The 56,400-nt window shown below is 60.6% G+C and carries 52 protein-coding genes, 5 tRNA genes, 1 pseudogene and 1 riboswitch (1 of these 59 only partly in view); of the genes and pseudogenes, 28 read left to right on the top strand and 30 right to left on the bottom strand.

The genetic code is table 11. The features are described 5' to 3' along the window. Positions 1-202, top strand: the end of a protein-coding gene (locus BS300_RS14145; RefSeq protein ID WP_071913513.1) for a LysR family transcriptional regulator. It extends 731 nt beyond the left edge of the window; the window shows 202 of its 933 coding nt (coding positions 732-933); the start codon falls outside the window, past its left edge; it ends in the stop codon at positions 200-202. Positions 203-219: 17 nt separating this feature from the next. On the opposite strand, the gene BS300_RS14140 is transcribed toward BS300_RS14145, so the two are convergent. The 4 genes from BS300_RS14140 to BS300_RS14125 form a co-directional block, all read right to left on the bottom strand. Then, entirely contained in the window at positions 220-543 is a 324-nt protein-coding gene (locus tag BS300_RS14140; RefSeq protein ID WP_033114015.1) for a DUF1820 family protein, read from the bottom strand. A gap of 129 nt (positions 544-672) precedes the next feature. Further along, positions 673-1,557, bottom strand: coding sequence for a YjjW family glycine radical enzyme activase (locus BS300_RS14135; protein ID WP_071913511.1), 885 nt, complete (start codon positions 1,555-1,557; stop codon positions 673-675). Positions 1,558-1,567: 10 nt separating this feature from the next. After that, a complete protein-coding gene (locus BS300_RS14130) occupies positions 1,568-3,094 on the bottom strand; it encodes a YjjI family glycine radical enzyme (protein ID WP_071913509.1) in 1,527 nt (508 codons plus the stop codon). A gap of 164 nt (positions 3,095-3,258) precedes the next feature. Continuing rightward, the gene (locus tag BS300_RS14125) at positions 3,259-3,735 is read right to left on the bottom strand and encodes a L,D-transpeptidase family protein (protein WP_033114013.1); all 477 of its coding nucleotides are present in this window, start codon (positions 3,733-3,735) and stop codon (positions 3,259-3,261) included. Positions 3,736-4,015: 280 nt separating this feature from the next. On the opposite strand from BS300_RS14125, the gene BS300_RS14120 reads away from it, so the two are divergent. Further along, positions 4,016-7,183, top strand: coding sequence for a S41 family peptidase (locus BS300_RS14120; protein ID WP_071913507.1), 3,168 nt, complete (start codon positions 4,016-4,018; stop codon positions 7,181-7,183). 15 nt (positions 7,184-7,198) lie between these two features. Here BS300_RS14120 and BS300_RS14115 read toward each other — a convergent pair whose 3' ends face one another. Then, positions 7,199-8,497, bottom strand: a complete 1,299-nt coding sequence (locus BS300_RS14115) for a ferric reductase-like transmembrane domain-containing protein (protein WP_071913505.1) — start codon at positions 8,495-8,497, stop codon at positions 7,199-7,201. Between the two features lie 305 nt (positions 8,498-8,802). On the opposite strand from BS300_RS14115, the gene BS300_RS14110 reads away from it, so the two are divergent. Next, a complete protein-coding gene (locus BS300_RS14110; protein WP_071913503.1) occupies positions 8,803-9,036 on the top strand; it encodes a hypothetical protein in 234 nt (77 codons plus the stop codon). 84 nt (positions 9,037-9,120) lie between these two features. Here BS300_RS14110 and BS300_RS14105 read toward each other — a convergent pair whose 3' ends face one another. Then, a complete protein-coding gene (locus BS300_RS14105; protein WP_071913501.1) occupies positions 9,121-10,986 on the bottom strand; it encodes a M3 family metallopeptidase in 1,866 nt (621 codons plus the stop codon). 288 nt (positions 10,987-11,274) lie between these two features. Here BS300_RS14105 and BS300_RS14100 point away from each other — a divergent pair, with 288 nt between their 5' ends. Further along, on the top strand, positions 11,275-12,957 hold the full coding sequence (locus tag BS300_RS14100; RefSeq protein ID WP_071913499.1) for a methyl-accepting chemotaxis protein: 1,683 nt from the start codon (positions 11,275-11,277) through the stop codon (positions 12,955-12,957). Positions 12,958-13,221: 264 nt separating this feature from the next. Beyond that, positions 13,222-13,307: riboswitch (cyclic di-GMP riboswitch) on the top strand. Between the two features lie 65 nt (positions 13,308-13,372). Next, positions 13,373-14,794 carry an N-acetylglucosamine-binding protein GbpA gene (gene gbpA / locus BS300_RS14095; protein ID WP_071913497.1) on the top strand — a complete coding sequence of 474 codons (1,422 nt, stop codon included), beginning with the start codon at positions 13,373-13,375 and terminating at the stop codon, positions 14,792-14,794. Between the two features lie 150 nt (positions 14,795-14,944). Here gbpA and BS300_RS14090 read toward each other — a convergent pair whose 3' ends face one another. From BS300_RS14090 to BS300_RS14040, 11 genes are all read right to left on the bottom strand, one after another. Continuing rightward, complete coding sequence (locus tag BS300_RS14090; RefSeq protein WP_040067363.1) at positions 14,945-15,781, bottom strand: transporter substrate-binding domain-containing protein; 837 nt, start codon at positions 15,779-15,781, stop codon at positions 14,945-14,947. After that, the gene (locus BS300_RS14085) at positions 15,778-16,539 is read right to left on the bottom strand and encodes an amino acid ABC transporter ATP-binding protein (RefSeq protein ID WP_040067361.1); all 762 of its coding nucleotides are present in this window, start codon (positions 16,537-16,539) and stop codon (positions 15,778-15,780) included. Before BS300_RS14085 ends, BS300_RS14090 begins: the two co-directional genes overlap by 4 nt. After that, positions 16,536-17,198, bottom strand: a complete 663-nt coding sequence (locus BS300_RS14080) for an amino acid ABC transporter permease (protein WP_071913495.1) — start codon at positions 17,196-17,198, stop codon at positions 16,536-16,538. The genes BS300_RS14085 and BS300_RS14080 overlap by 4 nt, the downstream gene beginning before the upstream one ends. Positions 17,199-17,290: 92 nt before the next feature. Beyond that, positions 17,291-17,956: an amino acid ABC transporter permease gene (locus tag BS300_RS14075; RefSeq protein WP_071913492.1), complete on the bottom strand. Its 666-nt coding sequence runs from the start codon at positions 17,954-17,956 to the stop codon at positions 17,291-17,293. Further along, positions 17,953-19,170 carry a threonine synthase gene (locus tag BS300_RS14070; protein ID WP_071913490.1) on the bottom strand — a complete coding sequence of 406 codons (1,218 nt, stop codon included), beginning with the start codon at positions 19,168-19,170 and terminating at the stop codon, positions 17,953-17,955. The genes BS300_RS14075 and BS300_RS14070 overlap by 4 nt, the downstream gene beginning before the upstream one ends. A 195-nt stretch (positions 19,171-19,365) precedes the next feature. Next, entirely contained in the window at positions 19,366-20,313 is a 948-nt protein-coding gene (gene cbl, locus BS300_RS14065; protein WP_043850028.1) for an HTH-type transcriptional regulator Cbl, read from the bottom strand. Positions 20,314-20,436: 123 nt separating this feature from the next. Next, positions 20,437-21,504, bottom strand: a complete 1,068-nt coding sequence (locus tag BS300_RS14060) for a sulfate ABC transporter ATP-binding protein (RefSeq protein ID WP_042030337.1) — start codon at positions 21,502-21,504, stop codon at positions 20,437-20,439. Positions 21,505-21,526: 22 nt separating this feature from the next. Continuing rightward, positions 21,527-22,417: a sulfate ABC transporter permease subunit CysW gene (gene cysW / locus BS300_RS14055; protein WP_071913488.1), complete on the bottom strand. Its 891-nt coding sequence runs from the start codon at positions 22,415-22,417 to the stop codon at positions 21,527-21,529. After that, positions 22,414-23,253 (bottom strand): sulfate ABC transporter permease subunit CysT, encoded by an 840-nt coding sequence (gene cysT / locus BS300_RS14050; protein ID WP_192849749.1) that lies wholly within the window; start codon positions 23,251-23,253, stop codon positions 22,414-22,416. The genes cysW and cysT overlap by 4 nt, the downstream gene beginning before the upstream one ends. A 252-nt stretch (positions 23,254-23,505) precedes the next feature. Further along, complete coding sequence (locus tag BS300_RS14045) at positions 23,506-24,087, bottom strand: alpha/beta hydrolase (protein WP_041209034.1); 582 nt, start codon at positions 24,085-24,087, stop codon at positions 23,506-23,508. Positions 24,088-24,149: 62 nt separating this feature from the next. Then, positions 24,150-25,151: a sulfate ABC transporter substrate-binding protein gene (locus tag BS300_RS14040; protein ID WP_042030331.1), complete on the bottom strand. Its 1,002-nt coding sequence runs from the start codon at positions 25,149-25,151 to the stop codon at positions 24,150-24,152. Positions 25,152-25,366: 215 nt separating this feature from the next. Here BS300_RS14040 and BS300_RS14035 point away from each other — a divergent pair, with 215 nt between their 5' ends. From BS300_RS14035 to BS300_RS14020, 4 genes are all read left to right on the top strand, one after another. Continuing rightward, positions 25,367-26,629: a DUF4010 domain-containing protein gene (locus BS300_RS14035; protein WP_071913484.1), complete on the top strand. Its 1,263-nt coding sequence runs from the start codon at positions 25,367-25,369 to the stop codon at positions 26,627-26,629. Between the two features lie 86 nt (positions 26,630-26,715). Further along, positions 26,716-27,306: a sugar O-acetyltransferase gene (locus BS300_RS14030; RefSeq protein WP_071913482.1), complete on the top strand. Its 591-nt coding sequence runs from the start codon at positions 26,716-26,718 to the stop codon at positions 27,304-27,306. Further along, the gene (locus BS300_RS14025) at positions 27,303-27,641 is read left to right on the top strand and encodes a DUF1294 domain-containing protein (protein WP_043850033.1); all 339 of its coding nucleotides are present in this window, start codon (positions 27,303-27,305) and stop codon (positions 27,639-27,641) included. The genes BS300_RS14030 and BS300_RS14025 overlap by 4 nt, the downstream gene beginning before the upstream one ends. Before the next feature lie 114 nt (positions 27,642-27,755). Then, complete coding sequence (locus BS300_RS14020; RefSeq protein ID WP_041209029.1) at positions 27,756-27,968, top strand: hypothetical protein; 213 nt, start codon at positions 27,756-27,758, stop codon at positions 27,966-27,968. Positions 27,969-28,035: 67 nt separating this feature from the next. Here the strand turns inward: BS300_RS14020 and yrfG are convergent, their stop codons facing one another. After that, a complete protein-coding gene (gene yrfG, locus BS300_RS14015; protein WP_071913480.1) occupies positions 28,036-28,716 on the bottom strand; it encodes a GMP/IMP nucleotidase in 681 nt (226 codons plus the stop codon). A gap of 143 nt (positions 28,717-28,859) precedes the next feature. Here yrfG and nudE point away from each other — a divergent pair, with 143 nt between their 5' ends. From nudE to BS300_RS14000, 3 genes are all read left to right on the top strand, one after another. After that, complete coding sequence (nudE, locus tag BS300_RS14010) at positions 28,860-29,468, top strand: ADP compounds hydrolase NudE (protein ID WP_071913478.1); 609 nt, start codon at positions 28,860-28,862, stop codon at positions 29,466-29,468. Positions 29,469-29,505: 37 nt separating this feature from the next. Next, on the top strand, positions 29,506-30,318 hold the full coding sequence (gene cysQ, locus BS300_RS14005) for a 3'(2'),5'-bisphosphate nucleotidase CysQ (protein ID WP_005343054.1): 813 nt from the start codon (positions 29,506-29,508) through the stop codon (positions 30,316-30,318). 436 nt (positions 30,319-30,754) lie between these two features. Next, positions 30,755-32,026 carry an aromatic amino acid transport family protein gene (locus tag BS300_RS14000; protein ID WP_071913476.1) on the top strand — a complete coding sequence of 424 codons (1,272 nt, stop codon included), beginning with the start codon at positions 30,755-30,757 and terminating at the stop codon, positions 32,024-32,026. A 70-nt stretch (positions 32,027-32,096) separates the two neighbouring features. Here the strand turns inward: BS300_RS14000 and BS300_RS13995 are convergent, their stop codons facing one another. The 3 genes from BS300_RS13995 to metJ all read right to left on the bottom strand — a co-directional run bounded on the left by BS300_RS13995 (position 32,097) and on the right by metJ (position 33,607). Beyond that, entirely contained in the window at positions 32,097-32,435 is a 339-nt protein-coding gene (locus BS300_RS13995) for a tRNA-binding protein (RefSeq protein WP_033113988.1), read from the bottom strand. Positions 32,436-32,519: 84 nt separating this feature from the next. Further along, a complete protein-coding gene (locus BS300_RS13990) occupies positions 32,520-33,242 on the bottom strand; it encodes an AraC family transcriptional regulator (protein WP_071913473.1) in 723 nt (240 codons plus the stop codon). 41 nt (positions 33,243-33,283) lie between these two features. After that, positions 33,284-33,607, bottom strand: a complete 324-nt coding sequence (gene metJ, locus BS300_RS13985) for a met regulon transcriptional regulator MetJ (RefSeq protein WP_005343046.1) — start codon at positions 33,605-33,607, stop codon at positions 33,284-33,286. A 220-nt stretch (positions 33,608-33,827) separates the two neighbouring features. Here metJ and metB point away from each other — a divergent pair, with 220 nt between their 5' ends. Together metB and BS300_RS13975 are read left to right on the top strand one after the other, a co-directional pair. Continuing rightward, positions 33,828-35,000, top strand: a complete 1,173-nt coding sequence (metB, locus tag BS300_RS13980; protein ID WP_071913471.1) for a cystathionine gamma-synthase — start codon at positions 33,828-33,830, stop codon at positions 34,998-35,000. Further along, complete coding sequence (locus BS300_RS13975) at positions 35,000-37,456, top strand: bifunctional aspartate kinase/homoserine dehydrogenase II (RefSeq protein WP_071913469.1); 2,457 nt, start codon at positions 35,000-35,002, stop codon at positions 37,454-37,456. Before metB ends, BS300_RS13975 begins: the two co-directional genes overlap by 1 nt. Positions 37,457-37,550: 94 nt before the next feature. Here the strand turns inward: BS300_RS13975 and BS300_RS13970 are convergent, their stop codons facing one another. Together BS300_RS13970 and BS300_RS13965 are read right to left on the bottom strand one after the other, a co-directional pair. After that, positions 37,551-38,816: an inorganic phosphate transporter gene (locus tag BS300_RS13970; protein ID WP_041209023.1), complete on the bottom strand. Its 1,266-nt coding sequence runs from the start codon at positions 38,814-38,816 to the stop codon at positions 37,551-37,553. 25 nt (positions 38,817-38,841) lie between these two features. Continuing rightward, the gene (locus tag BS300_RS13965; RefSeq protein WP_033113984.1) at positions 38,842-39,522 is read right to left on the bottom strand and encodes a TIGR00153 family protein; all 681 of its coding nucleotides are present in this window, start codon (positions 39,520-39,522) and stop codon (positions 38,842-38,844) included. Positions 39,523-39,691: 169 nt separating this feature from the next. On the opposite strand from BS300_RS13965, the gene BS300_RS13960 reads away from it, so the two are divergent. Continuing rightward, on the top strand, positions 39,692-40,660 hold the full coding sequence (locus BS300_RS13960) for a CYTH domain-containing protein (protein ID WP_071913467.1): 969 nt from the start codon (positions 39,692-39,694) through the stop codon (positions 40,658-40,660). A gap of 56 nt (positions 40,661-40,716) precedes the next feature. Here BS300_RS13960 and dapA read toward each other — a convergent pair whose 3' ends face one another. Then, entirely contained in the window at positions 40,717-41,589 is an 873-nt protein-coding gene (dapA, locus tag BS300_RS13955) for a 4-hydroxy-tetrahydrodipicolinate synthase (RefSeq protein ID WP_043850043.1), read from the bottom strand. Between the two features lie 280 nt (positions 41,590-41,869). Here dapA and rsmC point away from each other — a divergent pair, with 280 nt between their 5' ends. From rsmC to BS300_RS13915, 8 genes are all read left to right on the top strand, one after another. After that, entirely contained in the window at positions 41,870-42,898 is a 1,029-nt protein-coding gene (gene rsmC / locus BS300_RS13950; protein WP_071913465.1) for a 16S rRNA (guanine(1207)-N(2))-methyltransferase RsmC, read from the top strand. A 151-nt stretch (positions 42,899-43,049) separates the two neighbouring features. After that, positions 43,050-44,267 carry a glucose-1-phosphate adenylyltransferase gene (gene glgC, locus BS300_RS13945; RefSeq protein WP_033113980.1) on the top strand — a complete coding sequence of 406 codons (1,218 nt, stop codon included), beginning with the start codon at positions 43,050-43,052 and terminating at the stop codon, positions 44,265-44,267. Then, a complete protein-coding gene (gene glgA / locus BS300_RS13940; RefSeq protein WP_071913463.1) occupies positions 44,257-45,717 on the top strand; it encodes a glycogen synthase GlgA in 1,461 nt (486 codons plus the stop codon). Before glgC ends, glgA begins: the two co-directional genes overlap by 11 nt. A 128-nt stretch (positions 45,718-45,845) precedes the next feature. Continuing rightward, a tRNA-Leu gene (locus tag BS300_RS13935) sits at positions 45,846-45,931 on the top strand. 54 nt (positions 45,932-45,985) lie between these two features. Further along, positions 45,986-46,071 (top strand) — tRNA-Leu (locus BS300_RS13930). A 45-nt stretch (positions 46,072-46,116) separates the two neighbouring features. Next, a tRNA-Leu gene (locus BS300_RS13925) sits at positions 46,117-46,202 on the top strand. A 71-nt stretch (positions 46,203-46,273) separates the two neighbouring features. Further along, positions 46,274-46,359: transfer RNA gene (locus BS300_RS13920), tRNA-Leu, on the top strand. Between the two features lie 109 nt (positions 46,360-46,468). Beyond that, positions 46,469-46,741: a late competence development ComFB family protein gene (locus tag BS300_RS13915; protein WP_033113978.1), complete on the top strand. Its 273-nt coding sequence runs from the start codon at positions 46,469-46,471 to the stop codon at positions 46,739-46,741. 6 nt (positions 46,742-46,747) lie between these two features. On the opposite strand, the gene BS300_RS13910 is transcribed toward BS300_RS13915, so the two are convergent. After that, positions 46,748-46,954, bottom strand: a complete 207-nt coding sequence (locus BS300_RS13910) for a hypothetical protein (RefSeq protein WP_071913461.1) — start codon at positions 46,952-46,954, stop codon at positions 46,748-46,750. A 302-nt stretch (positions 46,955-47,256) separates the two neighbouring features. On the opposite strand from BS300_RS13910, the gene nhaC reads away from it, so the two are divergent. Next, positions 47,257-48,666 carry a Na+/H+ antiporter NhaC gene (gene nhaC / locus BS300_RS13905; RefSeq protein ID WP_071913459.1) on the top strand — a complete coding sequence of 470 codons (1,410 nt, stop codon included), beginning with the start codon at positions 47,257-47,259 and terminating at the stop codon, positions 48,664-48,666. A 114-nt stretch (positions 48,667-48,780) separates the two neighbouring features. On the opposite strand, the gene erpA is transcribed toward nhaC, so the two are convergent. The 3 genes from erpA to clcA form a co-directional block, all read right to left on the bottom strand. Beyond that, a complete protein-coding gene (erpA, locus tag BS300_RS13900) occupies positions 48,781-49,131 on the bottom strand; it encodes an iron-sulfur cluster insertion protein ErpA (protein WP_005340225.1) in 351 nt (116 codons plus the stop codon). 87 nt (positions 49,132-49,218) lie between these two features. Further along, the gene (locus BS300_RS13895; RefSeq protein WP_042030308.1) at positions 49,219-49,914 is read right to left on the bottom strand and encodes a DUF6776 family protein; all 696 of its coding nucleotides are present in this window, start codon (positions 49,912-49,914) and stop codon (positions 49,219-49,221) included. A 93-nt stretch (positions 49,915-50,007) separates the two neighbouring features. Continuing rightward, on the bottom strand, positions 50,008-51,399 hold the full coding sequence (gene clcA, locus BS300_RS13890; protein ID WP_071913457.1) for a H(+)/Cl(-) exchange transporter ClcA: 1,392 nt from the start codon (positions 51,397-51,399) through the stop codon (positions 50,008-50,010). 243 nt (positions 51,400-51,642) lie between these two features. Here clcA and hemL point away from each other — a divergent pair, with 243 nt between their 5' ends. Both hemL and BS300_RS13880 read left to right on the top strand, forming a co-directional pair. Continuing rightward, positions 51,643-52,929, top strand: a complete 1,287-nt coding sequence (gene hemL, locus BS300_RS13885) for a glutamate-1-semialdehyde 2,1-aminomutase (protein ID WP_071913455.1) — start codon at positions 51,643-51,645, stop codon at positions 52,927-52,929. A 196-nt stretch (positions 52,930-53,125) separates the two neighbouring features. Beyond that, positions 53,126-53,941, top strand: coding sequence for a hypothetical protein (locus BS300_RS13880; protein WP_071913453.1), 816 nt, complete (start codon positions 53,126-53,128; stop codon positions 53,939-53,941). Here BS300_RS13880 and BS300_RS13875 read toward each other — a convergent pair. Then, positions 53,856-54,758 carry a sulfite exporter TauE/SafE family protein gene (locus BS300_RS13875; RefSeq protein ID WP_071913451.1) on the bottom strand — a complete coding sequence of 301 codons (903 nt, stop codon included), beginning with the start codon at positions 54,756-54,758 and terminating at the stop codon, positions 53,856-53,858. The two genes, BS300_RS13880 and BS300_RS13875, sit on opposite strands and share 86 nt — an antisense overlap. 276 nt (positions 54,759-55,034) lie before the next feature. After that, complete coding sequence (locus BS300_RS13870) at positions 55,035-55,784, bottom strand: DsbA family protein (RefSeq protein WP_041210895.1); 750 nt, start codon at positions 55,782-55,784, stop codon at positions 55,035-55,037. A 197-nt stretch (positions 55,785-55,981) separates the two neighbouring features. On the opposite strand from BS300_RS13870, the gene BS300_RS13865 reads away from it, so the two are divergent. Continuing rightward, positions 55,982-56,069, top strand: a tRNA-Ser gene (locus BS300_RS13865). 142 nt (positions 56,070-56,211) lie between these two features. Then, positions 56,212-56,400, top strand: a pseudogene (locus BS300_RS21505) (hypothetical protein); the annotation flags it as partial.

Here is a 56,400-nt window from a genome sequence, read left to right as displayed (position 1 = left end):
CTGCGATCTCATCCTCACCGCCATCGGTGGCTGGGCGACACGCTTGGCCAGCCAGCAGGATCTGGCGATCAGGCCGGTCCCGTTCGATTACGGCAAGGTAAGCCACAGTCTGGTCTGGTATGGCCCGGCCGGCGATGGTTCGGCCCGCCACTGGTTCCGCCAGCGGATCCTGCAGCTGGGTCGGGAGTTGACGCCGCCCTGAACCGGGCGGCCCTGCCATCAGGGGCGTTTGGTGTAGATGGGGCTGGGGAAGTGGGAGACATTGTTGCCCAGCTCGGTAATGCGAGCCGCCCCCTGTTTTTGCACCTGATCGATGCGCAGCACCTGATGCATGGGGATCATGGTGTGGCGGACATCGGCAAATTCGTTTTTGAGCTTCTCGTGGCTGGGGTCGACGATAAGCGCCGTGTGGTTGTCCCACACGAAGTCGGCGATCTCGATAAAGCCGAACAGCTGACCCTGATTCACCTCGCGCACATACACTTCGTAGCGCTCGCTGTGGCAAATAAACTGAACCCGATATAACGCCTTGCTTTCACTCATGATTCTTTGTCATTGCGGGGAAGAGGATGGCCGATATTCTAGCCGCCCCAATCGCCCCCTCCAATAGACAGAAATCACAGTTGTCCGCTTTGGCGGCGCAGCCTGTCGTATTGTGGCATGACTCCGAAATCAGATTAGCGGCGGCAGCGTCACTGGCCCCAGCCCGGCCTCGCGCAGGCGGCTTGCCAGATGTTCCAGCTCATCACGGGTTGCCTCGGGCCAGCGGGTCGCGTCTCCCCTCACCCCGTGGTGGCGAAAACCGTTGAGCCGGATCGGCACAGCGCCGAGCTGGCGCAGAAACTCGGCGAGACCGCGATCGAGCTGCCCCTCTGCGTCCAGAAAATCGCTCCTGCCCGGCACATGGAGCAGCCGCAACTCGGCCAGCTTGCCGTGACTTGCCAGCAACCTGAGCGAAGCCAACACCCGCTCGCGGCCATAGCCGGTCAGGGAGAGGTGTACCGAGTCACGCCACCCCTTGAGGTCGATCATGGCACCGTCGAGCTGCGGCAGCAGCCGCTGCCAGCCTGTCTCCGCGAGCGAGCCATTGCTATCGAGCAGACAGCTGAGATGGGCCAGACCCGGCGCCTCCTTGATAGCGCGAAACAGAGCCGCCACAAAAGGAAGCCGGGTGGTCGCCTCACCGCCCGAGACGGTAATGCCGCTCAGCAGCGGGCCGTAGCGGCGCAGCAGGGCCAGCACGTCGGCCACCGTCATGGTAGTGGTTTTGGGATTGGCGCTGCGCGGGCAGGCCTCCAGACAGGCGTCGCAATCGGTACAGTGCGCCTCCTGCCAATGAACCTTGCCCTCGCTCATGGTGAGGGCGCCACTCGGGCAGACCGCAAGGCAGTCGCCGCAATCGTCGCACAGTCCGATAGTATGGGGATTGTGACAACCGGGGCAGCTGAAGTTGCACCCTTGCAGGAAGAGCACCAGCCGATTGCCCGGCCCATCAACACAGGAAAAAGGCAGCACCCTGCTCACCAGGGTGCTGCGCGTCAGCAGAGCTTCATCCATCGGACTCGGCTCAGTACTGGCAGATGGTCGACTCATTGGCCACCACTCGCGGTGCCCGCTGGCGAATGGCGGTCACTTCACTCGCCTCGGCACCAAGACAGGTGGTCTGCAACCGCGAGCCCTCCTCTGCAAAGCGGGCCACGTCGCTCTTGCGGATCATATAGCCGGTCACCCGAACCAGATCGCTGTCGGCCACGTTGGCGGTGAACTCGCGCATGCCGATGGCGAGCGCCCCCTTGCAGAGCTGCAGCAGCGCCTGCGGATTCTGGCGGATGGTGGGCTCTAGCGTCAGGATCTCGCTGATCCCCGAGTGGTAGTAGCCGTGGTGCGGCGCCAGCGCCAGCACATGACTGGCCGGATCCGGCTCCTGCCCGTAGGGAATCCGCACCCCCGGGGTCACCGCCACATCGATGCTGAGGCCACCCTGTGAGTGCAGCAGAGCGTGACCACCCCAGGCATGGGCCTGCGGCGTCGTAGTGACATATTCCGAAAGCTGGGCAGAGATGCGATAGCCAAGCTGATTTGCCTCTTCGTCGTGACCGTAGCGGCCCGGCAGATTCTCTTTATCCATCAAGATGTTGACCGCTTCCGCCATGCCATAGATGCCGAACATGGGGACGAAGCGATCCTCATCCAGAAGCCCCTCCTTGACCAGGAAGCTGTCGAAGAAACCGGACTCCTCGTGCAGGAAGGCGGCGCGCACCGCGATCAGCTGGGACGTGAGACGGCAGTAGTGGGGCAGCAGACAGCCGAGGAAGTCATCGATCCCCTGTGCCTGCTCGGCGACTCGCTTGAGGGAGATGCGCACCAGGGTGTTGGCGCCACCGGCCTGCGGCAGGGCGTTGTAGCAGCTGACGATGCCAAACCCACGCTGGTCGAAGGTATCGCGATGGATCGGGTAGTTGGCGATGTGCGGTTTGCTGCACTCGGCGATGTTCTTCACCGCCAGCAGCAGCAGATCGTCGGGAGTCTGCTCCGGATCGTGGAAGAAGGTGAGGTTGGGGGCCACCTGCTTGAGCTCGTTGTCGATGCGCAGGATCAGGCGGCAGATCCGGTTGTCATCGGGGCCGATGTTGACGTGCATGAAGGCGTCCGGCAGCACCCGGTCCAGATAGATCCAGAACCCTTTCAGCTTGCGGTAGAGAGTCTCGTCATCCAGCTCGCCGACAAAGGGAAGCAGCAGCTGATCGAGCCGTCCCAGCCAGACCGGCATGCCGGTGACGGAAGGAACATGGTGATAGAGGATGCGCAGGGCATCGAGCGCTTCATCGAAATCCCGCGGCGCTGCCAGCTCCAGCCAGGCTGAGCCCTGGGTCAGGAACTTCTCGTAGTCCGGCAGCACATAGCGCGGCTTGTAGAGGGCGTGGCCCTCGAACATGTCACAGACAAATCCCTGCGCCATCGCCTCGGCCACTGCGGCAGGCAGGTCGGGGTATGGCAGCGCATTCTCGGCGGCCAGCGCCAGCGCATGGCTCTTCTGGGCGGGAGAGAGATGGGGATCGCGCACGATGCGCTGGCAGGTTTCGGTCAAAGACATGGCAAGCTCCTTCACTGGCTGAGCCCATATCCTCACCTTTTGCAGGCTTTTTTGGAATTGACATTCATAACATGGTGGATGTCCATAAAAGACATCCGAAAGGCGGGATCACATCCGCTATAAACCAACGGGGCCCGCTCGATGGAGCGGGCCCCGTTCATCAATCAGGGTTCGATGATGATGGGCGTGCCGGGCTTGACGGCCTCCCACACCTCATCCAGATCGTGGTTGAGCATGGCGATACAGCCGTTGGTCCAGTTGGAGGGCTGCACCCTGCGGTTGCCAATGCTGTTGATCTGGCCGTGGATCATGATCATGCCACCCGGGTTCACCCCCTTCTCGTTGGCCGCCTTGATGTCGTCCAGATTGGGGTAGTTGATGTGGATCGCCTTGTAATAGCCGGAGTTGGTCTTCTTGTAGTCGAGGATGTAGCGACCTTCCGGTGTACGCTGATCCCCTTCCCGCTGCTTGTGACCCTTGGGCGCCGGGCCCAGCGCGATCCAGTAGCGTTTGACCTCTTTGCCATCCTTCATCAGGGTCAGGCTATAGGTGGACTTCTTGACCACCACCATGTCGGCAGACAGGGTGGCAAAACTCAATGCGGGCCACAGCCCCAGTAAACACAGTAATACGGCTCTCATTCCATCCCTCGACAAGCCTCTGATACGGGCTTTGGTGTTGCCAAATCATCTGAATAATCTTCGCCTGCTGGCGAGCGAGCGCCATGATATTGGATCGCCATCAATACTCAATATGCGCGATAAAACATATCTTGGCACCGGTTTCGCCTGCTCCCCTCACCAGTCGGTCAAACTTCAACAATTAATATTCAAAACAATAAGATAGCGTTAAACATCAGTTCTGGCGTATGACCTGATGATCGGCGATGATTACTTTTCAATCCATCGACAGGATCATGCCATGCGCTCTTCATGCCGCTTCGTCCACCTGCTGTTGTCACCCCTGCTGCTCTGGCTGCCCGCATCTCACGCAGCGGATGCGCTCTGGCTGCGTGACCCCGCCCTCTCCCCCGATGGCAAGCAGCTTGCCTTCACCTGGCAGGGACGGATCTTCATCACCAGCGCACAAGGGGGGCCGGCCAGTGCCCTTACCGGCAGTGACTACCTGAGCCAGCGCCCCATCTGGTCGCCAGATGGCAAGCAGATCGCCTTTGCCGCCAACCTCTATGGCAACGAGGATGTGTTCGTGGTGCCCGCCAGCGGCGGCAAGATGGTGCGGCTCACCCGCGACTCGCGCAACGACCTGCCGCAGGCGTTCAGCCCCGATGGCAAACAACTGCTGCTGAGCAGCCAGCGGCTGACCGACCCCAATGCCGATCACTTCGTGGCCGAAGGGGTGCAGGTCAGCGCCCTCTACTGGGCGCCGGTAACAAGAGGCAAGCTGCAGGCCGATCTGCCGCTGCCAGCGATCCTCGCTCGCCCGCACGGGCAGCAGCTCGCCTACCAGATGCCGTCGATGGAGCAACCCTTTCGCAAGCACCAGCACTCGTTCGCTGTGCCCCGTCTCTGGCTGTTTGATGGCAAGCAGCACAAGCAGCTGACCGAAGATCGAGTGGCGGCCACCGACCCGGTCTGGAGCGACAAGGGGGATACCCTCTTTTACCTGAGCGAGCGCAGCGGTGACTTCAACGTCTGGCGTCGTGATCTGGCCAGCGGCAATGAGCAGCAGCTCACCCACTACAAGGGCAATCCGGTGCGGGGGCTGAGCGCCTCGCGCAGCGGCGACCTGGTCTGGTCGTGGCTCGGGGAGCTCTACCGCCTCGATGCCGGCAGCACCGAGCCGCGCAAACTCGTCATCACGCCGCAGGTGGTGAGCGAGCCGGACGAGCAGAGCCAGTCCAACAATCAGGCTGACGAGATCCTGGTCAGCGAGGAGGGCAAGGAGCTGATCCTGGTGAGCGAGGGGAGCCTGTTCGCCGTCGATCCCGAGCGGGAGCGGGTACGCCAGCTCACCGACTCCCCCAGTGAGCAGTCCAGCCCGCTCTTTGCCGAGAAGGAGCGCTCGCTTATCTACCTCTCCGAGCAGGATGGGCCGGCCGCCCTCTATCGCCTGCGCAAAGCGGATCCGGATCGTCTCTTCAGCGATCCGGGCCCCTTGCAGGAGAGCCTGCTGCTGGCAATTCCCGGCAAGGGGATCAGCCGTCCGGTGCTATCTCCCGATGGCAAGCTACTCGCCTTCGTGGTCGATGGTCAGGCCATCCATCTGCTCGATCTGGCGAGCAACAAAGAGCGCGAGCTGGTTCCCGCCAGCTTCAACCCCTCGCGCCACGAGGTGATGCTCGCCTTTGCTCCCGACTCCCGCCATCTGGCGCTCACCTTCCGTCCCGACTCGGCCCAGCAGGAGATCGCCGTGCTCGATACGGCCGATGCCAAAGCCAAACCGGTTAACATCAGCCTCAACGGCTATCAGGATGGGGCACCGTCCTGGAGTCAGGATGGCGGCATCCTCTACTGGCAATCGACCCGCTATGGTGTGCTGGATGCCGATGGTGAACCCCTTGGCAGCAACCTGCTCGGCATCTACAGCAGCCGGGCGGCCAAGGCGGACTTTCTGGCCGAAGTGGCACCGCCCAAGGAGGGGTATGGCTTCGAGACCGCTCGCCTCTCCCATCGGGAGGCGCTGCAACTCTTCCCCAGCGGCACGCTGCTCGCCAGCCGGGTCATTCACGACCAGCTCGTCTATCTGGTGGAAGAGGGGGGCCCCAACAACGAGAGCGAGATCAAGGGTTACGCGCTCGACCTGCGCAAGGGGGAGACCCGCCAGCTGTTTGGCGATCAACCGGGGCCGGCCATGGCCACCCTCAATCGGGAGGCGACCCTGGCCACTCTGGTGCGGGACGGAGAGATCACCCGCATTAACCTCGACTCCGGCGAGGCGCTCAGCTCCACTTTCGAGCTGGTGCAGAGCAGGGGCCAGCACGCCCGGATGGTGGCCGCCTTTGACCAGATCGCCCGCCTCACCCGGGACGAGTTCTATCGCGACGACATGAACGGAGTGGACTGGAACAGCTATGTCGCCACCTATCGCCGGCTGCTTGCCGGCATCAACAACGGCCGCGACTTCGGTGACCTGCTGGCGGAGCTGGCGGGCGAGCTGAACGTCTCCCACACCTGGGGCTATGGCCCCACCCGCTATCCCGACATGGCGGATGAGACCGCCAGTCTCGGGGGCTACTGGCAGGATGGCAAAGAGGGGGTAGTGCTGACCCATCTGCTGCCCGGCGGGCCGCTGGATCAGGAGAGCGACATCGCTGCCGGTGCCCGCCTGCTCGCCATCAACGGCAATCCGGTCGCCACCCGGACAGAGCTCGATCGCGCCCTCAACCACAAGGCCGGAGCACGGCTTGCCCTCACCTTCCAGCAGGTGGGGAGCAAAGAGCCGGACGAGGTGGAGGTGACCGCCATCGATCAGCAGCAGGAGTACCGGCTGCAGCTCGACAGCTGGATCGCCAAGCGGCGGGATCTGGTGGCCAAGCTGAGCAAGGGCCGGGTCGGCTACGTCTATCTGCCGGAGATGAACAGCACCGTCTATGAGGAGCTGGTGTCGGAGGCACTCGGCCGCTTGCGCAGCAGCGAGGCGCTCATCGTCGACGTGCGCTTCAACAAGGGGGGCTATCTGGCCAATACCCTGATTGGCTTCCTCTCCGGCAGCAGCAGCGCGCACGGCATGGCCATCTCGGATCCCAAGGCGGGACAAGGGGCCAGCGATGCCGCGACCCGTCAATGGACCAAACCCTCGGTGGTACTGGTCAACGCCGGCAGCTACTCGGAGGGCTCCGCCTTCCCCGAGTACTACCGCGCGCTCAAGATTGGTCCCATCGTCGGCGAGCCGGTGCCCGGCACCGGCACCATGGTCTATGGCCATACTTCCCGTCTCGTGCCCGGCCTCTCCTACGGCATTCCGACTCTGGGGCTGCGCAAACCGGATGGCACCTTCTACGAGAATCAGGAGCTGATCCCGGATCTGCAGGTGCCCCTCACCCCGGCCGATATGCTGGCCGGGCGGGATCCGCAACTGGAGGCCGCGGTACAGGCCGCCCTCAAGCAGCTGCCCGCCAGCGCCAAATAACGGCGCCCATCAAGCTCAACGAAAGCGAAACAGCTCGCGATGCAGATGCCCGCCCGGCAACAGCCGGGTCAGGGCATCTGCCATCCCCTCCGGCCCGCAAAACCACACCTGCGCAGGCGCATCCTGCGCGATGCGAGTCAGATCCAGCCGCCCGGCCGCCTTGTCCAGATGCAGCTGATAGCGCACGCCGGTGCGATGACAGAGCTCGGCCAACCGCTGGTGGTAGACGGCGCCCGCCAGATCCGGCGCACACTGGATCAGGGTGATCCCCTCGCAGCGCTCGCCACGGGCAGCCAGCCCCTCCAGCCAGGCCACAAACGGCGTGATACCGATCCCGGCCCCCAGCCAGAGGGCTCGCCCTCCCCCTTGCGGGGCGACAAAAGCGCCATAGGGGCCGGTCACCACCACCGCATCCCCGGCGCGCGCCTCTGCCACCAACTGGCGGGTATGATCCCCGAGCGCCCGCACCGCGATCACCAGCTGGCGCCGATCCGCCGACACCCGCACCAGAGTAAAGGGGTGCGGCCCCTCCTTGGCGTCAAATTCGAAAAAGGCAAACTGACCCGGGCGGTAATGGGCGAGCGGCCGCTCCAGCTGCATGGTCAGCTCGCAGGTCTGATCCGCCAATGTGCGCACCGCAACGACCCGGCCGGGATGGCGCTTGCGCGCCCCCACTTGCCCCAGCAGGGAGTAGAGGGCCCCGATAGCGCCGATCCCGCCGATCAACCAGATCGCTACCCCAACCGGCGTCATGGCCCCCACCTGAGGCAGCAGGCAGAGCCCGTGGCCCCACCCCGCCAGATAGATGAGCGGTGCCAACCGGTGGATCAGCCGAAAGCGACCATAACTCACCAGCGCCAGCAAGCTCACCACCACCAGCGCAATCAGCAGATAGAAACTCCACTCCCCCAGGGTATTGCCAAGGGCATGGAGCGAGATGCCATTGCCTGCTCCTGCACCAGCGGCGGCAGCACTGGCCCCACGCCTTGCGGGGCGGCTCAGCCAACCCGCCGAGACCGCCCACTTGGGCGCCTCTACCAGCAGCCAGTGAGCGGTCAGTGCCAATGCGCCGCCGATGGCCGTCTGGCGGTGCAATCGCAACATCCGGTCCAGACCGCCACACCACACCTCCAGCCGCGGCAGGCGCAACGCCAGCAACAGCGAAATGGCCATATAGGCCATCCCCAGCAGGCCCGTCAGCAGCAACATCTCATGGCGCCAGGGCCACACCCCGTTCGCGTCCCCCGCATAACCCAGCCACCAGACTCCAACCGCCAGCAGCGGCAACAGCCACCACACCCGTTTACCCGTCATAACATGCTCCCTGGTTCCATCGCGGCAGGGCCTCGCCCCTGCTCATGGCACCATTGCACACCCGTCCGGTCACAAGACTTTGCCAGAGGGGGAAGCTTCTGTGGCAATGTGTGACAAACGGAAACAAAAGAGGGGCCGACTGGCCCCTCGTGATCAGCCTTGTTGGCTCGCCCCTCTTCACAGGAGATGGCGCAAAATCCACCTCTGCCGTGATTGACGACCCGCCTGAAAAAGGAATCAAATGGGGACGATATATATCTGCGGCGGAAAACCTGCCGCCCACTCCCCCGGACCAGGAGCCCCCCTTGCTTTCATCCACCGAACAACGCTACTGCCCGAGTTGTCAGCGCGAGACCAACCATGTCGTGGTGCTGGTCGACAAATCCTTTGGCAAGCAGCTGACACCGGAGCAAAAGCGCAAAGCCTTTATCAAGGACTTCATTACCGGCTGGGCCGCCGGCCCCTTTCTGGCCAACATGGATCGCTTTGAACGCCACGTCATCTGTGAAAATTGTGGAAAAAAGGTCATCGATGAGTAGTGAACAATGAGCAAAAAGAATGGCAGGAAGGTTGCCCCGCCTGCCAATTGCCGTATCAAAGCAAGTTAACGCCTATTAGATTGCTCACTGCACGCAGCTCCGCCCCTCCCCGACATCCCCCGCAAAGTAGTGCCGGGCAATCCACGCCTCGAAATCGGCCAGCATGCGGGTTTCCGACTCGCTGTTGTCGGCGATAAGCTCGGCGCCGTGTACCACCCTGATATGGGCGTCGAGCGGGCTTCCCTCACCCGCCGCGGGGCGCTGCTGCGCGGCGACCATGCAGGCTTGCGCCAGTTGCCACGCCTCGGCGGCGCTCAGGTTGCACGCCTCGGCCAGCGGCACGGCACTGAAGCCTTCACCGGTCAGGCTGCGCAAAGTCTCATCGTGAGTCATGCCGTTGCCCGGCCCCCAGTAGTGGGCAGCCAGATCCGGCCCGATGCGCGGGTTGTCGGTAAGGTAGCCATCGCGCTTGAGGAAGTAAGCGCGGGTCTGCTCCACCGCCATCAGCGCCAGCAGGTAGCCGTGATAGGCGCAGGCCGACTCCTGATTAAGGAGGTGCGGAATGGCCAGCAACGGGCGCGGGCTCTCGACCCCGAGGATCTTGCGCTCCCACTTGCGGGCCAGTGCCAGCACCGCCTCGGGAGTGCGTTCAGCCTCATCCATGGCGTAGAGATCCCGCTCGAAGTAGGCCACCAGCGCGATCTGGCGTTCGTTAAAAGCGCGAAACGGCTGACGCGCTTCGATCATCTCCTTGATAAGCGCATCGGGGATCGCCTCTCCTGCCGCATTTCTGGCGTAGCGTTTGAGCCAGTCGGCATCGTCCAGCAGGCTGTCGCAGAACATCGACTGGGTCTCGGCATAAGCCATGGAGGTGGGCGGAAACTCCTGTGAGAAGCAGGGGGCATTGCCGGTGACATTGGCAAAGTGCGCGGCGTGGCCCCCCTCGTGGAACAGGGTGTTGAGGCCACTCCAGCCGCTGCCCACCTGCGCCGGATCGGCCAGGCTGGTAAAATTGACCACAGCCGGCACCCACTCCCCCTGCAGGAAGAAGCTCGGCACCGGGCCGTGGCAGAAGCCGTTCTCGTATTTCCCCTCCCGGGTCAGCAAATCCAGGGTGAGGGTCGCACCACGATACTGGATGCCGAGCCGGCGGAAACTCTCGACCCAGTCCCGCAGCGCCCGCGAGAAGGGCACATAGGGGTCGAGCTGGCGGGTCACGTCGCCACTGACGAAGTAACGCAGGTTGTGGGACAACAGGGCCGCCTCCCCTTTGGCCGCTTTCAGTTCGACCAGACTCTGCTGCAGCCGGACGTCGGTACGGGCGATGAAGTCATCAAGGATGGCGAACAGCTGATCCGGGCTCATCTGTTCGTTCTTGCGCACCTTGTAGGCGAAATAGTCGCGATAGCCCATGGCGCGGGCAAAGCGGTTGCGCAGCGCCACCACCTCGAGAAAACCGTTGCCGACCACCCACTGCTCAAGGGTGTGGAACATGGCGATGGCGCTTTGGCGCACCGCCTCGTTCGGGCTGGCTGCCAGCGAGGTGCTGGCGGCGGGCAGGCTGCCTGCGACCTGCTGGCCCTGCTCATCCAGCAGGGTCAGTTTCAGACCTTTGCGGCGGGCAAACAGGTCCGCCTCGGCAGCTACCAGCTGATCCATCAGGGCGGCGGCAGCGGGATCCTCGATGACGTTGCACTCGAAGAAGGCGATCCAGCCCGCCAGACCCCGTTTTAACTCCTCATCTTCGGCAAGGGCGTGCATCTTGCGCAGTTCCGGCAACCGCTCCGGATTGGCGCAAAAAGCCTTGTAGGCCTGCTCGGCTGCGGTAAATCCTGCCTGATCGTCGCTGGTGCCCATGTAGGTGGCCCAGAACAGATCCTCCTTGCGTCTGTGAACCTGCAGATAGGCGCGATTGAGCTGGTCAAAATACTCTCTGGCAATCGAACTCATAAATTCCCTCTTGTCGCAGGAGCGCTCCGGATGGCCCCTGTTTTTGTTGGTGAAATGCCAAGCTATTCACATTTTTCGGCAAATCGTGCGAAGAAACCCTTTTCAATGTGCTACCCGAAAGCGGGCTGTAACCTCTGCTGACTATACTGATGTTAAAACGCTCATTTAAACAGGCTCGCCAAGCCACTGAAAGTAAATGAATTGTTAAATGAGACGTTCAGCAAGAGAGATAGAGGCTACCGCTGTATCGAGCCACCATAACATCAACGGGATAACGAGGGGTTAGTCATGTTCAAGCTCGGTGATATCACCGTGAGCCGCAAATTGATCTTGCTGCTCACGGTTGCGTTTGTCGGTTTCGTGTCACTGCTGCTCATCTCCGCCAACGCACTCCAGCGCAATCTGATGAGTGAACGGGAAGCGCGACTCAATGCCGTGCTGGGACAGGCCATGAGCCAGATCCAGTTTCTGGCCAGCACCCTGCCGGCAGAGCAGGCGCAGCAGGAGGCGCGCAAGCTGCTGACCAATATGCGCTTTGATGGCAACAACTATTTGTTCGTCATCGACGAGAGCCGCAAGATGCTGGTACATCCCATCCGGCCCGAACTGGTCGGCCAGACCATGGGAGAGGGTTCGGGTGCCACCGCAGGGCAGTTCTGGTTCCAGATGGTCGATATCGCCCGTGGCGGCAAGCAGGGAACCCTGCAATACATCTGGACCGGCCCGTCTGGGGAAACCGCTGACAAGCTCTCCATGGTCTCTGGCTATCAACCCTGGGGCTGGATCCTCGGCACCGGTATGCTGCTGCAGGACATCCACCAGACCATCTGGGCCCAATACATGAAGATGGGCAGCGCCACCGCCATCGTCATTGTGCTGATGGGGCTGCTGGGCTGGCGCATCACCCACTCCATCGTCTCCCCGCTCAACCAGATCAACCACGCCATGCAGCGGGTCGCCAGGGGCGATCTGGTGGTCACTATTCCGGTGCAGGGCAAGGATGAGCTGGGCATGGTGGCAAGCTGCACCAACCAGAGTCTCGATGCCATCCGCCACGCGCTGCTGGAGGCAAGTCAGGGGGCCCGCAACGTGGCCGATGCCGCCCTGCGCATTGCCGCCTCCGCCGAGCAGACCAATCAGGCGGTCACCAACCAGCGGGATCAGCTGGCCCAACTCGCTACCGCCATGAACGAGATGAGTACCACCATCTCTGACGTAGCGGGTCATGCCGAGAACACGGCGCGCGATACCCAGGAGGCGACCGGCGAGGCTGGCCTCGGCAACCGGGATGTGCACGCTAGCGTGAACGGCATCAAGGCGCTCGCCAGCGAAGTGGAGCAGGCGACCCAACAGGTCAATCAGCTGAAAGAGGGAGTCATGCAGATCGGCGAGGTGACGGCGGTCATCAGTGCCATCTCGGATCAGACCAACCTGCTGGCTCTCAACGCCGCCATCGAGGCAGCCCGCGCCGGCGAGCAGGGCCGCGGTTTTGCCGTGGTGGCCGACGAGGTGCGCCAACTGGCCAGCCGCACTCGCCAGTCCACCGAGGAGATCCAGAGCACCATTGCCCAGCTGCAACAACGGGCCGTCAGTGCAGCCAATGCTATGGATGCCAGCCGCAAGCTGGCGGAGAGCAGCGTCGATCAATCCCAGCAGGCGGGCCAGGATCTCACCCTGATCGTCAACCACATCCAGCATGTGAGCGACATGGCAACCCAGATCGCCACCGCCGCCGAGCAGCAGAGCATGGTGGCCGAGGATATGAACCGCAACGTCAGCGGCATCAACGACTCGGCGCTGGAGATGTCCCAGTCCGCCTCGCAACTGGCGCAGGAGAGCGAACTGCTGGCCGGCCTCTCCCGCAGCCTTGATGAGCGGCTTGCGGTGTTCAAACTGGGCAAGGAGTCAGCTGCAGCGCCAATGATGGCTCCTGTGTCTCCCCCCTCCGGAGAGCAGCGCGCCCCTCATTGATGGCGTCAACCCGTGTCGCCTTGTCACCCGACCTGCCAGCCAAGCTGGCAGGTTTTTTTATGCCGCCAACACGCAATCAGCATGCACTTTATCGGCATATTCAACGGTATTCGACGCCATTCACAAATGAGAGAACAATTTAAAAACAGTCAGTTAGAATGATTTGTGCGTCGCTGAACGATGTATTTAAACATTTAACTTCAAATAATTAATCAAGGCGGTGCACAATACTGATGGCCGAACATTTGGCCCATCACTAACCATCTAGTCATTTGGCAAACTGACCGAAAGGTCGGGACGCAAAGCCTCCGGTCTACAGACGTTTTGTCCAGGATAGCGGGGTTGCCACACGCAAGTGTGCATCGGGGAACTCCCCGGCCAACTGACTGCCCACATCTATCGAACAGAGGAATGTATGGCAGCAAAAATCCAACTCAATCACATCGCAGCGATGCTGGCCCTGCTGGCCAGCGGCAGCGCCCTGGCCCACGGCTACATCAGCCAGCCCGAGAGCCGCAACTACCTGTGCAAGACCGGTGGCAACAGCCAGTGTGGCGGCGTGCAGTGGGAGCCCCAGAGCGTGGAGGGGCCATCAGGCTTCCCGCAAACCGGCCCGCAGGATGGACAAATCGCCTCGGCGGGCAGCCCGCGCTGGAGCGAACTGAACATCCAGACCAGCGACCGCTGGACCAAGCGTGAAGTACAGCCCGGCCCCTTCGCCATCAGCTGGACCTTCACTGCCAACCACGTCACCCGCAACTGGCGCTACTACCTCACCAAGCAGGACTGGAACCCCAACCAGCCGCTCACCCGCGCCTCGTTCGACTTGACCCCCTTCTGCGTCATCGACGGCAACATGGTGCAGCCGCCCAAGCAGGTGACCCACAACTGTGTCCTGCCGGAGCGCACCGGTTATCAGGTGATCCTCGGCGTGTGGGAAGTGGGCGACACCAGCAACAGCTTCTACAACATCATCGATGCCAAGTTCAAAGATGGTAGCCAGCCGCCGCTGGAGTGGAGCCAGGCAGGCACCATCTACCCCTCCATCGATCTCGCAGTGGGTGACAAGGCGATGACCCGGGTATTCGATGCCAACGGCGAGCGCCCCGATCTGCAGACCATGCTGACCATCACCACCGCCGAGCAGGGCCAGAAGAACAGCTGGGCTCATGCCCTCGCCAGCAAGATCAACGCCGAGCAGAGCCTGATCCGCGCCGGTCAGCAAGGAGCCGATGGCCAGTTCAATCCGGTCTACGGTATGAACCCCGTCTATCTGAAGCGAAACAGCAAGCTGGAACGAGTCGAGATTGACCTGCAACAGCTGCAACCGCCAGTGGTGGACAGCATCAGCGTCAGCGGTCTGGCCAGCGACTATGTGCTGGACAACGGCAAGACAACCCTCGATTTCACCGTCACCGCACAAGGCGATCTGGCCGTCACCAACACCCTCTATGACCACGGCGGCGTCGCCAAGGGTGAAAGCAGTGCCGACATCAAGGACAGCAGCCACACCTTTACCATGGCGCTGGAAGGGCTCAAGGCAGGTCACCACCAGCTGGTGATCAAGGGCACCCCGAAAGCGGGTGGCGAGACCATCCAGCAGACCATGGATCTGATGTTCAAGGAGCAGAGCAGCGGCGAATACGACTTCGTCTTCCCGAACACGCTCAAATCCTATGCCGCCGGCACCAAGGTGCAGCAGCCGAAAAATGGCAAGGTCTATCAGTGCAAACCCTTCCCCTACAGCGGCTACTGCCAGCAGTGGACCACCACCGCCACCCAGTACGAGCCGGGCATCGGCTCCCACTGGCAGATGGCGTGGGATGAAGTGCACTAACCCACGCTTGGGCACATAAAAAAAGGCGTCCTCTCTAGCAGGGGACGCCCGGAAAAATCAAACCTTGCGGTTTGCATACCAACGGAACCAAGACCTCACTCTTCACTTACTTCACACACTCAACACACTCTTCAAAACAGGGCTTGTCCATTAACCCTGCCATTTTCCTCCTTCGACGATCACATCATTCGGATCGGTATCAGGGCTCAGCTTGTCACGCACATACTGGTCATAGAGTTTCAGCAGGTACTTCTCTTCCCCCAGCTTGGCGAGACGGTCGTTGACCCAGTCACGCAACTCGATATTGCCCTTCTTCACCGCCGGGGCGATGGGATCTTCCGAGCCCAGTTTTTCGGGCAGTACCCGATAGCCCGGGTTCTCCTTGGCCCAGCTGAACAGCACCAGATTGTCCTGGGCGTAGGCATCGCCACGACCTTGGGCCAGCGCCTGCAAAGATTCGGTGTTCTTCTCGAACTTGAGCACCTTCCACTCCGGGTGGTTGCGGGTCAGCCAGATATCGGCTGTGGTGCCGGTGGTCACGATCAGGGTCTTGCTGGCCAGATCATCGAGCTTCTTGGCCGGACTCCCTTCCGGCACCAGCACCTGTACCGCCACTCGCAGGTTCGGGTTGGTGAAATCCACCACCTCGCGCCGCTCCGGGGTCACCGTCATATTGGCGAGGATCAGATCCACCTTGTCGCTCTGCAGGAAGGGGATGCGGCTGGCTGGCTCCACCGCCACGAACTCGATCTTGTTCTCGTCCCCCAGCAGATCCTTGGCGAAGCGGCGGCCGAGATCGGTGTCAAAACCGACGTAGTTCCCCTTCTCGTCCACGTAGCCAAACGGCGGCTTATCGGTGAAGACGCCGACGATGAGCTTGTCCCGCGCCTTGATCTTGTCGAGGGAACCGTCCGCCGCATGGGCGGCGCCACTGGCAATACCCAGTCCCAATAAGGCACTAAGCAGAACCGAGGTGATTTTTTTCATGCTGACTCCTTTCGTTTGATGACATTTGTATAAGAAAACTTGGCGAGGAACTGGCGCGCACGCTGGCTCCTGGGATTGTCGAAAAATTGGTGAGGTGCTGCCTGCTCCAGAATGTGGCCGCCATCCATGAAGACGATGCGATCCGCCACCGCCCGGGCGAAGGCCAGCTCGTGGGTGACGATAAGCAGGGTCATGCCGCTGCCGGCGAGATCGCGGATCACCTCCAGCACCTCCTGCACCATCTCGGGATCCAGCGCAGCGGTCACCTCGTCAAACAGCATCACCTGCGGGTTCATGCACAGCGCCCGCACGATGGCGATGCGCTGCTGCTGGCCGCCGGAAAGCTGGCGCGGATAGTCATGGCGCCGCTCCCACAGGCCGATGCGGGTCAGCAGCTGCTCGGCTTGCAGCAGCGCCTCTGCCCGCTCCCGCTTTTGCACCTGCAGGGGGCCAAGCAGCACGTTTTCCAGCACCGTCAGGTTGGGGAAGAGGTGATAGCTCTGGAACACCATGCCGATCCGCTGGCGCACCCGCTGCCAGTCGGTGGCACCATCCAGCAGCACACCATCGAAGCGGATCTCGCCCCCCTGAATGGGCTCGAGCCCGTTGAGAGTGCGCAGCAAGGTGCTCTTGCCACAACCGCTCGGCCCCAAGATGACGATCACCTCCCCGGCGCGCACGCTGAGGCTGATCCGATCCAGCACCAGATTCGGGCCGAACTGTTTACTGACAGAACCGAGTTCAAGCAGAGGTGTCATACTGCATTACCCCATTGTTGCTCCAGCCGGCGCGAGGCGAGCGAGAGCGGATAGCAGACCAGAAAAAAGAACAGAAACAGCAGACCGTAAATAAGCAGCGAGCCATAGGTGCGCTCGATGATCTGCTGGCCCACCTTGATCACCTCCACCACCCCGATCAGCACCGCCAGCGAACTGGTCTTGATGATGCGGGTGTAGATGTTGATGGTCGGTGGCGTCAGCCGCTGCAACGCCTGCGGCAGCAACACATGGCGATAGAGCTGCCAGGTCGAGAGCCCGAGCGCCAAGCCGGCCTCCTGCTGACCACGGGCGAGGGAGTTCAGGCCACCGCGCACCACCTCTCCCACCTCGCTGGCGCCCCAGAGGGCGAGTACCAGCACAGCGCACCAGAAGGCCGGAATATCGAGGCCGAAAAAGATCGGCAACCCGAAGAAAAAGAGATAGAGCCACACCAGTACCGGCACCACCCGAAACAGCTCGAGATAAAGCCGCAGCAGCCCCCGAACCAACCGGCCGCCCTGTTGTGCCAACACGCCGTAAGCGACACCGCCGAGGGTGGCAAACAGGATGGCCAGCAGCGAGATGGCGAGGGTCTGACCCGCGCCCACCGCCAGCAGTGGCAGCGCCTGCGTCAGCTGTTCAGAAATTTCACTGGCCATATTGAGCCCTCCTTTCCTGCTTCTTGGTGACGAGAGAGGGTGGCAGCTGGAAGATAAGTGCCCACATCGGGATCCTCGCCTGCATCAGCGATTCAGTGACCGAACTGACCATGTTGCAGCCTCTTTTCAACGACTCGCAGAGCGAGAGAGAGCGGCAGAAAGATCAGCACGCACATCAAGGTCAGCACCGCCAGCATCTCGTAGGTCTTGTAGTAGAGGGCGATGTAATTCTTGGTGGTGTAGAGCAGCTCTGGCACCGCCACCGCCGAAGCCACGGTTGTCTCTTTGAGCAGAAAGATGAAGTTGGCAAACAGCGCGGGCAGGCTGGCGAGCCAGGCCTGGGGCAACTGCACGTGGCGCAGCAGTTGCCAGCGAGAAAGCCCGATGGCCCTGCCAGCCTCCAGCTGACTGGCGGGCACCGCCTGAATGCCTGCACGCAGCGCCTCGGTCAGATAACCACCACCGAGGAAGGTCATGGCAATCACCGCAGTGGTAAACCCGGAGAGCGACAAACCGAGCGCGGGCAGCCCGAAATAGAGGAAGAAGAGCTGGATCAGCAGCGGCGTGTTGCGGGCCAGCTCGACATATCCGCGGATCAGTGCGCTGAGCGGCCGCTTGTGCAGGCTCAGCAGGGCGACGTTGAGCAGGGCGACCGCCAGCGAAGTGAGGATCACTATGGCTCCCAGCTGCAAGGTAACCCAGACAGCCTTGCCGAAGGCGGGCAGCGTCGTAAGGATAAAGGGCAGATCCAGATTCATGCCGGGATCCTCCCGTCACGCTGCAGACGCTGGGGCAGCACAGTGATCGCATCCGGGTACTTGATGCCGGCACCGGTATTGAGCACGACAACCTGCTCCTGCTCCTGCTCCCGGATCCAGCCCGCCTCGCGCAGTTGACGAGCGGCAGCAAACGCGGCGGCCCCTTCCGGGCAGACAAAGCTCCCTTCGCGAGAAGCAAGCAAGCGGATCTCGCTCTGGATCGCCTTGTCATCCACTGCGATGGCGCAACCCTCGGTGCGATAGAGTGCGTCCAGCACCAGAAAATCCCCCAACGCTTTGGGTACATTGATGCCGAACGCCAGCGTCCGGGAGTCGGGCCAGAAGCTCGACTCGGCGGCTCTCTGTTGCCACGCCTGTACGATGGGAGCGCAACCGCTCGCCTGCACGGCCACCAGCCGGGGCAGCTCACCCTTGACCCAGCCCAGCTCCTGCAGCTCGCGCAGCCCCTTGTAGATACCGATAAGGCCGACCCCGCCACCGGTGGGATAGATGATCACATCCGGCAGGGTCCAGCCCAGCTGTTCGGCAATCTCCAGCCCCATGGTCTTCTTGCCCTCTATCCGGTAGGGCTCCTTCAGGGTTGAGGCATCAAACAGGGCGTGCTCCGCCACCGCCTGTGCCACCTGGCGACCGGCATCGCTGATCAGGCCATCCACCAGATAGAGACGGGAACCGGCGAGGGAGGTCTCCAGTCGGGTGATGGCGGGAGCTACCTGCGGCATGACGATGGTACTGCGCAGTCCGGCGCGGGCACCGTAGAGCGCCCATGCAGCCCCTGCGTTGCCGTTGGTCGGCATGGCGAAGTGGGTGACGCCGAGTTCACGCGCGCGGGAGATACCCACAGCTGCGCCACGAGCCTTGAAGGAGCCGGTGGGGATGACGCTCTCGTCTTTCATCCAGAGATCCGGAATACCGATCTGCTTGCCCAGCGTGGGCAGCCGTAGCAACGGGGTAAGCCCCTCACCCAACGTCACAACGTGGGCGGGATCCCGCACCGGCAGCAACTCGTGATAACGCCACAGGCTGGCCGGGCGACCCGACAATGCCGCCGGGTGCCAGGCTCGCTTCAGCGCATCGAGATCGTAGCTGGCCAGCAGTGGTGCACCTGCCCGGCTCAGTTGCCAGGGCTGGTCGGCATCATGGATCTCGCCACTCTTGCTGCAACGCAGATGTGATAGGTAGCTATACGGCATGCTTTATCCTGAATGGATCGACTTTGGTCAGTCACTTATTCCATCCTGCAATCCAAGTACCGGATAACAAACAAAATTAACTGGCAAACCTAAGTGAAAAAATTCATATGAAGCCGTCTGTTTTCGCTGACAATCTCATCTGCCAGCAATAAAGAAGGGGAGCCAATGGCTCCCCTTCTGGTCTTCTCTTCCGATTCAAATCTGGAAGTCGATGGCAGGCTCGCTGCCCATGGCGCGGGCCTGAATATCCGCCAGCGCCAGCTCAGGGTTGCAGAGCTGGATAAACTGCCAGGCAAAGTTGTGCTGGAACTGCCCCTGCTTGAGGCCAATCCAGGCGGTGTGGGGGGCAAACAGATGGCTGCCATCGAGCTGTATCAGCCCCTGATCGCGCTGCGCGTCGAACGCCATGTCGGCCAGTATGCCGACCCCCATCTCCAGCTCGACATAGGTCTTGATGACATCGGAGTCCTGCGCCGTCAGCAAGATCTGCGGTTCAATGCCAGCCGCAGCAAAGGCTTCATCCACCCGCACCCGCCCGGTCAACCCGGCTTGATAGGTGACGATGGGCCAGTTGGCCAGCGCCGCCAGCGTCAGATCCCGCTCGCCTGCCAGCGGATGTTGCTCGGGCACCACGATGTTGTGGTGCCAGCGGTAGTAGGGGAATGCCACCACCCCTTCGCTCTTGTCGAGCTGCTCGCTGCTGATGCCGATATCCACCTCGCCGGTCTGCACCAGCCGCACTATCTCCTCCGGGCTGCCCTGACGCAGCTCCAGCTGTACCAGCGGGAACTGCTCGCGAAACGCCTTTACCACCCGCGGCAAGGCATAGCGCGCCTGGGTATGGGTGGTAGCCACCAGCAAACGGCCCGAGTCGCGGTTGGCAAAGGTGCTGGCCAGTTTGCGGATGTTGTTGGCGTCATTGAGAATGCGCTCGGCAATCACCAGCAACTCCTTGCCCGGCTCGGTCATGCCGAGCAGCCGCTTGCCGTAGCGGATGAACAACTCGATCCCCAGCTCCTCTTCCAGCTCGCGGATATGGCGACTCACCCCGGATTGCGAGGTAAAAAGGGCGTTGGCCACCTCGGTCAGGTTGTAATCCCGCCGCGCTGCCTCCCGGATAATTCGTAACTGCTGAAAATTCACCTTGTCGCCTCCTGCGAAGAGTGGGCGACACAATCTGGTCACCCCCTCATTTTTGTTATTTGGCCGGATCATGCCCCGGCAGAGCGCCTGAACCCGGGCAGCCATGCCACCCGCAACAAAACATCAAATCTGGTAATCGGGATAGAACTGCGCCTGTCTGGCCACCAGCCGTACCCCCTGTCCCGGAGCAAACTGCTTGGCCGCCTCCTTGCTCAGCTCCGCCTCGTAGTGGGCCCCTTTGGTTTCGCCATCGCCACGCAGCTCCACCCGAATGCGTGGCCCCATGGGCAGCAGACGGGTGATGGTGGCACGGATCCCGCCCGGCGCATCGGCTGGCAGAATCTCCAGTTCATGGGGACGAACATAGGCGATGGCGGCACTGCCGTGGGCCAGATGAGAAGCCGACGGCCCGCCGAGCAGCTGCTCGCCGATGCCGAATCCCTGCTCCGCCACCCGACCGCGGAACTGGTTCACGCTGCCGAGGAAGCTGTGGACGAAGGAGCTGGCGGGCTGGTCGTAGACCTCGGCCGGGGTGCCGATCTGCTCGACCCGTCCGGCATTCATCAGCACCACCCGATCCGCGACCTCCAGCGCCTCCTCCTGATCGTGGGTGACGAACAGGCTGGTGACATGCAGCTCGTCGTGCAGCTCGCGCAGCCAGCGGCGCAGCTCCTTGCGCACCTGCGCATCGAGGGCGCCGAAGGGCTCGTCCAAGAGCAACACCTTGGGCTGCACCGCCAGCGCGCGGGCCAGCGCGACCCGCTGACGCTGGCCGCCGGAGAGCTGGGTCGGGTAACGCTCGGCCACGTGGCTGAGCTGCACCAGATCCAGCAGCTCTTTGACCCGGGCACGAATGGCCGCCTCGGCCGGACGCTCGCTGCGCGGTTTGACCCTAAGGCCAAACGCTACGTTCTCGAACACCGTCATGTGGCGAAACAGGGCATAGTGCTGGAACACGAAGCCGACGTTGCGCTCGCGCACATGGAGATCCGAGGCATCCTCGCCACGGATGATGACGCTGCCACTGTCGGCCTGCTCCAGCCCGGCGATGATCCGCAGCAACGTGGTCTTGCCGCAACCGGAGGGGCCAAGCAGGGCCACCAGCTCACCGTCGTGAAAGTCGAGGTTGATGTCTGCCAGCGCCGCGTACTGATTGAAATGCTTGTTGAGTTGTTGAACCTGAATGCTCATGGCTGCCTCTTTAAAACGGTGATCAGTGAGATTTGGTGGGCTGGGCACGCAGCCGGGCCAACAGGGTTTCCCCGAGCAGGGTGAAGATCCCGAACAGAGCCAAGAGGCTTGCCACTGCAAAGGCGGCGCCAGTCTGGTACTCGTTGTAGAGGATCTCGATATGCAGCGGCAGGGTATTGGTCTGGCCGCGAATATGACCGGAAACCACCGACACCGCGCCAAACTCCCCGACCGCGCGGGCGGTACAGAGCAGCAAGCCGTACATCAGGCTCCAGCGAATGCCGGGCAGGGTGACGCGCCAGAACATCTGCAGACCGCTCGCCCCCAGCATGATGGCCGCCTCCTCCTCTTCCGGGCCGCGCGCCTCCATCTGGGGCAGCAGCTCGCGCACCACGAAGGGTACGGTAATGAAGGTGGTGGCCAGGATGATCCCCGGGGTGGCGAAGATGATCTTGATGTCATGTTCGCTCAGCCAGTCACCGAACCAGCCGCGGCTGCCGAACATCAACACCAGCATCAGACCGGCAATCACCGGCGACACCGAGAAGGGCAGATCGATGATGGTGATGAGCAGCTGCCGACCGGGGAAGCGGAAACGGGCGATGGCCCAGGCCGCAGCGATCCCGAACAGCAGATTGAGTGGAACGGCGCAGAGCGTCACCAGTGCGGTGAGACCGAGGGCGCTCAGGGCATCCGGCTCGCTGATGGCGTGCCAGAAGAAGGCGAGCCCCGGCGTCAGCGCCTGAATAAAGACGGTGGCCAACGGCAGCAGCAACAGGGCGGCAAACCAGCCGAGACCCACCGTGATGAGCAGCCATTTGACCCACTGGGGCTCGCGGATCACGGTCGGAGCCTTGCGCACGGGAGCAACCTCCACAGGGGCGACTTCAAGGGCGAGTGTCGATGCGTTCATATCCGGCTCCCTCCTATACGAGACCAGCTCCAGGCCTGCAACTTGTTGATTAGCAGTAACAAAATGAATGAGATCAGCAGCATCACCACGGCAATGGCAGAGGCGCCGGCATAGTCGTACTCCTCCAGATGGCTCATGATCATCAGCGGTGCGATTTCCGAGACCATCGGCAGGTTGCCGGCGATGAAGATGACGGAGCCGTACTCCCCCACAGCACGGGCAAAGGCCAACGCAAAGCCGGTGAGCAGGGCCGGGATCAGGGTCGGCCAGAGCACGTGGATAAAGGTCTGCCAGCGATCGGCGCCGAGGCTGGCGGCGGCCTCCTCCTGCTCGCTCTCAGCCTCTCGCAGCACCGGCTGCAGGGTGCGCACCACAAAAGGCAGCCCGATAAAGGTGAGGGCGATCACGACGCCGATGGGGTTGTAGGCGAGCTGGATGCCGAGCGGCGCCAGCAGATGGCCGATCCAGCCGTTGGGGGCGAAAATGGCGCAGAGGGCGATGCCGGATACAGCGGTCGGCATGGCAAATGGCAGGTCGATCAACGCATCCACCAGTCGACGACCGGGGAAGGTGTAGCGCACCAGGATCCAGGCCAGGATCAGGCCAAACAGGCTGTTGAGCAGCGCCGCGACAAAGGCCGCCCCGAAGCTCAGGCGAAAGGAGGCGAGCACCCGGGGTGAACCTATCACCTGCCAGAACTCGGCAGCGGTGAGGTTGTTCGCGGCAAACAGCACCAGCGCCGAGAGCGGCAACAGCACCAGCAGGCCCAGATAGAGCAGAGTAAAGCCGAGGGTCGGGGCAAATCCCGGCAGGACTGAGTAAGAACCAAATCGCATAACGATTCCATTTGTTATGAAAAACATCAGATGTAGCGATTCTGCTTACTCTCCTTTTAAGCAACAAACACCATTTGCGACTTTGCTAATTACTTTTTTGTCTAACAACGGTGGGACAAGGCTTTTAGAGCGATCTAAATAAAAAAAGGTCTTTTATATAAATAAAAGACCTAAGAAATGGAGCAATACGGAGCGCAACATTCAAAGAGCAGGGTTCGCAACAGCTCACCCGATAACATATCCCGCCATTGGTTAAGGGCCGATGGCAGAGACAACAACAGTTCTGATAGCCGAAGCCGCTTGCGGAGCAACCACCAGCTCGGCCCGGCGATAGAGAGAGCCAAGCAGTTCCAAACCCTGATGCCAGTCGCCATGACCGGACTGGGCATTGATATGGCCCGCGTTGCCGGCGTCGAACAGTGGTACCTGCCACTGACGACTCCAGTATTCGGCCCTCTCGAAGCTCATCCAGGGATCGTTGCGACTGGCCACCAGCTGGGCGGAGACTTGCAACGGCCCTTCCAACCGTTCATCGACAATCCCGAAACGGGCCGGGTCAGCCGGTGCCACCAGAAAGAGCGAGGCGACCTTCTCCGGCTGCAATCTGGCTGCCGCGATGGCGGTCAGGGCACCGAAAGAGTGGGCCACCAGATGGACCCGACTGCGGCGACTTCTCAACTTGCTCGCCAGCTTGGCACTCCAGACCGTGAGATCCGGTTTCTCCCATGGCAGGCCCGTCATCCGCTGCCAGTAGGGAAAGTGCTCGTGCCAGCGACTTTGCCAGTGATCCGGCCCACTGTTGTGCAGACCGGGAACCAGGAGGATCTTGTTCATCTTGGTGCTCCTATCGGCTGGCACAGGGGCCAGTTCAAAGGGGTTAAACGGAGTTACCTGCCTCAGCCACCGGGTTGGTAGATCTGGTCAAACAGACCGCCCTGTGCGAAGTGTTTCTTCTGAGCTTTATCCCAGTTCCCCTCGATATCCTTGACCGTAAAGAGTGCCAGCTTGGGGAACTGATCTGCGGTCTCTTTCAGGATCGCCGGATTGCTGGGGCGGTAGTGATACTTGGCGACTATGTGCTGCCCCTCGTCGGAATAGAGGTAGTCGAGGTAGGCCTTGGCCACCGTTTCGGTGCCGTGCTTCTTGGCGACCTTGTCCACCACCGCGACCGGCGGCTCAGCCAGAATGGATACTGACGGCACCACCAGTTCGAACTTGTCGCTGGCACCGGGCTGACCAAGTACCAGCAGGGCTTCGTTCTCCCATGCCAGCAGCACATCGCCAAGGCCACGCTCGATAAAGCTGGTGGTGGCACCGCGGGCGCCGGAGTCCAGCACCTTCACGTTCTTGTAGAGATCGCCGACAAACTGTTTGGCCCCCTCTTCATTGCCACTCTTCTTCAGGGCATAACCCCAGGCGGCCAGATAGTTCCAGCGGGCACCGCCGGAGGTCTTGGGATTGGGGGTCACGATGGCCACATCCTTGCGCACCAGGTCGCCCCAATCCTTGATCTGCTTGGGATTGCCCTTGCGTACCAGGAAGACGATGGTCGAGGTGTAGGGCGCTGCATTATTGGCCAGACGGTTCTGCCAATCCGCTGCGATAAGACCTTGCTTGGCAACGGCGTTGACGTCGTAGGCCAGCGCCAGCGAGACCACGTCAGCTTCCAGCCCGTCCACTACGGCGCGAGCCTGCTTGCCGGAGCCACCGTGAGACTGGCTCACCACCACATCGTCACCGGTTTTGGCCTTCCACTCCTTGGCAAAGGCTGAGTTGTACTCCTGAAACAGCTCGCGGGTCGGATCGTAGGAGACGTTGAGCAGGTGCACTTCCGCGGCGTAGGCCTGGCCAAAGGCCAGCACGGAGAAGAGGGAGAGAGCGGTCATTCGCAGTTTCATGGTGATACTCCATATCGTTGGGTTGAGAGCAGCATGCCGCGGAGTTGTTATGCCGAGAAGAAAGAAATAACTCTTTGCTTATCTCTTTTGCTCATATCAGGCAGCCACACGCCACAAGGAGCCAGACGCAGACTCTGTGAGCCACGCCCCTCTGTGACCTCAAGCGCTGTGCCATCATGGGAACAAGGCAGGCAGATGACGAAAAGGAAGTCGTTATGTGGATCAATGCAGAACCCGTCAACGGTGCCCTGGTCTCATTGGCCATCGGCCTCATCATCGGACTGGAGCGCGGCTGGCAGGTGCGCCAGCTGGGGGATAACCAGCGCATCGCCGGGATGCGTACCTACGGCCTCATCGGCCTGCTCGGCGGGGTCTGCGGCTTGCTGCTGCCGACCCTGGGCCCCTGGCTGCCGCTGCTCGGCCTGCTGGCGGTGGTGATCGGTTGCGGCCTCTCGGTCTGGCTGGCCCAGCGCTGGCAAGGGGAGTTCGGTCTCACCAGCTCGGTAGCCATGCTGCTCACCTATTTGTTGGGGCTGATGTCGGTACTGCTGAGCCCGAGCGAGGCGGTGGCCTGCGCCGTGCTGGCCGCCCTGCTGATGGGGCTCAAGGGCAAGATCCAGCAGGGGATGCTGTTTCTCAGCGAAACCGAATTCCACGCCACCCTGCGCTTTTTGCTCATCTCGCTGGTACTGCTGCCGGTACTGCCCAACGAGGAGATGGGCCCCCTCGATGCCTTCAACCCCTTCAAGATCTGGCTGATGGTGGTGGTGATCGCCGGCATCTCGTTTTGTGGCCACTTCGCGGTTCGTCTGCTCGGCACCCGCGCCGGGCTGGTGCTCACCAGCATACTGGCGGGATTGGCCTCTTCCACCGCCCTCACCCTGCAGTTCGCCCGCCTCAACAAGGAGCAGGGGGGGCTGGAGCGACTGCTGGCCACCGGCATCCTGCTGGCGGGGGCCACCATGTGGCTGCGGCTGCTGGTACTGGTGCTGCTGATTCACAGCGAACTGGCGATACGCCTCGCCGCCCCGCTTGTGTTGCTGGCGACCACGGTGTACGGCTTTGCCTTCTGGTTCTGGCGCCAGCGCGAGGAGCTGACAGACGGCCCGGTACAACCGGAAACCAGCAACCCGCTCGATCTGGCCACCGCCATCAAGTTCGGCCTGCTGTTGGCGCTGATCGGCTTTATGGCAACGCTGCTGCAAGACAAGGTAGGCAACTCGGGGGTCTATCTGCTGTCGCTAGTGTCGGGGATCACCGACGTGGACGCCATCACCTTGTCGCTCTCCCAGCTCTCCCACAAGGAGCTGGCGCTTGAGGTGGCGGCCCGCGGCATCCTGCTCGCCGGTTTGATCAACTCGCTGGTGAAGGGGTTGCTGGCCCTCGGCATCGGCGGTCGCAGTCTGGGGCTGCGGGTGCTGCTCCCCTACTTCGTCTCGGCCCTGCTGATCCTGCCCCTCGTCTGGCCAGCAGGATGACGGGGATCACCTGCCAGAAGTGACAGACTGACGCCTCTCGCGCTTGTCACGTATACTGCCCCCTCTTGCAGCATGAGGAGGTAGCAATGGCGAGCGACTGGGACAAGGTTCTGGCAGGTGGGGCGCTGGATGGCCAGAGCGAGGAGATAGCGAACGACCGGATCCGCGGTCAGGCGCTGCTGGCCCGGCTCAATGGTTCATCGGCGGGCGATGGCCCTCTGCGCCAGCAGATCTGCCGCGAGCTGTTCGGCCACTGCCCCGACTCCAGCTGGATCAGCACGCCCTTCACCTGCGAGTTTGGCCGCAACATCCACATCGGCGAGAAGACCTTCTTCAACTTCAACGTCACCATTCTCGATCTGGGCGAAGTGCATATCGGCAGCCATGTGCTGCTGGCCCCCAACGTGCAGATCTACACCGCCACCCACACCATGAACTATCTGGAACGACGCAACTGGACTGCCTACAACAAGCCGGTGCGAATTGGCGATGACTGCTGGATCGGCGGCGGCGCCATCATCTGCCCCGGCGTCACCATAGGGCCGCGCTCCATCATTGGCGCCGGCGCAGTGGTCACCCGCGACATCCCGGCCGACTCTGTGGCGGTGGGCAATCCGGCCAGGGTGATCCGCACCCTCAAGCAGGATGAGGAGCGCTGCTGGGAGCTGGCCCAATGATGGCGCTGGCGTTGCTGCCGCTGGGCTGGACCCTCTGGCTCGGCCTCGACAGCCAGCAGTGGTGGCCACTGGCCGCACTGCTGACCATGAGTCTGCTGACGCTGGCGGCCTACGCCTGGGACAAGCGGCAGGCGGTGCGGGGCGAGTGGCGCATTCCCGAATCGAGGCTCCATCTGCTGGAGTTGTGCGGCGGCTGGCCGGGGGCACTGGTAGCTCGCCAGTGGCTGCGCCACAAAACCCAGAAGCGCAGCTACCGGCTGGTCTTCTGGTTTATCGTGCTGCTGCACCTCACCCTGTGGGCGCTCTGGGTCGGTCGGCCACTCTGGCAGCAATAGCAGTCTGCGTCACAAAGGGACAATGGGCCCCATTGCGGCCGCCCGGCGGCTGTGAGAAAACAGAGCAGATCTCATCAGCGTTTTCGCCGTCTATAGACGACAAGGAGTCGTGACATGACCATGTGGACAGGCATAGTCCTGATCGTATTTATCAGCGTATTGTTCGGATATCTCGGCAAGCGGGCCCGCTATCAGATGGGGGATGCCCGCATCACCGACCGCCTCGGCAGGCAGGATATGATCATCAGAGAGTTGCAGGAGCGGATCGCCAATCTGGAGGCGATCGTCATCGAGGAAGAGAAACGGCGCCCGTTCCGGGAGCTGTGATGTTTCACCGCCAGGTTTCAGATACAGAGAGGGCTGCATGATGCAGCCCTCTCTTGTTTGAACTGATTCAGATTGCCAACGGCAGCAACTCGACATAGTCGCGGATCGCCGGAAAAGCGGTAATGCTCTGCTCCGGCTTGCAGCTATCCGGATTCTGGATCGCTAGCTGATAGCCGATGCCATAGTCAGCGGCAGCCCGCAGGATCCGCTCGCTGTCATCCACAAACAGGGTACGGGCAGGATCGAACGCCAGCCGCTGTGCCAGCGCCTGCCAGCAGTGTTGGCTCTCCTTCGACCAGCCCAGCTCATGGGTACTCACCATCAGATCCAGATGGTCGCGGAGCCCCAGCTGCGCATCCTTCACCGACAGACTGGCGGGGTGGGCGTTGGTGAAAAGCACCAACTGCTTGCCCGCGGCGCGCAGCGCGGCCAGAAAGGGGATGGCATGGGGACGCCACTGGATCTTCGCCAGCAGCTCCTGCTTGAGGGCACGAATGTCGAGCCCCAGGGTCTCGCTCCAGTAATCCACGCAGTACCAGTTGAGGGTGCCGTTGACGGCGTGATAGTGGACATCGATCTGCGCTTTGGCTTCATCCAGCGGTAGCCCGAGCCGCTCGGCGTAACGCTCCGGCACCAGCTGCTGCCAGAGGTGGTTGTCAAAGTGGAGATCGATCAGGGTGCCATCCATGTCGAGCAAGACGGTATCAATCTGGTGCCATGGCAAGGTGGTGGAGCGGGAGTGTGGCATCGGGCCTCTTGATCGCGGATCTCGGAAAACGGGGCGGCAGTATAACGGATTTTTCCTCCCCCTTTCCCCTCCCTGCCCCGTGGTGTTCGGTGTGCGAGTCGTTTACTCTTGAAGCACGATTTTTTAACGAGCTGTCACCCCTGATGAGTGAGCACCACAAAAGCCCCCCCGAACAGATTTCGATCGACCAGCTGGAGCAGGAGAAGAACAAACCGGAGATCCTCAAGGCCGAGATCGTGGCCGAGAGCCAGCTGTTCAGAGTGGAATCCCTCCACCTCAAATTCTCCAACGGCGAGGAGCGGGTCTATGAGCGGATGCGCGGCGGTAATCGTGGCGCAGTCATGGTGGTGCCGCTGTTCGATGCCCACACCCTGCTGCTGGTGCGCGAATATGCCGCCGGCACCCACTCCTACGAGCTGGGCTTTCCCAAGGGGCTGATCGACCCGGGCGAAGATGCCTTCGAGGCGGGCAACCGGGAGCTGATGGAAGAGGCGGGCTTTGGCGCCAACAGCCTGACCCTGCTCAAACAGGTGTCGCTGGCGCCGGGGTACTTCTCCAGCCGGATGGACATTTTACTGGCGCGGGATCTCTTCCCCGAACAGCGGATCGGCGACGAACCCGAACCGCTGGAGGTGATCCCCTGGCCACTCAACCGGATCGATGAATTGCTGGCGCGGCCCGACTTCACCGAGTCGCGCAGCATCAGTGCCCTGCTCTTGGCCCAAAAGTGGCTGGCGGAGCAGGCAGAGTAGCCCGCAGACGGGCAGTTAACAGACAGAGGATAACGAGATGCAGGAGTTGTTGGCCTGGGTGCCGGGGGTCAAGGAGATTGCCCGCGAAGCCGGAAGGATCCTTCACGACATCTATCACGGCGGTCAGTTCGAGCGTCAGCTGAAGGAGGATGCGACCCCGGTCACCAGTGCCGATCTTGCTGCCGATGCCTACCTCAAACAGGCGCTCTCGGCGCTCACCCCCCATGTGCCGGTGCTGACCGAAGAGGCGGCCGACATCCCCTTCAGCCAGCGATCCAACTGGCGGCAATACTGGCTGGTGGATCCCCTCGACGGCACTGGCGAATTTATCGCGGGCAGCGGCGATTTCGCCACCCTGATCGCCCTGGTGCGGGACAATGTGCCGGTGCTCGGGGTCATCTATGCTCCCGAGTCCAACGTGCTCTACTGGGCTGTGCGCGGCTACGGCGCCTTCAAGGAGGTGAATGGCGAGGTGTTGCCCATCAGCGCCATGCACCATGAGCATGACCAGCCTGACTCGCTGGTGGTGGCCATCAGCCGCCGCCAGAAGCTGGAGAAGCTCACCCGCCGTCTCAACCCGGCCATCAACTACGAGCTGATCCCGCTCGGCTCCAGCTCCCTCAAATCCTGTCTGGTGGCGGAAGGGGCGGCCGATTGCTACGTGCGGCTCGGCCCCACCGGCGAGTGGGACACCGCCGCCGCCCAGTGCATCGTCGAGGCTGCTGGTGGCCGCATCCTCAGCCTGGCGTTGCAGCCACTCAGTTACAACGAAACCGAGTCGCTGGAGAACCCTGACTTTATCGTGATGGGAGATCCGGATCTCGCCTGGGGCAACATTCTGGCCCACTAGACGGATAGCGATATCATCACACCAGACAAGCAGGCGGCCCAATGGCCGCCTGCTTTGTCAGGGAAGTTGCCCCGAGTAATGGCCAGAGTGATCCGCTGGTCAAGGCGCTCTTGAACAGCGTGATACGCTGGCAAAGAAGCGAAATGATAGTGAAACATCACAGTCGGTCGGCGAGAAATGGTGCGATTTTCACGTAATTCTGAAAACACCTGATTAGCCAAAATAAAAAAACGAGTGTAGATCAAATTTTGGTTTTATATTTCACAAAAATCACAATTGTCAGTTTCGTTGCATTCTGTGATCCAGATTCCATTCCCAATCTCGCTGGCTAAACCCCGCAATGGCAGTGATATGTTTCAGTCTCGCCTTTTGAGAATTAAATCCCGATAAACCACAATGAACTCAGATTAAAACACTAACAAAAAGTGAATTAGTAATGAGTTTATCTGTAGAGGCTACCAAGGAGCTATCCGGCTCCTGCTCCACCACTGCCAGCACCACCCGCTGGCGCCGTCACGACACCCACTGGGTCATCAGCCTGTTTGGCACCGCCGTTGGCGCCGGTATCCTGTTCCTGCCCATCAATCTGGGTCTGGGCGGCATCTGGCCCCTCGTTATCGTCGCAGTACTGGCAGGCCCCATGACCTTCCTCGCCCACCGCGGGCTGGCGCGCTTCGTGCTCTCCTCGTCACGCCCCCACGCCGACTTCACCGAAGTGGCGGAGGAGCATTTCGGCAAGATGGCCGGTCGCCTTATCTCGGCGCTCTACTTCCTCTCCATCTTCCCGATCCTGCTCATCTACGGGGTCGGGCTGACCAACACGGTGGAGAGCTTTATGGTCAACCAGCTCGGCATGGCGACCCCGGATCGGGTGATGCTCTCCGGCGTGCTGGTATTCGCCATGATCGCCGTGATGCTGGCGGGTGAGAAAGCGATGCTGCGCGCCTTCGCCTTTATGGTCTATCCGCTGGCGGCCATTCTGGCGGCGCTCTCCTGCTACCTGATCCCTCAGTGGCAATGGCCGGAAGTGACGGCGTTTGAAGGGGTCAGCTTCCTCAACACCGTCTGGCTGGCGCTGCCGGTCACCGTGTTCGCCTTCAGCCACGCCGCAGCCATCTCCGGCTTTGCCAACGTGCAGCGTCGTGAATATGGCGAGCAGGCAGAAGCCAAGAGCGGCCTGATCCTGCGCAACACCACAGTAATGCTGGTAGGCTTCGTGCTGTTCTTCGTATTCTCCTGCGTGCTGAGCCTCTCGCCAGCCCAGCTGGCTGAAGCCAAGGCCCAGAACGTCTCTGTGCTCTCCTATCTCGCCAATATCACAGACAACCCGGTGATCGTGACTCTGGGGCCGCTCATCGCCTTTATCGCCATCAGCTCCTCCTTCCTTGGCCACTTCCTCGGTGCCCGTGAAAGCCTGAAAAGCCTGATCGCCAAGCCCACCGGCCTACCGCTGGCCAAGGCGGACAAAGTCGGTATCGCCCTGATGTTCTTCTCTATCTGGGGTGCCGCCGTCATCAACCCGGGCATTCTGGGGCTGATGGAAACCCTCTCCGGCCCGGTCATCGCCATGATCCTGTTCATCATGCCGGTGATTGCCATCTACAAGGTGGAGGCGCTGGCCCGCTTCCGTCACGGCTGGACCAACGGCTTTATCCTGCTGACCGGTTCGCTGGCGGTATCGGCGCTGATCTTCAGCCTGTTGAAGTAGCGACTCACAGCAGATAACAAAAAGAGAGGCGACCTTGGGTCGCCTCTCTTCTCTCTGTTCGGGTGTGAATTCAGCCCAGCTTGGCACCGTTCTCCACCGCCTGCTCGGGAATGGCCATCACCACGGCGCCATCCGGCCGGTAGAAACCGGTCAGCAGAAATTCAGACTGAAACGGCCCTATCTGTTTGGTCGGGAAGTTGACTACGGCGATGATCTGGCGGCCCACCAGCTGCTCTGGCTGGTAGAGCGCGGTGATCTGGGCGCTGCTCTTGCGGATCCCCAGTTCGGGACCAAAATCCGCCCACACCTTGTAGGCCGGTTTGCGCGCCTCGGGGAACGGCTCGACCCGCACCAGAGTGCCCACCCTCAGCTCCACCATCTCGAAATCCTGCCAGCTAATCGTCTCCATTTCGGTTCCTGTTTATCGTGCACCTTGCATGACCCGCAGCATGGCCCAAAGAGAGCATCCCGTCTTCGGCGATCAGCCGTTTCGTTACGGCAGGCGGCCGTTTTGCTGGCGCCAGAGGGACGGAGTGAGCCCGTTCTCGGTCAGGAAGCGCTCGCTGAAGGCCCCCTGATTCTGGTAACCACAACGGCTGGCAATCTCGCCAACGGGCAGTTGCGTGCCGGCAAGCAGGGTCCGCGCCAGCGCCATGCGCCGACTGCGAATGTAGTGGGAGACGCTCACCCCCAGCTGCTGGCGAAAGGCGAGCTTGAACTGGCTCTGGCCAAGACAGGCGATGGCTGCGAGTTGCTGATTGGTCAGCGGGGCAGCGAGGTTGGCCTCGATATGGCGCTGCACCTTGAGGATGCGGGCGGCAAGGCGTGGAATGGCTGCGCTCTGCATCCCTTGCCCTTCCGCCAGCAGGGAGAGCCACACCTGCTCCATGCCCGCCACCTGCCGCCCCTCGGCCACCATGCGGTGCAGAAAAGCGAGGTAGTGACGCTGGGGCTCATCCAGCTCGATAAAGGGGCGGGCCGCCAGATCGCCGGGCAGCCAGTCGCTCTCCTGCACCAGAAATGAAAGCGCGGGATCGGCGGCGTAGTCGTGTCGCTCGCCGGGGGCGATGATGCAGGCAGAACCGGGGGCAAGCCTGCGCCCCCGGCCCTGCACCTCGATCTCGAGGGGGCCGTCGAGGGGGATCACCAGCTGGGCAAAGTCGTGGCTATGGCTGCAGACGTGGTGGTGATAGTGGCGCAGGCTGAAGCGGGACATGGCAGATAGCAATGACGCGGCCAGGGCCGCGTCATTGGGGGTTATTCCTTGTCGAAATCTTCGATCTCTTTGCCCAGCGCTTCCATGATGGCGCGCGCTTCGGCAGGGACGCTGTCCGGATGATCCTTGCGCAAGTCTTCGTCGCAAGGGAGCGGCTGGCCGGTGAAAGCGTGCAGGAAGGCTTCACAGAGCAGCTCGCTGTTGGTCGCATGACGCAGGTTGTTCACCTGACGGCGGGTGCGCTCATCGGTCAACACTTTCAACACCTTGAGCGGGATCGAGACGGTAATCTTCTTGACCTGTTCGCTCTTCTTACCGTGTTCCGCGTAGGGGCTGACGTAGTCGCCGTTCCACTCTGTTCCCATGACTCACCTGTTCTCATTTAGCCGTGAGCGCGGATTTTAACCCTTAAGGAAATTAATGGCAATCCAACAGCAAAGCCATTTAGACGTCTGGAAGTGTTGACGGCCTTTTTAAGCTGGCGTAGTGTGGTTCATCATGATGCCAGCATTGGCACGATTGCGTGTGGCAAAAGCAGCGTGGCAGGAAGAGCGGCCACCGTCCAGAGAGATCAAGGAGAGAAACATGACCCACAAGGCCACCCTGGCGGTTCGCACCGGGATTGAGACAGACCAGCAACACGGTGCCGTGGTGCCGCCTATCTACCTCTCCAGCAACTACACCTTTGCCGACTTTGGCGAACCCCGTCAATACGATTATGCCCGTTCCGGCAACCCGACCCGTACCAATCTGGCGGACGCGCTGGCGGCACTGGAAGGGGGCGCAGGCGCCGTGGTCACCGGCACCGGCATGGGGGCTATCCATCTGGTCACCACCGCCCTGCTCAAGGCGGGGGATCTGCTGATCGCTCCCCACGACTGCTACGGTGGCACCTGGCGCCTGTTCGAGTATCTGGCGGCCAAGGGCCACTACCGGGTGCAGTTTGTCGATCAGGGGGATGAGGCCGCTCTGGCCGCCGCGCTGGCCCAGAAGCCTGCGCTGGTATGGGTCGAGACCCCCTCCAACCCGCTGCTGCGGGTGGTGGATATCAGCGCCATTGCCAGCGCAGCTCATGAGGTGGGTGCACAGGTAGTGGTGGACAACACCTTCCTCTCCCCCCTGCTGCAACAGCCACTCGCACTTGGAGCTGACGTGGTGGTGCACTCCACCACCAAGTACATCAACGGTCACTCAGACGTGGTGGGCGGAGTGGCGATTGCCAAAGAGACCGCACTGGCCGAGTCGCTGGTGTGGTGGGCCAACTGTCTGGGGCTCACCTCCGGGGCGTTCGACTCCTACCTCACCCTGCGCGGCCTGCGCACTCTGGCCCCCAGATTGCGCACCCATCAGGAGAACACCGACCGCATCCTCGCCTTCCTGCAACAGCAGCCGCTGGTGAAACGCATCTATCACCCCAGCCTGCCGAGCCATCCGGGCCACGATATTGCGCGCCGTCAACAGTCCGGCTTCGGCGCCATGCTAAGTTTTGAACTCGATTGCAGCGAGGCTGGCATTCGCGCCTTCCTCGCGGCCCTCACCCTCTTCTCGGTGGCCGAGTCCCTCGGCGGGGTGGAGAGTCTGGTGGCCCATCCGGCCAGCATGACTCACAGGGCCATGACCCCGGTCGCACAACAGGCAGCAGGCATCAGCGCCCAGCTGCTGCGTCTGTCGGTCGGTATTGAACACGGTGAAGATCTGGTGGCCGATCTGGCACAGGCTTTTGCACAGGCGCAGCAGGCAGAACAGGTAGCGAAGTAATGGAACAGCAGCAACAAGGAGAGATCGCGGTGGCAACAGAAGCAGGCTTGAAGCGACGTCACGTCCACAAATTCGGTGGCAGCAGTCTGGCGGATCCGGTCTGTTATCGCCGGGTCGCCAGCATCGTTGAACAACAGGTGGGTGGCGACGAGCTGATCGTAGTCTCCGCCGCCGGCAAGACCACCAACCGGCTGATCCAGCTGGTGGAGCTGGCCGAAGCGGGTGATGAAGCCGCTGGCGAAGCCATCTCCGCCCTTCACGCCTATCAGCAGGGGCTGATCGACGGCCTGCTGGAAGGTGAACTGCAGCTAGATCTGAGCAAGCAGCTGGCCGACGACATGCAGCTCATCGCCAAGACGCTTGAGGGGCAGTTTGACCGCTTCGCCCGCAACGGCCTGCTCGCCTTTGGCGAAGTGTGGTCGGCGCGCCTGCTGGCTGCCCTGCTCACCAGCCGCGGCGACAAGGCCATCTGGCTCGATGCCCGCAGCTTCCTGCGTGCCGAGGATGGCGCTCTGGTCAAGGTGGATACTGCGCTCTCCAGCGAACTGCTCAAGGCGCGACTGGCGGAGCATGCCGGTCGCATCGTGGTGACCGGCTTTATCGCTGCCGACATGGAGGGGCGCTCCCTGCTGCTCGGTCGCAATGGATCCGACTACAGCGCCAGCCTGTTGGCGCTGCTGGCGGACGGCGAATCCACCACCATCTGGAGCGACGTGGCCGGGGTCTACAGCGCCGACCCGCGTCGGGTGAAGGAGGCTCGCCTGCTGGAGCGCCTGAGCCTAGCCGAAGCCAACGAGCTGGCCCGCCTCGGCTCCTCGGTCTTGCACTCCCGTACCCTGCAACCGGTGGCCGACAGTCGTCAGCGCCTCACCCTGCGCTGCAGCTACAACCCGGACGAAGGCTGCACCCACATCCTGCGCCGCGCCCCCCGCTCCGGCGGTGCCCGCATCGTCTCCTCGGTGGATCAGATCGCCCTCATCGAGCTGAAGGTGCTGCCACAGACCAACTATGAGCAGACGGTGGCCACCATCGAGGCCCATCTGGCCCGTCACCGTCTCAATCCGCTCACTCTTCAGCGCCAGCCGGATCGCAGGGTGCTGCGCCTCGCCTATACCCTCGAAGTGGCACAAGGGGCCTTCGAGCTGCTGCGCGACTTCCAGCTGCAAGGGAGCTTCACCGGCCTCATCCAGAAGGAGGGGTACAGTCTGGTAGCGCTGGTGGGGGCCGGCGTCACCGACAATGCCGAGCAGTGCCACCGCTTCTACCAGCTGCTGGCGGATCAGCCGCTGGAGTTCGTGCAGGTGGCCAAAGATGGCCTGAGTCTGGTGGCCGTGCTACGTCAGGTGGTACTGGAACCCTTGCTCATCGCCATGCACAGCGCCCTGTTCAGCCGCCCGAATCGAGTCGGACTGGTGGTGTTCGGCAAGGGCAATATCGGCGGCCACTGGCTGAGCCTCTATGCCCGCGAAAAGGCGCGCCTCGAGCATGAACTCAATCTGGCGCTCACCCTCTACGGCGTGTTCAGCTCGGAAGGGGGTCTGCTCGATGAAGAGGGGCTGGATCCGCTCAAGGTGCAGGACAACTTTGCCCCCAAAGCGCTGATCTGGCCCGAACTGCTGGCCCAGCTGGAGCAACACAGCTTCGACACTCTGATCGCCATCGATTTGACCGCCAGCGAAACGGTGAGCCGCTACTACCCCGACTTCGCCCAGCTCGGCATTCACATCATCGCCGCCAACAAGTTTGCCGGCGCCGCCGACAGCGAGTTTTACCAGCGCATCAAGCAGACCTGCCGCGACCATCAGGTGCAGTGGCGCTACAACGCCACCGTGGGCGCCGGGCTGCCAATCCAGTCCAGCATCCAGATGCTGCGCCAGAGCGGCGACCGTATTCAGGGGGTCTCCGGCATCTTCTCCGGCACCCTCTCCTGGCTGTTCCAGCAGTATGACGGCACCCGCCCCTTCTCCGAGCTGGTGGATGAGGCGTGGCAGCACGGTCTGACCGAACCGGATCCCCGCGAAGATCTCTCCGGTCAGGATGTACGCCGCAAGCTGCTTATTCTGGCGCGAGAGGCCGGCTTCGAGCTCGACTCCGCCGATATCGAGCTGGAGAATCTGGTGCCCGTCCCGCTGCGCAAGGTAACCCCGGATCAATTCATGGACCGGCTGAAAGAGCTGGATGGCCCGATCCAGACCGCCTTCGAGGGGGCCAAGCGGCTTGGCAAGGTGCTGCGCTACGTGGCTCGTTTTGAACATGACGGCAAAGCACGGGTCGGGCTGGAGGCGCTGGAGCCGCACCACCCGTTTGCCAACCTGCTGCCGTGCGACAACATCTTCGCCATCGAGAGCGACAGCTACCGCACCAACCCGCTGGTGATTCAGGGGCCGGGAGCTGGTCGGGAAGTGACGGCCGCCGCCATCCAGTACGACCTCTGGCAGATCTGCGCCAGCCTCTAAGGCTGATATGCAAAGGGAGCTGCACTCTGCTCCCGCGCACAATAAAAAAGCCCGAGTCGATGACTCGGGCTTTTTGTTGCTGAGGGCCGCTCTCTTAGGAGAAACAGGCCTGAAGCACGTAGAAGATACCGATGGCCAGAATGGCACCTGCCGGCAGGGTAATGACCCAGGAGACCACGATGTTGCGCAGCACACCCAGGTTCAGCGCCGCGATACCGCGCGCCAGACCTACCCCCATGACCGCCCCCACCAGAGTCTGGGTGGTGGAGATGGGCAGACCGGTGCCGGAGGCGATTACCACGGTAGCAGCAGTGGCCAGCTGGGCGGCGAAACCACGGCTCGGGGTCAGGTGAGTGATGCCGGTGCCGACTGTCGCCATCACCTTCTCGCCCATGGTGGCCAGACCGATCACGATACCGATGCCGCCGAGGGGCAGGATCCACCAGGCAATGGCTGCCTGACCGGAAATCTCGCCACCGGAAGCCACGATAGAGGCCACCGCAGAGAGCGGGCCGATGGCATTGGCCACATCGTTGGAACCGTGGGCAAACGCCATGGCACAGGCGGTAATGACCATCAGGATGCCGAACACCTTCTCCACGTTGGCGAAGTGCATCTTGCTGTCATCCTGCGGGTTGTACTTCTGACCGCGAATATAGATCCAGCCGGCAAACGCTACGGCGATGGAGATGGCCACGGAGAGCATGACGCCTTCGCCATCGGTCAGGTGCAGACCAACGTGAGTCAGACCCTTCTTGATGGTTACCAGGCAGATGACCAGCGAGGTCAGGAACATGTAGAAGGGAACGTAGCGCTTGGCGTTGTTCAGGGGATCATCGGTGTTGAAGATGAGCTTCTGCACGCTGATGAACATGAAGTAGGCGATGACACCGGAGATGGCGGGGGTGATGACCCAGGAGCCGACGATGCCGCCAAACTTGTTCCACTGCACCGCTTCCGGGCCAATGCTCACCACGGCGAAACCGACGATGGCGCCGATGATGGAGTGAGTGGTGGAGACAGGCCAGCCGAAGTAGGAGGCGAGGATCAACCAGGCACCGGCAGCCAGCAGGGAGGCGATCATGCCGAGCACCAGCAGATCCGGGCTATCGACAAAGGCATTGCTGTCGATGATACCGCTACGGATGGTGGCGGTTACTTCACCACCGGCCAGATAGGCACCGGCAAATTCGAAGATCATGGCGATGATAATCGCCTGACGAATGGTCAGGGATTTGGTACCGACCGATGTGCCCATGGCGTTGGCTACGTCATTCGCACCAATGCCCCAGGCCATCAAAAAGCCGAACAAGGCCGCCACGAGCACCAGAGTGGTGCCGTAATTCGCAATAATGTCCATTGATAGTGTTTACCCAGTCAGTCGATTACGAACGAGCCAGCATCAGCTCAAGACGGGCGCCTACGCGCTCAGCCTGATCAGCCAGGTCACCTACCCATTCGAGGATCTTGTAGAGGAACATCACGTCGATCGGGTTGTAGTTCTGCTCAACCGCTTGCAGCTGTTGGCGCAGACCGATCTGCATGGTGTCTGTATCGTCCTCGATCAGATCCAGCTGGTGGATCATCTCGGCAACCATTTCCACTTCCCGTCCTTTGAAGCCGGTCTCGAGCAGCTCGTCGAGCTCCCCGATCGCTTTCTCGGCCTGAGCGGTCGCATCAATACAACGTTTGAGGTAAGCCATGAAGCCTTCCCGCATTTCGGAAGGGAACTCCATGCGACGACCAAGCATGCGGCCGGAGATATCCTTGGCACGGTTGGCAATTTTGTCTTGCTGGGTCAACAACTCCAGCAGGTCGGTGCGTGCAACCGGCAGGAACAGACCGCGGGGCAGTTTCAGACGAATTTCACGCTTGAGGATATCCGCCTCTTTTTCCAGCTGGGAGATCTGCTGCCGGATCTTCTCGGCATCTTCCCAACGGTCTTCAGCAACGGCATCAAAGAAGGGAACCAGCTGCTGGGAGCACTGGTGAACCTTGACGATATGCTTCTGCAGCGGCTTGATGGGGGACTTGGCAAAAAGCCCCAAAATAGTATTTACTGGCATGGCCAAACCTGTGTCGGTGAAAAAACACTCGATACGATTTTATGAGGCGCGCATGTTAACCGAACTGCGCCCTCAATTAAACCGCGAATTAATCTAGTCGTTTCGCGGGCATTATATCCCCGCGACCCGATTCCTGCCCCCCAAAGTTGCCTGCCAGCCCGGAATGAGTATGCAAACTGAGATCGAGATAAAGTTTTTTGTCGCCCGCGACATTGCGGCAGATTTATCCAACCTGTTGAATTCTTTTGAGATTAAAGAATCATCACAACAGCAGCTCGGCAACGTCTATTTTGACACGCCGACCCTCGACCTGCGTCGTCTGGACATGGGGCTGCGCATTCGCCGCTGCGATGCCTACGCAGAACAGACCATGAAATGCCGCGGCCAGGCGGTGGGTGGCCTGCATGCCAGACCCGAATACAATGCGCCTATTGGTGGTGATCTGCCGACATTGAGCGCCTTTCCCGCAGAAATCTGGCCCGATGTGACAGAACGTGACCGCATCCAGCAGCAGCTGGTCGCACAATTCAGTACCGACTTCCTGCGCCGCCACTGGCTCATCACCTTCGAGGGTGCCGAGATCGAGCTGGCCTGGGATCAGGGGGAGATAGTCGGCAGTCAGGGGAGCACGGCGATCAACGAGCTGGAACTGGAGCTCAAGTCGGGTGATACCAAGGCGCTGTTTGCACTGGCGCAGCGCCTCGCCCGGCTGGGTGGCGTGCGTCTGGGGGCGCAATCCAAGGCGCAGCGCGGTTATCGACTCGCCGGGCTCGGCAAGCCGCTGGCCCTGCAATCTCTGGCCACCAGCGAAGCCATGGATGTGGCAACTGCCATCGCCGCCGGCCTGAGTCACTGGCAGCACCACGAGCAGCTCTGGCTGGAAAATCTGCAGAATGAAACTATTCGGCAGCAAGCATTCGCCGCCCTGTGTGAAGGGATTGCGCTGATTGAACGTCGAGTGGCCGAGCTGACGCAGCCGACCCTTTGGGGTTCAGAGCTGGCAAGCCTGCTGGCGCATCTGCAAGCCGCGCCGGTCTCTGATCGCCTGTGGCCCGCCGAGCTGGGCAACCTCTTCCTCTCAGCGGATTATGTCGCACTGCAGCTGGCTATCGCCGACTGGCTGCACAGCACACGCTGAGCGGCCCATCTGATACAGCAAACAAAACGGGTGAGCCTTGACTCACCCGTTTTGCATTACAGCAGGTTGAGCTGCTGCATGGCGCTGCGAATGCGCTCGCGAGTCGCTTCCGACAGTGGCATCACCGGCAGGCGGCACTCTTCGCTACAGAAACCGAGCAGGGAAGCGGCATATTTGGCACCAGCCGGGCTCGGCTCGGCAAACATCGCCTGATGAAGCGGAATCAGCTTGTCTTGCAGTTCACGCGCTTCTTGCCACTTGCCAGCCAGCGCCAGATTTTGCACCTCGGCCACCAGCTTGGGGGCCACATTGGCGGTCACCGAGATACAGCCCTGACCACCGCCGATGTTGTAGGCAACAGCGGTGGCATCCTCACCGGAGAGCCAGGCAAAGGGCTTTTTGATCAGCTGGCGTTCGGTCCAGGGACGTGCCAGATCGCCAGTGGCGTCTTTCACCCCGGCAATCCGTGGCAGCTCGGCCAGACGAGCCAAGGTCGCGGGTTGCACATCAACGATGGCGCGCGGCGGAATGTTATAGACGATGATGGGTTTGCTGGTTGCGTCGTGCACTGCCTTGAAGTGGTGGTAGAGTCCCTCCTGATTGGGGCGGTTGTAGTAACCGGCCACATGCAGGGTGGCATCGGCACCGACCCGCTCGGCATACTGGGTATATTCGATCGCCTCGACCGGATTGTTGGAGCCAGCTCCGGCAATCACCGGAATACGGCCAGCGACCTGTTTGACCACCAGCTCCACCACCCGGCAGTGCTCGTCGTGGGTCAGGGTCGGGCTCTCACCCGTGGTACCGACCGGCACAATGCCGTGAGTACCCTGCTCGATATGCCACTCCACCAGACGCAGCAGCGCCTCTTCATCCAGTTTTCCCTGTCGAAACGGGGTAATCAACGCAACGATTGAACCTTGAAACATGGGATCTCCTTCTCCGGTTTGACGCTCATATGGCAATAAAAAACCCCGGTTCGATGTGCGCAACCGGGGTTTGAATCTTCTCAGGAATGAGAGGTTACGCGCGAACGTCAGCAGGCCCGAATTTCAGGCTTTTTTTATGCTTTCGTTTCAACCCGTTGAACCGCATTGACTCATCTCTGCTCAAAAAATGGTGTCTGGGCATATTTCGGGAACACGGCATAAATGTCAAGGCGAAAGGGGCTATGTATAATGGCCGCCCAAAATTGCGTGGAGAGACCCGATGAGCAGCCCAATCAGTGCCGTCAGCCAGATGCTGGAACGAAACCAAGCCCTCTTTGTCGGCAAGCGGCTACTTGTCTGTGGCGCACTGGAGGATGACTACCCCCGCCAGCTGGCCACTCTGGCCCAGACCCTGACCGTCTTTACCACCGATTACTGCTACTACCGCAGCCAGCAGGCGGCCCTCGGCAAGGCTATCCTGTTCGACCACCAGCTGGGCGGAGCTCCCCGCTTCGATGCTCTGTTACTGCTGATGCCCAAGGCGAAAGCCGAGGCGCAATATCTGCTGGCCATGATGACCCCCCTGCTGGAAGCGGGCGCCGATCTGTTCCTGGCCGGCGAAAACCGTGGCGGCATCAATGGCGCAGACAAGCTGCTGGCCCCTTATGGCGACAAGCCGATCAAGCGCGACTCGGCACGCCGCTGCTCTCTCTATCATGGCGAACTGAGCAAACCGGTCGCCCCGTTCTATCTGGATAGCTGGTTTGGCCGCTATCAGTGCAGGGCCGGCGAGACCGAGCTGACCGTGCTGGCGTTGCCCGGCGTTTTCAGCGCCGCCGAGCTGGACCTCGGCACCCAGATGTTGCTGGCCACCGTGCCGGCCATGAAGGGTTCACTGCTCGATTTCGGTTGCGGTGCCGGGGTAATTGGCTCCGTGCTGGCCAAACGCAATCCCGAGCTCAAGGTCACCATGGTGGACATCAATGCGCTGGCGCTGGAGTCAAGCCGCCGCACTCTGGCCATCAACGGTTTGCAAGGGGAAGTTCATGCCTCTGACGTCTACTCCGACATCACGGGAAGCTTTGACCAGATTCTCTCCAATCCCCCTTTCCATGCCGGACTCAAGACCTTCTATGCGGCGACCGAAACCTTCCTCGCCAAGGCGCCTGAATTTTTGCGCCCCCATGGCAGCCTGACCATTGTTGCCAACGCATTCCTGCGCTATCAGCCTATACTGGAAGCACACTTCAAACGGACGGAAGTGAGCAACAGCGACGCCAAATTCAAGGTCTATCTGAGCAAAGTGTAAATAAGTGTAAGCAGTACAATAAAACCGCTAGAGAGCGCCATCCGGAATCTGATAAGGTACTAGAAGCACAGCAAAAACACCCCTTTAGGGGTGTTTTTATGCCGAAGGTTGAAAACCTTTTCATACATGTTTATTCAGGGAGAGAAATACGATGGCTGGCATTTTGACCATGATCCTGGCCGGAGGTGAAGGTACTCGCCTGCAGCCTTTGACAACCACCCGCAGCAAGCCGTCGGTACCATTTGGTGGCAGCTACCGGCTAATCGACTTTGTCCTCAACAATTTCGTCAACGCAGACTTTCTGCGCATCTACGTCCTCACCCAGTTCAAATCCCAGTCCCTCTATCTGCACATGAAGAAGGGCTGGAATATCGTCGGCATCACTGACCGCTTTATCGATCCCATTCCGGCCCAGATGCGGATGGGCAAGCGCTGGTATGACGGCACCGCCGACGCCATCTACCAGAACCTCGGCTTTATCGAGCGGGCCGAACCGGATCATGTCTGCATCTTCGGCTCCGACCACATCTACAAGATGGATGTGAGCCAGATGGTGAGCTTCCACAAGCAGAAAAATGCCGCCATGACAGTGGCAGCCCTGCGCATGCCGATTGCAGAAGCCAGCTCGTTCGGGGTGATCGAGGTGGATGCCGAAGGGCGGATGATCGGCTTTCAGGAGAAACCGAAACAGCCGAAACACATTCCTGGCGATCCCACCCAGGCCCTGGTCTCCATGGGCAACTACATCTTCGAGACCGAGGCACTCTGCCGCGAGTTGAAACGGGATGCCGCGGAGGAGAACTCCAGTCATGACTTTGGCAAGGATGTGATCCCCAGCCTCTACCCAAGGGCGCCGGTCTATGTCTACGACTACAGTACCAACGTGATCCCGGGCGAAAAACCCAACGTCTACTGGCGCGATGTGGGCACCCTAGACTCCTACTGGCAGGCACACATGGATTTGGTGGCCGACAACCCTCTCTTCTCTCTCTACAACCGCAAGTGGCCGCTGCACACCCACTATCCGGCCCTGCCGCCAGCCACCTTCATCGACAGTGACGAGTGCAAGGTGAAGATCGCCAACTCGCTCATCTCCGCAGGTTGCTTCATTCAGGGCAGCCAGATCCAGCGCTCCATCCTCGGTTTTCGCTGCAACATCGGCGCCTGCAGCCACATCAGCGAGTCCGTCCTGCTGGGGGATGTAAAGATTGGCGAAGGGTGCTCCATCCGGCGCGCCATCATTGATAAAAACGTTGAAATTGCGCCAGGCACCGTTATCGGTGAAAATCTCGACCACGATAGAGAACGATTTACCGTATCCGAAGGCGGTATCGTGGTGGTACCTAAGGGAGCAAGAGTTGGCTATTAACCCACTGAAAATCCTGTTTGTTGCCTCGGAGGTCGAGGGGCTGGTCAAGACTGGTGGCCTGGCGGATGTTGCCAGAGCGCTGCCAATGTATCTGGCCCAGAAGGGGCATGATGTCAGAATCATGCTCCCCTTCTACAAGACGATAAAACATCGGGATGAGGCAAAACTGGTGGCATCGCGCTGGCTGCCCACCCACCCGGGTCTGCCGGATATCGGTTATCGCATCTACCAGATGGAGCTGGATGGTGTTTGCATCTATCTCATCGACTGCCCGCAATATTTCGACCGTCCCCAGCTTTATGCTGAAAATAATCAGGCTTATCCGGACAACGGCGAGCGCTTTGCCTTCTTCTCGGCAGCAGCCCTCCATGCCTGCGAGCAACTTGGTTTCGCCCCGGACATCGCCCACTGCAACGACTGGCACACCGGCCTGTTGCCGCTGCTATTGAAAACCCGTCATGCCCACAACCCCTTCTTCCAGCAGACTCGCAGCGTGATCAGTATTCACAACGCGGCGTTTCAGGGGGTATTCGGGCGGGAGCAGTTCTGGGCCATGCCCGAGATCGCCGACTACGAGCGCCGCATCAACTATGACTACGGCCACGTAAACCTGCTCAAGTGCGGGGTTCTGTATGCTGACAAGATCAACGCGGTCAGCCCCAACTATGCCCAGGAGCTGCTGACTCACCTTGGTGCCCACGGCATGGCACACATCTTCCAGCAACGGGCTGCCGACCTTTGCGGCATCCTCAATGGCTGCGACTACAAAGACTGGGATCCCGAATTCGACGAACTCCTGCCCGCAACCTATAGCGTCGACAATCTGACCGGCAAACAGGTGTGCAAAGAGAGCCTGCAACAAGAGGTGGGTCTACCAGTCGCAAACCTGCCTATCTATGGCATGGTATGCCGCCTGACCGAACAGAAGGGAGTCCCCCTGCTGATCCCGGCGCTGGAGAAATTTCTCCACCATCAGGTACAAGTGGTGATCGTCGGCTCTGGCGATCCTGCGCTCGCCACGCAACTGCAAACCATGGCCCGGGATTACCCGGACAAACTCGCCTTCATCAATGCCTATGATGACCGACTGGCCCATCTGGTTGAAGCCGGAGCGGACTTCTTCCTGATGCCCTCTCTGTTTGAACCTTGTGGGCTCAACCAGATGTACAGCCTGGCCTATGGCACCCTGCCACTGGTGCGGGCCGTTGGTGGGCTGAAAGATACCGTGGTCGACTGGGATGCCGATCCCGAACATGCCACCGGCTTCTGCTTCAATGACCCGACCGCCGCCATTTTGCTCGATACCATGCGCCGCAGCCTGCTCTACTTCCTGCAAGACAGGGAAAAATTTGCCGAGGTGCAGCGCAACGCCATGAACACCCGCTTCAACTGGCCCGACTCGGTCACCCAGTACGAGCAGATGTATCTGAGCGCATTGGGTCGTTACTGAGCTAGCCACTCGGGCAGATTGCTGAAGTTTTGTCCCTTTGGCATGTCTTTAAGCGTCAACAGCGAAAAAAGTCCCCTTTGGCTGTTGACGCCCCCCCAAAACTCTATAGAATCCCCCTCCGCAGTGATGCGAAGGTGGCGGAATTGGTAGACGCGCTAGCTTCAGGTGTTAGTGTCCCACGGATGTGAGGGTTCGAGTCCCTCTCTTCGCACCATACTGCAGATGCTTTTATCAGACAGCATATAAATCCAGACTGATAACCCGATGTGCGAAGGTGGCGGAATTGGTAGACGCGCTAGCTTCAGGTGTTAGTGCCCCCCGGGTGTGAGGGTTCGAGTCCCTCTCTTCGCACCATGCTTTTATCAGACAGCATGTAAATCCAGACTGATAACCCGATGTGCGAAGGTGGCGGAATTGGTAGACGCGCTAGCTTCAGGTGTTAGTGCCCCCCGGGTGTGAGGGTTCGAGTCCCTCTCTTCGCACCATGATTCTGACATGTAAAAACAGAGCGATGCGCTCCAACCGCATCTAAAAACCAGCTGGAAAAAATCAGTGTGCGAAGGTGGCGGAATTGGTAGACGCGCTAGCTTCAGGTGTTAGTGTCCCACGGATGTGAGGGTTCGAGTCCCTCTCTTCGCACCATTCATTACGCAAAAGGCCCATCACGAAAGTGACGGGCCTTTTGTTTTTACTCCTTGTTATGGCTATGCTTTTGACGACTCACCGCCCATCGTCATGCCAAGGAACGCATATGATACTGGATACCGACATTCACAACTTCTACGAGCATCTGGTGCTCAAGGAGATTGAAAAGCAGGGTCTGCAGCAAAAACTCAGCAGCGACCAGATGGCCGATCTCTGCTGCCTCACCCTCAACCAGCTCCCCTCCCACTATATTCGCCACGATGTCGACATGATCTACTTCCTGACCGATGCCAAACGGAGCGAGATGGAGAAAAATGTCGTTGAATCGCTCAAGCAGGCCCAACAGAAGATCAAGCAGGCCCCCGTCAAACACGCATAACGCCTACTAGCCGGTATGCTGCCAGAGCAGGGCCACCACGCCGGTCAGCCCTGCCACTGGCAACAGGATCAGTGCCGGTTTCAATCTGGGCTCAAGCATCATCCAGGCGGCCAGCAGAAAACCCAGACTCCAGATGCCATACTCTTGGTCATTGCCCCATACGAGCACAACCAACCCGGCTAGCAGCATTACCCCCCGCACCACCCAGTTCATCTTTTTCCTCCCCCACAGAGATAATGATAATAATTATCATATTCATAAGTGAGAGATGCAACCCTCCTCCAGCGCAAGACTCAAAATAGGCTTTTATGCCAATAAAGCGCTCAAAAATGGGTTACGAGATCAACAATTCTGTGATTTTTTCAATCAAAAGTGCAATTTTGCCAATTTGGTTAGGCTTTAACCCTCCCACTTTGTGGTAGATTGCGGCCTCTTTTTGGGTTGGCCCCTCGGGATATGCGTATCCACAGGATGAGAGGAGCCAACCTTGGCGAGCAAGAGTTTAGGAAGTATCTATGCAAAACCAACACAACCACATCCGATTGCCGAGCATGTCGCAGGTGTTTGCCTGTCTGGCCATTTTTCTGGCTCTGGCATTCTCGTTCACCAGCGTGCTCGATCTGCCTATCCAGCTGGCACTGTTCATCGCCTGGTTCGTCATCATGGGGCTTGGCATCAAGCTCGGTCATGACTACAAATCCCTGGAGCAAGCCGCCGTTGATGGGGTATCCAAGGGAATGGGGGCCATCCTGATCCTGGTTTCCGTCGGCGCACTGGTCGGCACCTGGATCGCAGGCGGTATCGTGCCCAGCATCATCTACTTCGGCCTCAAGGTGATTCACCCTTCTATCTTCCTGCTGGCGACCCTGATCATCTGCTCGCTGACCTCGCTGGCCACCGGCACCTCCTGGGGGTCGGCCGCCACCGCTGGTATCGCCATGATGGGGATTGGCCATAGCCTCGGCGTACCTGCGCCTCTGGTTGCCGGTGCCGTGCTCTCCGGCGTCTATTTCGGTGACAAGCTCTCCCCGCTCTCCGACTCCGTCGTGCTGGCATCCACCATGTCCAACGTCGACGTGGTGGAGCATATAAAGGGGATGCTGCCCATCAGCCTGCTCTCCTACATCATTACCGCTGTGCTGTTCACCGTGGTCGGCATGCAGTATTCGGGCAACGTCAGCCTGGAGCAGGTCAATCTGGTAATGGGGGCCCTCGACAAGCAGTTCAACATCACTCCGCTGGCCATAGTGCCGGTAGTGCTGGTGCTTGGCCTGCTGGCCAACCGCAAGCCCGCCTTCCCGGTGATCAGCTTCGGCGCCCTGCTGGGCCTGATCTGGGCCATCCTGTTCCAGGACATGGATCCGGTGAAAGCGATGCACTCTGCCTACAGCCCGTTTGCCATTACCTCCGGCATCGACTTCATCGACAACATCCTCGGTCGCGGCGGTATGGAGTCCATGCTGGGCTCGGTCGCTGTCATCATCTTCGGTCTGGGCTTTGGCGGCCTGCTGGAGAAAGTAGGTATCCTCTCCGTCATCGCCAGCGCCTTCGAGAAGCGCATCAACAGTGCCGGCAGCCTGACTACCCACACCATTGGCACCGCCTTCCTGGCCAACGTGTTTGGCTCCGCCATGTATGTGTCGCTGATCCTGACCCCCAAGATCATGGCCAAGAACTACGATCGGCTGGGACTGGCACGCAAGAACCTCTCTCGCAACGCCGAGTTTGGCGGCACCCTTACCTGCGGCATGGTGCCCTGGAGCGACAACGGCATCTTTATGGCCGGGGTACTGGGTGTGGCCACCCTCGACTACCTCCCCTACATGTGGCTGAGCTTCACCTGCATCATTGTGACCATCACCCTCGCCTACATGGGCAAGGCGGTGAACAGGGTTCCACTGGTAGCGGCAGCAAGCTCCCGCTAACTGTACCAATCAAAAAGGCGCCTCATCGGCGCCTTTTTATTTCCACTCAACCATCTGCACAAGGAAAAACGGCCCTCGTTGCCGAGAGCCGTTGCGTCTGATCGTCGGGAGCGATCAGATGGAGAAGCTGGACCCACAACCACAGGTAGTGGTTGCATTGGGGTTGGTCACGGTAAAACGTGACCCTTCCAGCCCCTCGGTGTAATCCACACTGCCGCCAACCAGATACTGGAGACTCATCGGATCGATCACCATGGTGACGCCATTCTTCTCGACCACGGTATCGCCGTCGTTGATCTTCTCATCAAAGGTAAAGCCATACTGGAAACCAGAGCAGCCCCCACCCGTGATATAGACCCGCAGCTTGAGCTCCGGATTCTCTTCTTCGGTGATCAGGTTCTTCACCTTGTTGGCCGCCGCATCCGTCATCTGGATGGGCAGCGGGGCTTCTGCTACTGCACTCATTACTGACCTCACAACCATTAGATCCACAAACATGGAAACCGCGAAATTATCCAATACCCGACCATTCAGTTCAAGTATTCACCACGTTTAACCTGCAGCGGGCACCGGAGCAGGCGGTGCGGCGACTAGCGGCTTAAGCGCATCGGCCCACTCAACCAGCAGCTCCTGCGCCGGTTGCCGGCCATCCTTGTTGATGGTGACCCGGATCCGATCCGGCACAAACCCTTCCGGCAGTTGCCAGTTCCCCTCCAGCAACTGGAAATAGCGCAGGGAGTAGCGCCACTCGCTCACCTTCATGCCCAGATCTCGCCCGGACAGCACTTTGGGCTTGTCGCCAAGGCTCCCCTCGACCCGGATCTGCACCTGACCGCGAAACAGCTCGCGCTTCTTGGCCGGCTGGGTCAAAGCCAGTCGATAGTGGTAGCGACCCGGAATGCTGCTCTCCTGCAGGGTCAGGTTGTCGATTACCACCCCAACCTGCTCGCCAGTCGGGCGCATGATCCGCTCGAAAAAGGCCAGCTGGCGCTTGAGCTCCTGCACCTGCGCCTCCTGACTCTTCAGGGTGGTCTGCAGCTGCTCGAAGGCGGCTCGCTGGGTGGCGAGCTGGGTATCCTTGAGACCGAGATCCGTCTTGAGCTGGCTGATGGCATTGCTCTGGCGATCCAGCGTCTCCTGCTGAACCCCCAGCAAGCTGCTTTGCGCCAGATCCTGATGGTTGCCGGCAAAATAACCGGCCAGACCACCTACTGCGAACACCACCAATAACTTCAATAGGTTGGACATAGCCCTCTTTCCCGTTATTTGCCTCACAGCGGCAACTGCGACCTCCTTTCACTATACCGCCCTAACCGAAGCCACAGGCGGTGATGGTGAAAATTAACTGGTGGCCACACTGCCATCACCCCGCTTTTGACGCGCGGCAAGCCGTAAAGTTCGCTCAAGGATCTGGGAATAGATAGGACGACCGCCCAGCGCTTGCGCCACAAGAGTGGCTCCCATGGTGGTGATCATCATCGGCAGGATCAGCTGGTAGTTGTCGGTCATCTCGGTGACCAGCACGATACCCGTGATGGGCGCTCGCACCGTCGCGGCAAACAACGCTCCCATGCCGGCAATGGCAAAGGCGCCGGGCTCGATGCCAAGCTCCGGAAAAGCCGCGTGGAACAGATGACCAAACACCACGCCAAACAGGGTGCCAAGGGCCAGGGTCGGCGCAAACACCCCGCCGGGCGCGCCGGAGCAGAAGCAGATCAGGGTTGCCACCAGACGGATGGAGAAGATAAGGAACAGGGTCGCCATCGCATACTCGCCCCCCATCAGATGAGGAATGAGCTCAGTGCCGCCACCCGTTACCGAGGGGGCAAACAGCGACAGCACGCCGAAAGTACCGGCAACCAGCATACCGATGGCGACGAAACGGTGGCGCTTGTTCTGGTGCAGCGCCAGATAGCCATCCTGACAGGCCAGCACCAGCTTGTTGAAAACAAAGCCCAATACGCCGAAGGTGGCCCCCATAAAGAGGAATAGCCAGAGCGCCTTGAGGGCTGGTGCATCGTAGTGCGGCAGAGTGATCACCGCCCCCTGCCCCTTCATGTTTTGCAGCATCAGGGTCGCCATGATGGCGGAGATCCCCACCGCCTTGATGGCCAGGAAGGAGTAGCGAAACTGCGGCCGCATCTCCTCCATCACAAACAGAATGCCCGCCAGCGGTGCATTGAAGGCCGCCGCCAGACCGCCCGCCGCACCGGCTGCCAGCAAGGCGTGGCCATGCTCCTTGGGCAGCCGGAAGATATCCGCCACCATCTTGCCGAGGTTGCCGCCGATCTGCACCGAAGGCCCTTCCCGTCCCAGCACCATGCCGGAGCTCAGGGTACACACGCCACCGAAGAACTTGACTGGCAACACCCGCCACCACCGCACCGGACGCAGGTCCTCCATCGCCCCCTCTATTTCGGGAATGCCGGAGCCTCCGGCCTCGGGGGCAAAAGTATGAGTCAGGAAGTAGCCGATACACCCCAGCATGGCGCTGAAGCCAAAGCCAAGCAGGCCGAGCTCCCACCATGGGCGATCAGCCAGCAGGGCGAGCCGCTGCTCTGCCAGCCAGTGCACGCCTGACTCGAACAGGCCACAGACCAGTCCGGCCAGGGTGCCGACCAGTGCCGCCAGCAGCAGAACCAGCAAGGGCATCCTGTCTTGCCGAATGATTCGGGAAACCGGCCCGCGCGGCGAGGCGGACGGTTCGGAAGAGGAGAGAGCTTGTTGCGCCATCTTGTTACACCAACTTGGAAACACCATATCTCAGCTAGCTGAGATCAGGATCACCCGGCGCGTTGCTCGGCTGCCCAGGGCTGGGGCTTTCTGCTATAGTCGGCCCGTTAAATTTTTGTCACGGGAGCAGACCGAGAGTCCGGGTGGCGAGAGCGCAAAGCATACTCCTGATGCCCCTACCTGCCGAGTCTCGATCGACTGCTTTCTCCTGCGTGACGACCAAAATCCCATTAAGGATGATCCATGTCAAAATCAGATCAGCTGTTTGAACAGGCCCGCCAGACCATTCCGGGTGGCGTCAACTCACCGGTCCGCGCCTTCAATGGGGTCGGCGGTACACCCCGCTTCATCGATCACGCCGATGGCGCCTACCTCTATGACGTGGATGGTCAGGCCTATGTGGATTACATCGGCTCCTGGGGCCCCATGCTGCTGGGCCACAACCACCCGGCCATCAAGGCCGCCGTCATCAAGGCGGTGGAAAAAGGGTTGAGCTACGGCGCGCCGACCGAGATCGAAGTACTGATGGCCGAGAAAGTACGTCAGATCGTCCCCTCCATGGAGCAGGTGCGGATGGTCAACTCCGGCACCGAGGCGACCATGAGCGCCATCCGGCTGGCCCGTGGCTACACCGGCCGCGACAAGATCGTCAAATTCGAAGGCTGCTACCACGGCCACGCCGACTCCTTGCTGGTCAAGGCCGGCTCCGGCGCCCTGACCCTGGGTCAGCCCAACAGCCCGGGCGTACCGGCTGATTTCGCCAAGCACACCCTGACCTGTGTCTTCAACGATCTGGCGTCGGTGCGCGAAGCCTTCAGCCAATACGGCAGCGAGATCGCCTGTATCATCGTCGAGCCGGTCGCAGGCAACATGAACTGCATCCCGCCGGTACCCGGCTTCCTGGAGGGGCTGCGCGCCATCTGCGACGAATTCGGTGCCCTGCTGATCCTGGACGAGGTGATGACCGGCTTCCGTGTCTCCCTGCGCGGTGCCCAGGGCCACTACAACATTGACCCGGATCTCACCACCCTCGGCAAGATCATCGGTGCCGGCATGCCGGTCGGCGCCTTCGGCGGCAAGAAGAAGGTGATGCAGCACATTGCCCCGACCGGCCCCGTCTATCAGGCTGGTACTCTCTCCGGCAACCCGGTGGCCATGGCGGCCGGCCTCACCATGCTGGATCTGCTGCTGGAGCCGGGTCTCTATGAGCAGCTGAGCGACAAGACCGCCCGTGTTGCAGAAGGACTGAAAGCCGCCGCCGCCAAACACGGTATCCCGCTCGCCATCAACTATGTGGGTGGTATGTTCGGCTTCTTCTTCACCGAGGAGCCCGAAATTACCCGCTACGAGCAGGTCACTCGCTGCGATATGGAACGCTTCAAGCGCTTCTATCACCTGATGCTCGAAGAGGGCGTCTATCTGGCGCCGAGCGCCTACGAGGCAGGCTTCCTGTCGCTGGCTCACGGCGACAAGGAGATTGAACACACTCTGGCCGCCGCCGAACGCAGCTTCGCCAAGCTGGCCGGCTAAATCGCCGCTGCTTGTCGCCAAAGGGCCCGTCACGGGCCCTTTTCCATATCTGCAATCTACGCCCGCTTCTGGTGCACCCCGACCTCCTATCCCGCTTATTTGCCACCCTCTGGTGCAAATGCTCCCGCTCAGCCTGTCATATATCGGGCCCACTATTTGCACATCCGCTACAGGAGCCCACGTCACCGAGGTCCATATGGCAGAGATGAGCCCCATCGATGTATTGCGACGTTATCAGGAGTATCAGGTCGAGCTGACACCACTGATCCATGGTTTGCTCGGCGCACCTCTTGCTGCGCTCAAGGAGTACCCCTTTATCATCAGCATCGACCGCTATCAGGGGCCAGCTTGCATCCTGTCGCCACGCCCGAGCACGCAGAACCGCTTGCAACTGATCGCTCGCGGAGAGGGACGAGAGCTGACCCTCTGCCTCAACCAACTGATCGCCTGGCTGATGGGAGACAGAGAACGGCGCCGCGCCATGCCCTGGTTCAAGGCCATCTATGTGGTACTCAGCATGGCGCTGTTCCTCATCGTTGCAACGCTCATCTGGCACGGACTGGAACAGCTCTATCTGCTGCTATGCGGGGCGCAGCAGAACCGACTGGGGGCCCTCAGCGCCATTATCTTTCTGACGCTGGCACTGGCGGTATTTGATCTGGGCAAAACCATTCTGGAGGAGGAGGTGCTGCTGCATAAGGATATCTTCCGCCACAGCGCCATAAGACGCACCATCACCCGCTTTATCGCCGCCATCCTGATCGCGGTCTCTATCGAAGGGTTGTTGCTGCTATTCAAAGGGTCACTCGGCCAGAGCGAGCTGCTCTGGCCTGCGATTGGGGTGATGGGGTGCGCGGTGGGATTGCTGCTGGCCCTCGGGCTCTATGTCTTTCTCGGGGCCAGAGCGGAAGCAGCACTGGTGCAGGCTAACCAGCGATATCCGCAGCCAGCTGCACGCTGGGGCGACGAGCAGCCCGCCAGGAGGCGTACATGGTCCAGGAGGTATAGATGACGATAAAGGCAACCAGCCACTTCAGCATCGCCATATCCATCGACTTGACCAGCATGGCCGCCAGCACCACACCAATGGGGCCAAAGATGGCAACCGCCAGCACCGCCTTGGCATCAAATGCCCCCTTGCGGATAAAGGTGCCTGCGGAGAAGACGCTAAGTACCGCGGTAGAGCCCATCATGATGGGGAACGCCGCCAGCGGATTCATCCCGAGCAGATAGACCAGTGTCATGCAGGGAGCGAACAGACCGATCCCCACATTCATCAGGACACCGAAGATAAAGTTGCCGATCAGGGCGATCACCAGCTTGTAGCCACTGAGCCCCATGGCATCGCCACCGACCGGGAAGAGGCCGAGCAGGCCGGCAAAAATCAGCCCGGCAACGACCAGCAGAGAGACCGCCATCACCAGCCGGATGGTCTGACGATCAAACGAGGCGACGTGACGCGCCCCCCAGGCAGCACCGGCTGCGGCAGCAATCATCATGCTGATCAGCGTCAGCGGCTCCACCGCTACTGCGCCGACAAAGATCAGCGACTGAGTCACGGTCGGCAACACACACTGGCCGTTGAGAGTCCCCGGCAACAGACGATCATCGATTAGCTTGAACTGCTTGTAGCAGGCTGTTTTGACCGCAAAGCTGCCAACTCCCAGGGTATCGAGAAAGTTGGCAACACCGCCGATCAGCGCCACCGGCCAGAAAGGTGTGGACTCAAAATTCCCGTTGCATCGTTTTTGCCAGCACGCTTGTACCAGCATAAAGATGAATACCAAACCGCCAGCTATAAAAACAAGCCGCAAAATATCAACTAACATAGGGGTTTTCTCCTGCAAGGGACGCGATTCTAAGGCAGGCAGCAGAAAAAATCCTGACCTGAATTAAGCAACTCTCACAAGCGACTGCGGGACGCTTAAATAAATGCGAATGGAAGTCGAACGACTCTGCTAATACTTGTTACTGAGACCGAGAGGTCGAGTCCTGCGCACGTTGTTATGGTCCTTTCGCGACGACCACCTGTGACTCGGGACATAAAGAAAAGAGGGCCGGTAGCAATACCGACCCTCTTTTTATTCCGTCAGGATACAAGCACGTTACTGGATGCTTTTGCCAGCACGCACATCCTTGATAAAGCTCTTCAGGCTTGCCAGATCCCGTGGTGCACCACGCAGGATTTGATCACCGATGATAAAGGCAGGAGTACCGGAAATACCGAGCGCTTCAGCCAGAGCCCGGTTGGTTCCCAGATTCTGATCGATGCTGCCATCCTTGATCTTGGCCTCTACCTTGCTCCAGTTAACACCGGCCTCTTCTGCCACCTTCTTGACCTGCGCTTCATCGGAGAGCGGGCCCTGATGGGCATAGAGCTTCTCATGGAAAGCCTGGTACTTGTCGGGCTGACCCAACTGAACGGCCAGTGCGGCACGCGCGGCGAAATAGGAGGTTTCGCTCAGGATCGGGAACTGCTTGTAGATATAGCGAATATCCTTGTCCTCAGCCATCAGCTGCTCGACCAGCGGATGTGCGCGCTTGCAGTAACCACAGTTGTAATCGAAGAACTCGACAATCGTCAGCGAGCCCTTCGGATTGCCCATTTCGGGATCCTTGTTGCCATAAAGCTGTTGGGCATGGGCCTTGATCAGCGCCTTGTCGCTCTCGGCCTGCTGACTCTCCTGCTTGGCACGCAGGGCATTGGACATCTCGACCAGGATCTCGGGGTTCTTGACCAGATAGTCACGAACGATCTGCTCGACATCACTCTTGGTCAGCTCGCTCGCCTGCACCGGCGATGCCAGCAAGGTTACGCCCGCCAGAGCGCAAAACAGGGCATTTTTAATAGTCATAATGTTATCTTGCAGAGGATATGATGGAGGCCACTATAGTGGTGGACTCTCTTTTCAAGTCAAGCAATCAGGCCAAAAAAGCACTCATTCCAACCAGTTTGCCCATTTAATCGGTCATTTCGTGCAATTAACCAGCAATCGAACCAGCCGGGGATTTACAACCCTGATCAGCGTGGTAATATTCGCCGCACTGCTGCGGAGGGGTGGCAGAGCGGCTGAATGCACCGGTCTTGAAAACCGGCGATGGGCGACCATCCGTGGGTTCAAATCCCACCTCCTCCGCCATTTATTCCGAGCCCATGCAACGCAAGTTGCGTGGGCTTTTTGTTGTTATCCCTTCTCTATATCCCATCACTTTATCTTTCATGGCGCTTCATATGCCGCCTCACTGTAATTCACCACTTAAACACTCTGCTTTCTACCCCCACTGCTCTCTGAACTGAAGGAGAGAGGTTAGCTGATGATGGAAAAGATCATCCGCTACGCCAGCGAACAGACCATTGGCCAGCTCTCCGGCACGACCATGCCGAGCAATCGCGGCATGGTAACCCTCGCCAAACGACTCGGCTTTACCATTGATGTCCAGGTGGAGGAGGGTGTGGTCAATATGGCCCTT

Origin of the sequence: Aeromonas sp. SCS5 (assembly GCF_001887375.1) — a bacterium.
GTDB lineage: Bacteria > Pseudomonadota > Gammaproteobacteria > Enterobacterales > Aeromonadaceae > Aeromonas > Aeromonas jandaei.
Note: the sequence above shows the minus strand (reverse complement) of the source record. Positions and strands in the feature narration are given on the sequence as shown.

Excerpts from the sequence above, each read along its gene's own strand:
- rsmC (WP_071913465.1), top strand. The coding sequence starts at position 41,870 with ATGAGCAGCCCAATCAGTGCCGTCAGCCAGATGCTGGAACGAAACCAA.
- cysT (WP_192849749.1), bottom strand. The coding sequence starts at position 23,253 with ATGCGATTTGGTTCTTACTCAGTCCTGCCGGGATTTGCCCCGACCCTC.
- BS300_RS13995 (WP_033113988.1), bottom strand. The coding sequence starts at position 32,435 with ATGGAGACGATTAGCTGGCAGGATTTCGAGATGGTGGAGCTGAGGGTG.
- BS300_RS14085 (WP_040067361.1), bottom strand. The coding sequence starts at position 16,539 with ATGACACCTCTGCTTGAACTCGGTTCTGTCAGTAAACAGTTCGGCCCG.
- nudE (WP_071913478.1), top strand. The coding sequence starts at position 28,860 with ATGAGTGAGCACCACAAAAGCCCCCCCGAACAGATTTCGATCGACCAG.
- metJ (WP_005343046.1), bottom strand. The coding sequence starts at position 33,607 with ATGGGAACAGAGTGGAACGGCGACTACGTCAGCCCCTACGCGGAACAC.
- BS300_RS13870 (WP_041210895.1), bottom strand. The coding sequence starts at position 55,784 with ATGACTATTAAAAATGCCCTGTTTTGCGCTCTGGCGGGCGTAACCTTG.
- BS300_RS13965 (WP_033113984.1), bottom strand. The coding sequence starts at position 39,522 with ATGCCAGTAAATACTATTTTGGGGCTTTTTGCCAAGTCCCCCATCAAG.
- BS300_RS14135 (WP_071913511.1), bottom strand. The coding sequence starts at position 1,557 with ATGGATGAAGCTCTGCTGACGCGCAGCACCCTGGTGAGCAGGGTGCTG.
- dapA (WP_043850043.1), bottom strand. The coding sequence starts at position 41,589 with ATGTTTCAAGGTTCAATCGTTGCGTTGATTACCCCGTTTCGACAGGGA.
- BS300_RS13960 (WP_071913467.1), top strand. The coding sequence starts at position 39,692 with ATGCAAACTGAGATCGAGATAAAGTTTTTTGTCGCCCGCGACATTGCG.
- BS300_RS14120 (WP_071913507.1), top strand. The coding sequence starts at position 4,016 with ATGCGCTCTTCATGCCGCTTCGTCCACCTGCTGTTGTCACCCCTGCTG.
- BS300_RS14080 (WP_071913495.1), bottom strand. The coding sequence starts at position 17,198 with ATGGCCAGTGAAATTTCTGAACAGCTGACGCAGGCGCTGCCACTGCTG.
- BS300_RS13990 (WP_071913473.1), bottom strand. The coding sequence starts at position 33,242 with ATGTCCCGCTTCAGCCTGCGCCACTATCACCACCACGTCTGCAGCCAT.
- BS300_RS14060 (WP_042030337.1), bottom strand. The coding sequence starts at position 21,504 with ATGAGCATTCAGGTTCAACAACTCAACAAGCATTTCAATCAGTACGCG.
- BS300_RS14045 (WP_041209034.1), bottom strand. The coding sequence starts at position 24,087 with ATGAACAAGATCCTCCTGGTTCCCGGTCTGCACAACAGTGGGCCGGAT.
- BS300_RS13875 (WP_071913451.1), bottom strand. The coding sequence starts at position 54,758 with ATGTTAGTTGATATTTTGCGGCTTGTTTTTATAGCTGGCGGTTTGGTA.
- BS300_RS14105 (WP_071913501.1), bottom strand. The coding sequence starts at position 10,986 with ATGAGTTCGATTGCCAGAGAGTATTTTGACCAGCTCAATCGCGCCTAT.
- cysW (WP_071913488.1), bottom strand. The coding sequence starts at position 22,417 with ATGAACGCATCGACACTCGCCCTTGAAGTCGCCCCTGTGGAGGTTGCT.
- BS300_RS14115 (WP_071913505.1), bottom strand. The coding sequence starts at position 8,497 with ATGACGGGTAAACGGGTGTGGTGGCTGTTGCCGCTGCTGGCGGTTGGA.
- BS300_RS14130 (WP_071913509.1), bottom strand. The coding sequence starts at position 3,094 with ATGTCTTTGACCGAAACCTGCCAGCGCATCGTGCGCGATCCCCATCTC.
- BS300_RS14030 (WP_071913482.1), top strand. The coding sequence starts at position 26,716 with ATGGCGAGCGACTGGGACAAGGTTCTGGCAGGTGGGGCGCTGGATGGC.
- yrfG (WP_071913480.1), bottom strand. The coding sequence starts at position 28,716 with ATGCCACACTCCCGCTCCACCACCTTGCCATGGCACCAGATTGATACC.
- BS300_RS14125 (WP_033114013.1), bottom strand. The coding sequence starts at position 3,735 with ATGAGAGCCGTATTACTGTGTTTACTGGGGCTGTGGCCCGCATTGAGT.
- BS300_RS14020 (WP_041209029.1), top strand. The coding sequence starts at position 27,756 with ATGACCATGTGGACAGGCATAGTCCTGATCGTATTTATCAGCGTATTG.
- glgC (WP_033113980.1), top strand. The coding sequence starts at position 43,050 with ATGGCTGGCATTTTGACCATGATCCTGGCCGGAGGTGAAGGTACTCGC.
- clcA (WP_071913457.1), bottom strand. The coding sequence starts at position 51,399 with ATGGCGCAACAAGCTCTCTCCTCTTCCGAACCGTCCGCCTCGCCGCGC.
- cysQ (WP_005343054.1), top strand. The coding sequence starts at position 29,506 with ATGCAGGAGTTGTTGGCCTGGGTGCCGGGGGTCAAGGAGATTGCCCGC.
- BS300_RS14075 (WP_071913492.1), bottom strand. The coding sequence starts at position 17,956 with ATGAATCTGGATCTGCCCTTTATCCTTACGACGCTGCCCGCCTTCGGC.
- BS300_RS14070 (WP_071913490.1), bottom strand. The coding sequence starts at position 19,170 with ATGCCGTATAGCTACCTATCACATCTGCGTTGCAGCAAGAGTGGCGAG.
- BS300_RS14035 (WP_071913484.1), top strand. The coding sequence starts at position 25,367 with ATGTGGATCAATGCAGAACCCGTCAACGGTGCCCTGGTCTCATTGGCC.
- BS300_RS14090 (WP_040067363.1), bottom strand. The coding sequence starts at position 15,781 with ATGAAAAAAATCACCTCGGTTCTGCTTAGTGCCTTATTGGGACTGGGT.
- BS300_RS14000 (WP_071913476.1), top strand. The coding sequence starts at position 30,755 with ATGAGTTTATCTGTAGAGGCTACCAAGGAGCTATCCGGCTCCTGCTCC.
- gbpA (WP_071913497.1), top strand. The coding sequence starts at position 13,373 with ATGGCAGCAAAAATCCAACTCAATCACATCGCAGCGATGCTGGCCCTG.
- BS300_RS14140 (WP_033114015.1), bottom strand. The coding sequence starts at position 543 with ATGAGTGAAAGCAAGGCGTTATATCGGGTTCAGTTTATTTGCCACAGC.
- BS300_RS14100 (WP_071913499.1), top strand. The coding sequence starts at position 11,275 with ATGTTCAAGCTCGGTGATATCACCGTGAGCCGCAAATTGATCTTGCTG.
- BS300_RS13975 (WP_071913469.1), top strand. The coding sequence starts at position 35,000 with ATGGAACAGCAGCAACAAGGAGAGATCGCGGTGGCAACAGAAGCAGGC.
- BS300_RS13970 (WP_041209023.1), bottom strand. The coding sequence starts at position 38,816 with ATGGACATTATTGCGAATTACGGCACCACTCTGGTGCTCGTGGCGGCC.
- BS300_RS13880 (WP_071913453.1), top strand. The coding sequence starts at position 53,126 with ATGGCAGAGATGAGCCCCATCGATGTATTGCGACGTTATCAGGAGTAT.
- BS300_RS14040 (WP_042030331.1), bottom strand. The coding sequence starts at position 25,151 with ATGAAACTGCGAATGACCGCTCTCTCCCTCTTCTCCGTGCTGGCCTTT.
- nhaC (WP_071913459.1), top strand. The coding sequence starts at position 47,257 with ATGCAAAACCAACACAACCACATCCGATTGCCGAGCATGTCGCAGGTG.
- metB (WP_071913471.1), top strand. The coding sequence starts at position 33,828 with ATGACCCACAAGGCCACCCTGGCGGTTCGCACCGGGATTGAGACAGAC.
- BS300_RS14025 (WP_043850033.1), top strand. The coding sequence starts at position 27,303 with ATGATGGCGCTGGCGTTGCTGCCGCTGGGCTGGACCCTCTGGCTCGGC.
- BS300_RS13895 (WP_042030308.1), bottom strand. The coding sequence starts at position 49,914 with ATGTCCAACCTATTGAAGTTATTGGTGGTGTTCGCAGTAGGTGGTCTG.
- BS300_RS13910 (WP_071913461.1), bottom strand. The coding sequence starts at position 46,954 with ATGAACTGGGTGGTGCGGGGGGTAATGCTGCTAGCCGGGTTGGTTGTG.
- BS300_RS13915 (WP_033113978.1), top strand. The coding sequence starts at position 46,469 with ATGATACTGGATACCGACATTCACAACTTCTACGAGCATCTGGTGCTC.
- hemL (WP_071913455.1), top strand. The coding sequence starts at position 51,643 with ATGTCAAAATCAGATCAGCTGTTTGAACAGGCCCGCCAGACCATTCCG.
- erpA (WP_005340225.1), bottom strand. The coding sequence starts at position 49,131 with ATGAGTGCAGTAGCAGAAGCCCCGCTGCCCATCCAGATGACGGATGCG.